The 57671-nt window shown below is 38.0% G+C and carries 55 protein-coding genes and 1 other RNA gene (2 of these 56 running past the window's edge); 14 read left to right on the top strand and 42 right to left on the bottom strand.

From position 1 onward, the window contains the following. The 4 genes in view from mutM to COE25_RS16515 are tightly spaced (at most 20 nt apart) and all read right to left on the bottom strand, a layout consistent with a single transcriptional unit that may run on beyond the window. Positions 1-196: the 5' end (the start) of a DNA-formamidopyrimidine glycosylase gene (gene mutM, locus COE25_RS16530; protein WP_098933368.1), read on the bottom strand. Its footprint begins 632 nt before the window's first position; only the first 196 of its 828 coding nucleotides appear in the window; the start codon lies at positions 194-196; its stop codon lies beyond the left edge, outside the window. An 18-nt stretch (positions 197-214) separates the two neighbouring features. After that, positions 215-2851, bottom strand: a complete 2637-nt coding sequence (gene polA / locus COE25_RS16525; protein WP_088089220.1) for a DNA polymerase I — start codon at positions 2849-2851, stop codon at positions 215-217. Between the two features lie 20 nt (positions 2852-2871). Further along, entirely contained in the window at positions 2872-4290 is a 1419-nt protein-coding gene (gene pnpS / locus COE25_RS16520; RefSeq protein WP_098933367.1) for a two-component system histidine kinase PnpS, read from the bottom strand. Continuing rightward, on the bottom strand, positions 4287-5003 hold the full coding sequence (locus COE25_RS16515; RefSeq protein ID WP_088089222.1) for a response regulator transcription factor: 717 nt from the start codon (positions 5001-5003) through the stop codon (positions 4287-4289). The genes pnpS and COE25_RS16515 overlap by 4 nt, the downstream gene beginning before the upstream one ends. A gap of 205 nt (positions 5004-5208) precedes the next feature. Here COE25_RS16515 and COE25_RS16510 point away from each other — a divergent pair, with 205 nt between their 5' ends. Beyond that, positions 5209-6120, top strand: a complete 912-nt coding sequence (locus tag COE25_RS16510) for a nuclease-related domain-containing protein (RefSeq protein ID WP_098933366.1) — start codon at positions 5209-5211, stop codon at positions 6118-6120. A 198-nt stretch (positions 6121-6318) separates the two neighbouring features. Here the strand turns inward: COE25_RS16510 and COE25_RS16505 are convergent, their stop codons facing one another. From COE25_RS16505 to COE25_RS16485, 5 genes are all read right to left on the bottom strand, one after another. After that, positions 6319-6795 (bottom strand): MaoC/PaaZ C-terminal domain-containing protein, encoded by a 477-nt coding sequence (locus tag COE25_RS16505; RefSeq protein ID WP_098933365.1) that lies wholly within the window; start codon positions 6793-6795, stop codon positions 6319-6321. 90 nt (positions 6796-6885) lie between these two features. Beyond that, positions 6886-7824, bottom strand: a complete 939-nt coding sequence (gene mdh / locus COE25_RS16500; protein WP_088089224.1) for a malate dehydrogenase — start codon at positions 7822-7824, stop codon at positions 6886-6888. A 103-nt stretch (positions 7825-7927) separates the two neighbouring features. Beyond that, complete coding sequence (gene icd, locus COE25_RS16495) at positions 7928-9196, bottom strand: NADP-dependent isocitrate dehydrogenase (RefSeq protein WP_088089225.1); 1269 nt, start codon at positions 9194-9196, stop codon at positions 7928-7930. Positions 9197-9332: 136 nt separating this feature from the next. Next, on the bottom strand, positions 9333-10451 hold the full coding sequence (gene citZ / locus COE25_RS16490; RefSeq protein WP_098933364.1) for a citrate synthase: 1119 nt from the start codon (positions 10449-10451) through the stop codon (positions 9333-9335). 282 nt (positions 10452-10733) lie between these two features. Further along, on the bottom strand, positions 10734-11195 hold the full coding sequence (locus COE25_RS16485; protein ID WP_088089227.1) for a DUF441 domain-containing protein: 462 nt from the start codon (positions 11193-11195) through the stop codon (positions 10734-10736). Between the two features lie 227 nt (positions 11196-11422). On the opposite strand from COE25_RS16485, the gene ytvI reads away from it, so the two are divergent. Next, complete coding sequence (gene ytvI, locus COE25_RS16480) at positions 11423-12538, top strand: sporulation integral membrane protein YtvI (RefSeq protein WP_088089228.1); 1116 nt, start codon at positions 11423-11425, stop codon at positions 12536-12538. Between the two features lie 47 nt (positions 12539-12585). On the opposite strand, the gene COE25_RS16475 is transcribed toward ytvI, so the two are convergent. The 8 genes from COE25_RS16475 to dnaE form a co-directional block, all read right to left on the bottom strand. Further along, positions 12586-12972, bottom strand: coding sequence for an FxsA family protein (locus COE25_RS16475; RefSeq protein ID WP_098933363.1), 387 nt, complete (start codon positions 12970-12972; stop codon positions 12586-12588). A 107-nt stretch (positions 12973-13079) separates the two neighbouring features. Next, the gene (gene pyk / locus COE25_RS16470; protein ID WP_098933362.1) at positions 13080-14843 is read right to left on the bottom strand and encodes a pyruvate kinase; all 1764 of its coding nucleotides are present in this window, start codon (positions 14841-14843) and stop codon (positions 13080-13082) included. 59 nt (positions 14844-14902) lie between these two features. Beyond that, positions 14903-15862, bottom strand: coding sequence for a 6-phosphofructokinase (gene pfkA, locus COE25_RS16465; RefSeq protein ID WP_088089231.1), 960 nt, complete (start codon positions 15860-15862; stop codon positions 14903-14905). 590 nt (positions 15863-16452) lie between these two features. Then, the gene (gene accA / locus COE25_RS16460; protein ID WP_088089232.1) at positions 16453-17430 is read right to left on the bottom strand and encodes an acetyl-CoA carboxylase carboxyl transferase subunit alpha; all 978 of its coding nucleotides are present in this window, start codon (positions 17428-17430) and stop codon (positions 16453-16455) included. Beyond that, complete coding sequence (gene accD, locus COE25_RS16455) at positions 17424-18302, bottom strand: acetyl-CoA carboxylase, carboxyltransferase subunit beta (RefSeq protein WP_088089233.1); 879 nt, start codon at positions 18300-18302, stop codon at positions 17424-17426. Before accD ends, accA begins: the two co-directional genes overlap by 7 nt. A 183-nt stretch (positions 18303-18485) precedes the next feature. Further along, positions 18486-19139 (bottom strand): FadR/GntR family transcriptional regulator, encoded by a 654-nt coding sequence (locus COE25_RS16450; RefSeq protein ID WP_257208856.1) that lies wholly within the window; start codon positions 19137-19139, stop codon positions 18486-18488. Next, positions 19123-20361: an NADP-dependent malic enzyme gene (gene ystJ / locus COE25_RS16445; protein ID WP_098933361.1), complete on the bottom strand. Its 1239-nt coding sequence runs from the start codon at positions 20359-20361 to the stop codon at positions 19123-19125. Before ystJ ends, COE25_RS16450 begins: the two co-directional genes overlap by 17 nt. Positions 20362-20488: 127 nt before the next feature. Beyond that, complete coding sequence (gene dnaE / locus COE25_RS16440; protein WP_098933360.1) at positions 20489-23851, bottom strand: DNA polymerase III subunit alpha; 3363 nt, start codon at positions 23849-23851, stop codon at positions 20489-20491. A gap of 251 nt (positions 23852-24102) precedes the next feature. Between dnaE and ytrH the strand changes: the two genes are divergently transcribed. Together ytrH and ytrI are read left to right on the top strand one after the other, a co-directional pair. After that, entirely contained in the window at positions 24103-24441 is a 339-nt protein-coding gene (gene ytrH, locus COE25_RS16435) for a sporulation membrane protein YtrH (protein WP_098933359.1), read from the top strand. Continuing rightward, complete coding sequence (ytrI, locus tag COE25_RS16430) at positions 24438-24938, top strand: sporulation membrane protein YtrI (RefSeq protein WP_088089237.1); 501 nt, start codon at positions 24438-24440, stop codon at positions 24936-24938. Before ytrH ends, ytrI begins: the two co-directional genes overlap by 4 nt. Positions 24939-25112: 174 nt before the next feature. Here ytrI and COE25_RS16425 read toward each other — a convergent pair whose 3' ends face one another. Next, positions 25113-26063 (bottom strand): DHH family phosphoesterase, encoded by a 951-nt coding sequence (locus tag COE25_RS16425; RefSeq protein ID WP_098933358.1) that lies wholly within the window; start codon positions 26061-26063, stop codon positions 25113-25115. A 97-nt stretch (positions 26064-26160) separates the two neighbouring features. On the opposite strand from COE25_RS16425, the gene COE25_RS16420 reads away from it, so the two are divergent. After that, entirely contained in the window at positions 26161-26472 is a 312-nt protein-coding gene (locus COE25_RS16420; protein ID WP_088089239.1) for a YtpI family protein, read from the top strand. A gap of 118 nt (positions 26473-26590) precedes the next feature. Here COE25_RS16420 and COE25_RS16415 read toward each other — a convergent pair whose 3' ends face one another. The 3 genes from COE25_RS16415 to COE25_RS16405 form a co-directional block, all read right to left on the bottom strand. Continuing rightward, complete coding sequence (locus COE25_RS16415) at positions 26591-27910, bottom strand: CBS domain-containing protein (protein ID WP_098933357.1); 1320 nt, start codon at positions 27908-27910, stop codon at positions 26591-26593. 124 nt (positions 27911-28034) lie between these two features. After that, positions 28035-28274 (bottom strand): hypothetical protein, encoded by a 240-nt coding sequence (locus COE25_RS16410; RefSeq protein ID WP_088089241.1) that lies wholly within the window; start codon positions 28272-28274, stop codon positions 28035-28037. Positions 28275-28358: 84 nt separating this feature from the next. Further along, complete coding sequence (locus tag COE25_RS16405) at positions 28359-29039, bottom strand: metal-dependent hydrolase (protein WP_088089242.1); 681 nt, start codon at positions 29037-29039, stop codon at positions 28359-28361. A gap of 192 nt (positions 29040-29231) precedes the next feature. On the opposite strand from COE25_RS16405, the gene COE25_RS16400 reads away from it, so the two are divergent. Together COE25_RS16400 and ssrS are read left to right on the top strand one after the other, a co-directional pair. Continuing rightward, positions 29232-30329 (top strand): M24 family metallopeptidase, encoded by a 1098-nt coding sequence (locus tag COE25_RS16400; protein ID WP_088089243.1) that lies wholly within the window; start codon positions 29232-29234, stop codon positions 30327-30329. Positions 30330-30385: 56 nt separating this feature from the next. Continuing rightward, positions 30386-30581: non-coding RNA, 6S RNA (gene ssrS, locus COE25_RS16395), on the top strand. 290 nt (positions 30582-30871) lie between these two features. Here the strand turns inward: ssrS and ald are convergent. From ald to COE25_RS30810, 3 genes are all read right to left on the bottom strand, one after another. Beyond that, entirely contained in the window at positions 30872-31990 is a 1119-nt protein-coding gene (ald, locus tag COE25_RS16390) for an alanine dehydrogenase (protein WP_088089244.1), read from the bottom strand. Between the two features lie 163 nt (positions 31991-32153). Beyond that, positions 32154-32570 (bottom strand): hypothetical protein, encoded by a 417-nt coding sequence (locus COE25_RS16385; RefSeq protein WP_180247518.1) that lies wholly within the window; start codon positions 32568-32570, stop codon positions 32154-32156. A 188-nt stretch (positions 32571-32758) separates the two neighbouring features. Then, entirely contained in the window at positions 32759-32917 is a 159-nt protein-coding gene (locus COE25_RS30810; protein ID WP_180247517.1) for a hypothetical protein, read from the bottom strand. Between the two features lie 105 nt (positions 32918-33022). Here COE25_RS30810 and COE25_RS16380 point away from each other — a divergent pair, with 105 nt between their 5' ends. Both COE25_RS16380 and COE25_RS16375 read left to right on the top strand, forming a co-directional pair. Then, positions 33023-33475 (top strand): universal stress protein, encoded by a 453-nt coding sequence (locus COE25_RS16380; protein ID WP_098933356.1) that lies wholly within the window; start codon positions 33023-33025, stop codon positions 33473-33475. Positions 33476-33616: 141 nt separating this feature from the next. After that, entirely contained in the window at positions 33617-33931 is a 315-nt protein-coding gene (locus COE25_RS16375) for a hypothetical protein (protein ID WP_088089246.1), read from the top strand. A 39-nt stretch (positions 33932-33970) separates the two neighbouring features. Here the strand turns inward: COE25_RS16375 and COE25_RS16370 are convergent, their stop codons facing one another. From COE25_RS16370 to sppA, 9 genes are all read right to left on the bottom strand, one after another. After that, the gene (locus COE25_RS16370; RefSeq protein WP_098933355.1) at positions 33971-34483 is read right to left on the bottom strand and encodes a MogA/MoaB family molybdenum cofactor biosynthesis protein; all 513 of its coding nucleotides are present in this window, start codon (positions 34481-34483) and stop codon (positions 33971-33973) included. Further along, the gene (locus COE25_RS16365) at positions 34480-35322 is read right to left on the bottom strand and encodes an EcsC family protein (RefSeq protein ID WP_098933354.1); all 843 of its coding nucleotides are present in this window, start codon (positions 35320-35322) and stop codon (positions 34480-34482) included. Before COE25_RS16365 ends, COE25_RS16370 begins: the two co-directional genes overlap by 4 nt. Positions 35323-35433: 111 nt before the next feature. Continuing rightward, on the bottom strand, positions 35434-36627 hold the full coding sequence (locus COE25_RS16360) for an acetate kinase (RefSeq protein ID WP_088089249.1): 1194 nt from the start codon (positions 36625-36627) through the stop codon (positions 35434-35436). Between the two features lie 244 nt (positions 36628-36871). Continuing rightward, a complete protein-coding gene (locus COE25_RS16355) occupies positions 36872-37855 on the bottom strand; it encodes a class I SAM-dependent methyltransferase (protein WP_098933353.1) in 984 nt (327 codons plus the stop codon). A gap of 109 nt (positions 37856-37964) precedes the next feature. Beyond that, the gene (gene tpx / locus COE25_RS16350) at positions 37965-38465 is read right to left on the bottom strand and encodes a thiol peroxidase (RefSeq protein WP_088089251.1); all 501 of its coding nucleotides are present in this window, start codon (positions 38463-38465) and stop codon (positions 37965-37967) included. A gap of 194 nt (positions 38466-38659) precedes the next feature. Continuing rightward, a complete protein-coding gene (ytfJ, locus tag COE25_RS16345; RefSeq protein ID WP_098933352.1) occupies positions 38660-39154 on the bottom strand; it encodes a GerW family sporulation protein in 495 nt (164 codons plus the stop codon). A gap of 17 nt (positions 39155-39171) precedes the next feature. Beyond that, entirely contained in the window at positions 39172-39843 is a 672-nt protein-coding gene (locus tag COE25_RS16340; protein ID WP_257208855.1) for a DUF2953 domain-containing protein, read from the bottom strand. Between the two features lie 103 nt (positions 39844-39946). Beyond that, positions 39947-40414 (bottom strand): RDD family protein, encoded by a 468-nt coding sequence (locus tag COE25_RS16335; RefSeq protein WP_088089254.1) that lies wholly within the window; start codon positions 40412-40414, stop codon positions 39947-39949. Between the two features lie 12 nt (positions 40415-40426). Then, entirely contained in the window at positions 40427-41437 is a 1011-nt protein-coding gene (gene sppA / locus COE25_RS16330) for a signal peptide peptidase SppA (protein WP_098933350.1), read from the bottom strand. A 167-nt stretch (positions 41438-41604) separates the two neighbouring features. On the opposite strand from sppA, the gene COE25_RS16325 reads away from it, so the two are divergent. Continuing rightward, positions 41605-42408 (top strand): NAD kinase, encoded by an 804-nt coding sequence (locus COE25_RS16325; RefSeq protein ID WP_088089256.1) that lies wholly within the window; start codon positions 41605-41607, stop codon positions 42406-42408. A 43-nt stretch (positions 42409-42451) separates the two neighbouring features. Here COE25_RS16325 and rarD read toward each other — a convergent pair whose 3' ends face one another. The 7 genes from rarD to refZ form a co-directional block, all read right to left on the bottom strand. Beyond that, positions 42452-43384 carry an EamA family transporter RarD gene (gene rarD / locus COE25_RS16320; RefSeq protein WP_098933349.1) on the bottom strand — a complete coding sequence of 311 codons (933 nt, stop codon included), beginning with the start codon at positions 43382-43384 and terminating at the stop codon, positions 42452-42454. Positions 43385-43515: 131 nt separating this feature from the next. Then, complete coding sequence (gene mbcS, locus COE25_RS16315) at positions 43516-45102, bottom strand: acyl-CoA synthetase MbcS (protein WP_098933348.1); 1587 nt, start codon at positions 45100-45102, stop codon at positions 43516-43518. A gap of 167 nt (positions 45103-45269) precedes the next feature. Then, positions 45270-45473 carry an alpha/beta-type small acid-soluble spore protein gene (locus tag COE25_RS16310; RefSeq protein ID WP_098933347.1) on the bottom strand — a complete coding sequence of 68 codons (204 nt, stop codon included), beginning with the start codon at positions 45471-45473 and terminating at the stop codon, positions 45270-45272. Between the two features lie 100 nt (positions 45474-45573). After that, positions 45574-46779: a tRNA uracil 4-sulfurtransferase ThiI gene (gene thiI, locus COE25_RS16305; protein ID WP_098933346.1), complete on the bottom strand. Its 1206-nt coding sequence runs from the start codon at positions 46777-46779 to the stop codon at positions 45574-45576. Then, positions 46780-47922 carry a cysteine desulfurase family protein gene (locus COE25_RS16300; RefSeq protein WP_098933345.1) on the bottom strand — a complete coding sequence of 381 codons (1143 nt, stop codon included), beginning with the start codon at positions 47920-47922 and terminating at the stop codon, positions 46780-46782. A 188-nt stretch (positions 47923-48110) separates the two neighbouring features. Next, positions 48111-49799, bottom strand: coding sequence for a septation ring formation regulator EzrA (ezrA, locus tag COE25_RS16295; protein ID WP_088089262.1), 1689 nt, complete (start codon positions 49797-49799; stop codon positions 48111-48113). Positions 49800-50046: 247 nt separating this feature from the next. Further along, a complete protein-coding gene (gene refZ, locus COE25_RS16290) occupies positions 50047-50679 on the bottom strand; it encodes a forespore capture DNA-binding protein RefZ (RefSeq protein ID WP_098933344.1) in 633 nt (210 codons plus the stop codon). Between the two features lie 156 nt (positions 50680-50835). On the opposite strand from refZ, the gene COE25_RS16285 reads away from it, so the two are divergent. Beyond that, positions 50836-51318: a GAF domain-containing protein gene (locus COE25_RS16285; protein WP_098933343.1), complete on the top strand. Its 483-nt coding sequence runs from the start codon at positions 50836-50838 to the stop codon at positions 51316-51318. Positions 51319-51356: 38 nt separating this feature from the next. Here COE25_RS16285 and megL read toward each other — a convergent pair whose 3' ends face one another. Together megL and COE25_RS16275 are read right to left on the bottom strand one after the other, a co-directional pair. Further along, on the bottom strand, positions 51357-52541 hold the full coding sequence (gene megL / locus COE25_RS16280; RefSeq protein ID WP_098933342.1) for a methionine gamma-lyase: 1185 nt from the start codon (positions 52539-52541) through the stop codon (positions 51357-51359). Positions 52542-52632: 91 nt separating this feature from the next. After that, on the bottom strand, positions 52633-54063 hold the full coding sequence (locus COE25_RS16275; protein WP_257208854.1) for a sensor domain-containing diguanylate cyclase: 1431 nt from the start codon (positions 54061-54063) through the stop codon (positions 52633-52635). A 391-nt stretch (positions 54064-54454) separates the two neighbouring features. Between COE25_RS16275 and rpsD the strand changes: the two genes are divergently transcribed. From rpsD to COE25_RS16260, 3 genes are all read left to right on the top strand, one after another. Continuing rightward, a complete protein-coding gene (rpsD, locus tag COE25_RS16270; protein ID WP_088089267.1) occupies positions 54455-55057 on the top strand; it encodes a 30S ribosomal protein S4 in 603 nt (200 codons plus the stop codon). A 406-nt stretch (positions 55058-55463) separates the two neighbouring features. Then, positions 55464-56936, top strand: a complete 1473-nt coding sequence (locus COE25_RS30805; RefSeq protein ID WP_180247516.1) for a hypothetical protein — start codon at positions 55464-55466, stop codon at positions 56934-56936. A gap of 377 nt (positions 56937-57313) precedes the next feature. Further along, positions 57314-57671, top strand: partial view of a hypothetical protein gene (locus tag COE25_RS16260; RefSeq protein ID WP_098933340.1) — the 5' portion only. Its footprint extends 62 nt past the window's final position; only the first 358 of its 420 coding nucleotides appear in the window; the start codon lies at positions 57314-57316; the stop codon falls past the right edge of the window.

The following is a 57671-nucleotide window of genomic DNA, read 5'->3' as shown; positions in this document are numbered from 1 at the left end:
TATAAATGATTAAAAATTTCCCTCTTCTGCCTACATCAACAATGGTCTCCCCTACTAAAGCATCGACAAATTGTTCCACTTCAAGTGGGCTTTTAATGATTTTTGGCCAAAAGACGGAGATATCTTTGATGGTTTTATTGACAACTAATTTTTTTAACGTTTTCCTTACGGTTTCTACTTCTGGAAGCTCCGGCATTGCTGAGGGGTCCCCCTTTTATTTGGCGTCAAACCAAGTTGGTCCATAGGCATAGTCCACTTTCAACGGCACCTTCAATTCGAGGGCATTTTCCATCACGTCTGGGACTAACTTCTTTAAAATTTCCAATTCGTCCTCAGGTGCTTCAAATATCAATTCATCGTGGACTTGAAGTAAGAGGCGCGTCTTTAAGCCCTTGTCCTTTAAAGCATCGTCCATATCAATCATTGCTTTTTTTATGATATCTGCGGCACTGCCCTGAATTGGAGTATTCATGGCTGTCCTTTCTGCAAAGCTTCTTATGTTAAAATTACGAGCTGTTATTTCAGGAAGGTATCTTCTTCGCTGCATCAAAGTGGAGACATAGCCCTTTTGTTTTGCCGAGTGAATAATATCATCCATGTATTCTTTGACACCTGGATAGGTATCCAGATAACGATTAATGAATTGTCCAGCTTCTTTCCTTGTAATTCCTAAGGATTGGGACAGACCATAATCACTGATTCCATAAACAATTCCAAAGTTAACAGCCTTGGCCTGACGCCTCATATTGGAGGTTACCTCATCCTTATTGACATGAAAAACTTCCATTGCTGTTTTTGTATGAATATCCATGTCCTCTTTGAAGGCCTGAATCAGCTTTTCATCACCAGCAATATCAGCAAGGACACGCAGTTCGATCTGTGAATAGTCGGCTGCAAAAATGATCCAGCCTTCCTCTGATGGAACAAAGGCTTGGCGGATTTTACGTCCCTCTTCAAGGCGAATCGGTATATTTTGCAAATTAGGATCAATTGAACTTAATCTGCCAGTCGCAGTTAAAGTTTGTTGATACCTGGTATGGACTTTTCCCGTTTTAGGATTAATAACCTTCAGTAATCCTTCTATATAGGTGGATTGAAGCTTACCTAATTGTCTGTATAGAAGAATATGCTCGATGATTTCATGATCTTCTGCTAATTTTTCCAATACATCTGCTGAAGTTGAATGACCTGTTTTCGTTTTCTTAAACGAAGGAAGGTTTAATTTTTCAAATAAAATTACGCCAAGTTGTTTCGGTGAGTTGATATTAAACTTTTCGCCTGCTAATTCACAAATTTTCTCTTCAATCTCGACGAGTCTATCATTTAGCTCCTTACCCATTGTCTGAAGGCGTTCCTGTTCCACCTTGATCCCGCACGATTCCATATCAGCCAAAATCAGGGATAAAGGCATTTCGAGCTCGGTAAATAATTCATACTGTTCATTTTTTCTTAATTCATCTTCTAGTTTTTCTTTTATATCAGACATTGCAAGACTTTTCCGAACAAGATGTTCTCCGAGCTTTGACACTTCAGGGACTTTTCGTTTCGCACCTTTCCCATAAAACGATTCATCCGATTGGATATTATGTAAATCAAATCTTTTCGTTATCGCTGCGAGGTCTTCAATGTTATCTGAAGGATTTATGATATAGGAAGCCATTAGAATATCAAAATCGACCCCTTTTAAATGAATATCATGCCTTCTTAATGAAACTTCGGATCGTTTGGCATCATAAACTGTTTTCTTTTTACTCTCATCTTCCGCCCATTTTTTAAAAGCTTCTGACTGTAATGCCAGGTCAGTTGGCAAATAGAAATGTCCTATTTCATTGACAAGAGAGAAACCGATAATCTCTGCATAATGATAATTATCATCCAGCATTTCAACATAAAAATAATTAGTGTCTGCAAACAGTTCTTCTGTTATTTCAGTTGGAATTTGAAAATCAATATCTTCAAGTTCCTGCTCTTCAATAGTGTCTGGACCTTCTCCAAGCTTGCCCAATAATGAATGAAAGCCTAATTCTTTAAATAAGGCTACTAATTTTTCGCGCGTAAAGCCCTCGTATGCGACGTTTTCTAAATCCACTTCGACAGGTGCTTGTCTTTCAATCGTAGCAAGTTCTTTACTCATTAATGCTTGGTTCTTAAATTCTTCAAGCTTCTCTTTCAGCTTGTTCCCAGTTACTTGTTCAACTGAGTTTAATAAATTTTCGAGGGTTGAAAACTCCTTCAACAATTTGATCGCTGTCTTTTCACCTACCCCAGGAACACCAGGTATATTATCGGAAGGGTCACCCATTAACCCTTTCATATCAATGATTTGTTCTGGTGTAAGTCCATATTTTTCGGCTACATGTTCTGGAGTATATTCTTCAATATCCGTAATACCCTTTCGAGTAATTCCGACGGTTGTAGTGGCGGAAGAGAGTTGGGTTAAATCTTTGTCTCCTGAAATGACTCTTACTTCGTACCCATCCTTTTCTGCAGTTAATGAAAGGGTACCAATGATATCATCGGCCTCATAATTTTCGAGCTCATACCTGGAAATCCCATAAGCATCAAGAAGATCACGGATAAACGGAAATTGTTCGGATAGTTCAGGTGGGGTTTTTTGCCTTCCACCTTTATACTCACTAAAGGTTTTATGGCGAAAAGTAGTTTTTCCAGCATCAAATGCGACAAGTATATGTGTTGGCTTTTCATCTTCAAGAATTTTCATCAACATCATCGTAAAGCCATATACCGCATTCGTGTGGATTCCTTTATCGTTATTAAGCAGGGGTAATGCAAAAAATGCTCGGTAAGCAATACTATTACCGTCAATCAGGACAAGTTTCCTTTTTTCCATTTATATCCACCTTCCAAAAATCATATCGAATATTTATGTAGTTCAATAATAAAGTCGCTTCCTTCACCCAAATTACTTCTGACACTTATGTTACCATGATGCGCTTCTATTAAGTGTTTTACGATTGCTAATCCAAGGCCTGTCCCACCCGAGTTACGACTTCTGGCACGGTCCACTCGGTAAAATCGTTCAAAAATACGTGGAATCTCTTCTTTACTAATTCCTACCCCTGAGTCTTTCACATGGATCCGTACGTTCTCACCATGTTCGAGAAGGATAATTTTTACGTCCCCTTCTGGCGGGGTATAGTTAATTGCGTTGCCGATTAAATTGATAAATACTTGTTTTAAACGGTCCGAATCGCCATTGATTAACACTTGATTTTGCTTGCAGTAAAGTTCAAGCTTGATATTCTTTGCTTCTGCTTTTCCTGTAAGAATCGTGATTACTTCTTTTAATAACATATGTAAATCTATTTCTTGAATGTTTAGTCTGAAGCCTTGCTGCTCTATTTTTGAAAGCTCTAACAGGTCTTGTATAAGTGTTTGCAGGCGATCACTCTCTTTTAAAATGATCGAAAGAAATGCTTCTAATGTTTCTTTATTGTTCATGGCACCGTCCAGCAATGTTTCAGTAAATCCTTTAATAGAAGTTACAGGGGTTTTTAATTCATGCGAAACATTGGCGACAAAATCCTTCCGCATTTGCTCGAGTTTTTTTATTTCGGTTATATCATGTAAAACAATCAGTACCCCTTTCCAAACATTATTTGTTCCAATTATCGGGACACCATACACAACAAAATACCTTCGTTCGATCAAAAAAGGCACAAGTAATTGTTCACTTACCTTCTTTTCAGTCCGAAAAACCTCTGCTACTAAATGACAAATTTCTTCATATTCAATCACTTCATAGTAGAGTTTATTTAAATAATCAGTTGGATTCACCTGAAAAATATCAATAAACCCTTTATTAATGAGATTAATGTACCCGCGACTATCTATTAAGACTAATCCTGCTCCCATATTTTCAATTAAAGCACTTAACCGGTCCTGTTGCATTTCTTGTGCTTTAACAAGTTCTTGGAGGTTTTCGGCCAGCATATTGATCGATGACCCAAGCATGCCGGTTTCATCCAGTCGATCTACTTTTGTTCGTGCCCGGTAGTTTCCGTTTGCCAGTTCAATCGCTACATTTGTGGCAGCTTCAATTGGTTTTGTATACTTTGAGGTAATTCTAATGGATAGAAAAATAATTATTATTATTGCAATCCCTAGACAGATGGAAAGGACCCATAAGATTTCAACTTTAAAATGTTCATTTAGAGACTCTAAGTAATAGCTTTTAAACAATTGGCCAAGTAATATTCCTAATCCAACTAAAACCGCCATAATTAATAAGATTAGTGTAATTAGCAGCCCTTTTCGGTATTTGGTCATTCTCCTTTCGGCTCCTCCAATTTATAGCCCAAGCCCCGTAACGTTTTAATATAGGCCGGCTTTTTCGTATCCACTTCAACTTTCTCTCTTAAATGTGATATATGTACATCCACAATTCTAGTATCGCCAGCAAAGTCATAATTCCAAACAGCACTAAGTAATTGATCACGCGTCAAGACGCGGCCTTTATTTTGCGCGAGATAAAGAAGTAATTCAAATTCCTTTAAGGTTAACTCCAAAAGTTGGTCGTTAAAATAAGCCTCATACTTTTCGGGATCGATTCTTAAATTAGCGATCACTAGTTGCCCCGTCTCTTTTTCACTTACGTCAATTGCCTCCGCTTGGACTTGTGTCCTCCTAAGAATTGCTTTCACGCGGGCGATCACTTCTCTAGGACTAAAAGGCTTTACCATATAATCATCTGCACCAAGCTCTAAACCTAATATTTTATCGAGCTCATCATCTTTTGCAGTTAACATTAAAATTGGGGTCATTATACTCTTTTGACGAAGCTGCTTACATACTTCCATTCCATCCAACTTCGGTAACATGAGGTCTAATACAATGATATCAGGGCCTTGTGTCTCTGCAAGATGTTTCCCCTCTTCACCATCCATAGCAGTGATCACTTCATACCCGGCCTGCTCCAAATTATATTTAAGCAAAGTTACAATTGACTGTTCATCATCGACAACAAGTATTTTATTTTTCATAATATCCCCCACTAAAATAAGTTACCTCCATTATAATAATAAAGATTACATATAATCTAGTTTTACAAAACTTTAACATAAAAGGAATGTGGACATAGCCATCGAAATGAGTTTGAATTTTTTAAAATAATTAACAAAATATCCACTTTTGGTGTCAAATTTCGCCATAATTTTTTATAAAATTAACTATGAAAGGGAGTGAAATATGGCTTACAAACCACGTGTTGAAACAGGTGAATTATTGATCCTAAGAATTTTGAATAAACGAATGAATTTAACAACTGAAGAGCAGCTACATTATAAAAACAAGGAAAAAGGCTTTGAAGGTGAAGTTGAGTTCGATTTATTAACAGAGAAGCTTCAATGTGAGTGCTTTATATTAAACGATCTGCTGCTTGAGGTTAACAATTCTAAATTCCAAATTGATACCACTATTATTTTTCAAGAAACGATTTACCCTTGTGAGATAAAAAATTATGAAGGCGACTTCATTTTCAAACCTGACAGGCTTGAGAGGATTTCCGGTAAAGATTATAAAAATCCACTAGACCAATTCAAACGCACCAAATTCATGCTACGCCAGTTACTGCAAAATCTAGGATATAATATCCCCATTGAGGGAACCGTTGTGTTTATTAACCCCGAGTTTACATTATATCAAGCGCCCCTAAACGAACCCATTGTTTATCATTCACAACTAAATCGATTCATGAAAAAATTAGATATGCAGCCCTCCAAACTAACTAGCCGGCATAAAAAGCTGGCTGACAAGTTTGTTTCCCTTCATCAAATTGAATCACCCTATAGGAGGCTACCACCATATAAGTATACTCAAATGCGAAAAGGGATGACATGTATTACGTGTAATTCATTTAAGATAACTGTTCCCACAGGGGCAAGGAAAGTTATATGTGATGATTGTGGATGTGAAGAGGGTTTTGAATCAGCCGTACTGCGCAATGTGGAAGAAATAAAGCTATTATTTCCGGATAAAAAAATTACTACTAATTTGGTTTTCGAATGGTGTGGAGTTGTGGGGTCTAAAAAAACCATAAAAAAATTTTTAATGAAAAATTATCGTTCTAATGGGAAGAAAAAATATACCTATTATATATGATTTGACAATCTTATTAAGCCATTTCCTGAATGAACTGTTCTTATCGACCAACACGTGGGCGCCTCAACCTTTTTAGGCTTTATGAACCGGTCTTATCGACCAACACGTGGGCCCCTCAACCTTTTTAGGCTTTATGAACCGTACATTTTCTTTTTAACGCAAAAAGGAACGTCTACACATTCCTTTTTTACATCTTTATTAAAAATTATCCAGCGCCCTACCATGTATTTCCTCCAAACGATGTGGAGGACAAACTTTAACCCTTCCCAGTATGACAGTCTCATTTTTTTCATTCATTCCTATGACACTGATCACAATGGTATGTTCATCTCTTACAACCTCGATCACTTCAAACAAAAACTCGACGGTTCCATAATGATATACGGGCTTAGGAAACTCAATATCTTGGCTTAAGATATGGCTCCCAGGTCCGGGTAAATATTTTGAGATGGCAGAGGTTATCATTCCTGTAAGCATAATACTAGGAACGATTGGTTTTTCAAAAGGCGTCTGTGAAGCATAATCATGTTGAATATAGAGAGGGTTTGCATCGTCTGTTAAACCTAAATAAAGGAGGATATCCTTGTCTTCTATCTTTTCAGTCATAGACAATTTTTCACCGACAGTAATTTCTTCAATCCTTCTTCCTAGCTTTCTTTTCTTACCTAAAAGCATATAACTCCACCTCCGTTGTAAGCGATTTCATTTGAATGCAAAGAAATTCGGGGAAACCCTTGCAACCCCGAATTTCTCAATTTTAATTTTTTATGCTAACACTTGCATTACATTGCGAACGGATTCTGCTGATTTATCTAATGCAGCTTTTTCGTCAGCAGTTAACTCAAGCTCAATTACTTTTTCAATACCATTTGCACCAAGGATCGTTGGTACTCCAAGGTAAATGCCATCGTAACCAAATTCGCCTTCAAGATAAGCAATGGAAGGAATCACTCGACGTTGATCTTTAAGGATTGCTTCACACATTTCTACTAAAGAAGCTGCAGGCGCATAATAAGCACTTCCATTACCTAGAAGGTTTACAATTTCACCGCCGCCTTTTCTTGTACGTTCTACAATTGCTTCTAGACGATCTTTAGGAATTAAAGTTTCTAATGGAATACCACCAGCATAGGAGTAGCGTACAAGCGGAACCATGTCATCTCCGTGTCCACCCAATACAAATCCCGTAATGTCTTTAACGGAAAGATTTAATTCTTGAGCAACAAATGTGCGGAAACGAGCACTATCTAGAACTCCAGATTGACCAATTACACGGTTTTTAGGGAATCCTGATTCTTTAAATACAGTATATGTCATTGCATCTACTGGGTTGGTTAGAACAAGAATCGTACAGTTTGGAGAATACTTTACAATCTCCTGTGTAACACTTCTCATTACCTTTTGGTTTGTCTGGACTAAATCATCGCGGCTCATTCCAGGTTTGCGGGCAATACCAGCAGTGATAACCACAATATCAGAATCACGAGTATCTTCATAATTTGAAGTACCTGTAATATTAGAATCAAAGCCTTGTACTGGACTCGCTTCAAGCATATCTAACGCTTTACCTTTTGTTGGGTTTTCCATTTGTGGGATATCAACTAGAACTACATCGCCAAGTTCCTTTTGTGCCAGTAAAAATGCAGTGGTTGCTCCTGTAAATCCGCCGCCGATAACAGATACCTTTTTACGTTTTAATGACATTTTAATTCTCCCCTTTGAACTTTTTAATGTTTCACTTGAATCTAGAAAAGGCAGAAGGGGCTATTTTTATTTACAGCCCGCATCTGCTCTTCACTTTCCCTTCTTATTCCATGTTCTTAATTAGCTCGTCACCGAATTCAGAAGTTTTTACTTCAGTTGCTCCGTCCATTAAACGAGCAAAATCATAAGTTACAACTTTAGAAGCAATTGTTTTTTCAACAGATTTAATAACCATTGTAGCCGCTTCATTCCAGCCTAAGTGCTCAAGTAATAACACACCTGATAAAATGACAGAAGAAGGGTTTACTTTATCAAGACCCGCATACTTAGGTGCAGTACCGTGTGTTGCTTCAAAAATGGCATGTCCTGTTTCATAGTTGATGTTAGCGCCTGGTGCAATACCAATACCGCCTACTTGCGCTGCAAGTGCATCAGAAATGAAATCTCCGTTCAAGTTCATTGTTGCAACCACATCAAACTCACGTGGACGTGTAAGGATTTGCTGTAAGAAGATATCTGCAATAGCATCTTTTACGATGATTTTGCCTGAAGCTTCTGCATCAGTTTGAGCCTTATTAGCAGCTTCAGAACCCTGTTCCGCTTTAATGCGGTCATACTGTAACCATGTAAATACTTTATCGCCGAATTCCTTCTCAGCAAGCTCATAACCCCAGTTTTTAAACGCGCCTTCAGTGAATTTCATGATGTTTCCTTTATGCACGAGTGTAACGGATTTACGGCCCTCTTTAATAGCATAATTGATCGCTGCACGTACTAGACGGCTTGTTCCTTCTTCCGAAACTGGTTTAATACCGATCCCTGAAGTTTCAGGGAATCTGATTTTCTTAACACCCATTTCGTTTTGTAGGAAGTCAATAACCTTTTTAACTGCTTCAGTACCTTTTTCATATTCAATACCCGCATAAATATCTTCAGTGTTTTCACGGAAAATAACCATATCCGTATCTTGTGGGCGCTTAACTGGGGAAGGAACACCTTCGAACCATCTAACTGGACGTAAGCAGACAAACAAATCTAATTCTTGTCTAAGAGCCACATTTAATGAACGAATTCCTCCGCCAACAGGAGTTGTTAATGGACCTTTAATGGCAATTAAATACTCTCTGATCACGTCAAGCGTTTCACTTGGAAGCCATTCACCTGTTTGGTTAAATGCCTTTTCTCCCGCTAAAACTTCTTTCCAAATCAATTTACGCTCGCCTTTATAGGCTTTTTCAACTGCTGCATTTAAAACTCGCTCGGAGGCTGCCCAAATATCTGGACCGATACCGTCACCTTCAATAAATGGGATGATTGGATTATTTGGTACATTTAATACTCCGTTTGTAACCGTGATTTTTTCGCCTGACATAGTTGATACTCCCTCCTATTATGTAAAAGAAAAACTAAAAAACTTACACCTTTTGTCTTATCAAAGGTTAGAGAGGTGAGTCTCTAACCTTTTCATACATATCTATTAGACCAATTATTCTAACAAAAGTAAAATATTAACCTCGTTGGTCGATTGCAACATATTTTTGCTTTCCAGGACCAATATAATCAGCACGCGGTCGGATTAACCGGTTGTTCTCATATTGTTCAAGAATATGTGCAAGCCATCCTGATACCCTGCTGACAGCAAAGATTGGTGTCATTAAATCATGATCAATCCCTAAACTGTGATAAACAGAGGCTGAATAGAAATCCACGTTAGGTGGCAAATTCTTTTCACCTGTGACAATGCTTTCAATTTTTTCAGACATATCATACCATTGAGGTTCGCCCGTTAGTTCAGTTAACTTTTTAGACATTGCTCTTAGGTGCTTGGCACGTGGGTCACCTTGTCGATATACACGGTGGCCAAAGCCCATGATTTTTTCTTTCTTCTCAAGTTTACCACGGATGTATGGATCTACATTTTCAAGGGTGCCAATTTCTTTTAGCATTTTCATTACAGCTTCATTTGCCCCACCGTGAAGTGGTCCCTTTAGGGCTCCGATTGCGGCAGTTACTCCAGAATAAACATCTGATAACGTAGCTACACAAACACGTGCTGTGAATGTAGATGCATTCAATTCATGGTCCGCATGTAATACGAGCGCTTTATTTATTGCTTCTTCAGCAATTGGTGCTGGTTCCTTGCCAGTTAACATGTATAAGAAATTCGCTGCAAAGCTTAAATCCTGTTTAGGAGCGATTGGTTCAAGACCTTTTCTAATACGCGCAAAAGTTGCTACAATAGCAGGCATTTTTGCCTGAAGACGAATCGCTTTTTTATAATTTGAGTCTGAATCCATTAAATCAGCTTCATCATCATAAATGCCTAAAAGAGAAACCGCTGTACGAAGTGCTGCCATTGGATGTACTTCTTGAATTGGAAATAGCTTAAAGTGTTCAATTACTTCCTGTGGAAGTGCTGCATTCTCAGAAAGTTGTTTTTTCAATTCTGCTAACTGCTCTGAATTTGGCAGCTTTAAGTGCCATAATAAATAAATTACCTCTTCGAAACTTGCATTCACAGCTAAATCATCAATGTCATAGCCAACATAGGTTAGCGTGTCATCAATAATTGAACTGATTGAGGATGTTGTTGCCACTACCCCTTCTAGACCGCGTGTTACTGTCATAGTAAATCTCTCCTTCACATTATAAATTTCCCCATACTTTTAAGTAAAAATTACTCCCCTTATTTCATCCTTTAAATTGACTGAGCGATTGCTCAGGTAAAAAGCAAACAAAAAAATACCTATTTCATTTAGAGAAATAAATTGATTAACAATCAAATCAGCATATATATATGTGGTTTATATAAAAAAGGATACGCTTACAAGCCTATTATAAACAATTATCAGACTTTTGTGAACGAAAAGGAACCGAAAAGTACAAAAAAATATTATTTTACAAAATATCTAGGTGAAAAAATTAAAAATTTTCATTGCTGTATAGGCAATCCCAGCTCCAATTAAAGGTCCAACTGCGACCCCTTTAAAAATAGACACAGATAATATCGTGCCAAGAACTAAAGCAGTTGTAATCTGCGGATCATCTGCTAGTAACTTAACCCCTCCTTTTGCCAGCATAGCGACAATCATGCCCGAGATCAGGGCAATCCAAGCATATGATGATTTAAATGCTCCTGTTAAGTCTTTAAAACCAATTTCTCCACTTGCAATCGGGACTAATACCGCAATTGTAATAATTGTGACACCCCAATTAATACCTTTGGACTGTATAAATGAGAATGCCTTTGTATCCAATCCTACAACCTTTAAGGTAATGAGCACTGCAATGGCAACCAGTAAGGAACTGTTTTTCGCAATAAAACCAATGACGAGCAATAACAGTAAAAATAAAAATGACTCATTTAGCATGTTCTCACCACCTCCTATTCAAATTATCGTAACATAATACCTGCATAAGCATGAAATTAATGATTGCAATAAGTTTCTGTTCTATCTCCTTGCGAATTCTTAAAATAAAATGTTCGTAATATTTTTAAGCCTATTATATTTATCTGGAAAAGTTATGCAGTTTATTTCATAAAATGTTAAACTAGAACTACCAAACATACATATAAAAGGTTAAAGGAGGTTTGTCTTTGAATCTTAAGTACTTATACCGGACAATACGATTCTTAATTGTAATAGGTGTTATTGTTTTGGCGCTTTACTCCTTTTATTTTCTGTCAAAAGTGACCTATCCATTTTTAATTGGACTAATTATTGCGTTTATGATTAATCCACTTGTAGATATTTTTGAAAAAAAGGCTAGAATGCCTCGTGTATTAGCTGTTTTTATTGCACTTATTATTATTTTTGCCTTATTTGCAGGTTTAATTACACTGCTAATTGCCGAGATTGTCTCTGGTGCTACTTATTTGTCAACGGTAGTCCCAGATCATCTAGATACGTTAATTGAATATATAGAGAAATATTTTACTGCTCAAATTCTTCCGATATATGATCAATTAACAAGTGTGTTTAATAAACTTGAATCAGGGCAGCAGGATACGATTATTGGTAATATACAGAATGTTGGGACGAGAATTGGCTCAACCGTTGGCAATTTTATTCAGAATCTATTTGGGATTATCCCAAATATCATCGCTTGGCTTCCAAATGCAGCTACCGTTTTAATCTTTTCCTTATTGGCTACTTTTTTTATTAGTAAAGATTGGTACCGTTTATCGACATTGGGCGGCAGACTCTTACCTGAGAAAGCAATAACAAGCAGCCGGTCTGTTTTTGTTGATTTAAAAAAGGCGCTGTTTGGTTTTATTAAAGCCCAGTTAACACTGATATCGATTACCACGGTTATTATTCTAATTGGCCTACTTATTCTTCGTGTTGATTACGCGATAACTATCGCTTTAATAACCGGAATAGTGGATGTTATTCCTTACCTGGGTACGGGTGCTGTTTTTGTCCCATGGATTATTTATGTGGCGATTGGAGGCAATACAGGTCTTGCCATTGGCTTAGGAGTTCTTTATATTGTTGTCATCGTTCAACGGCAAGTCATGGAGCCCAAAATCCTTTCTTCTAATATTGGACTTGATCCATTAGCCACACTGATTGCGTTATTTGTCGGTTTTAAATTGATTGGTCTTTTAGGATTAATTGTTGGCCCCGTCACCCTTGTCATTATTAGCACCTTGTATCGTGCTAATGTTTTTCATGATTTATGGGTTTTTATAAAAGGAAAAGAGGTTTGAGACTTCTTAATAAGAAAAGTCAGCCCCAAATTGGATGCTGACTTTTCTTATTTTATGATTTTAATATTTCCTTTATTAATCCGTCTTCGCCACGCTTTGAGGATTAGAAATTTTATCGGCTTTCTTGTTGGCGGGAAAAGAAATAGGAACCCGGTAACATCAGTGATAAATCCTGGCGTTAATAAAAGTGTTCCGCCAATTAAGATGCAAATTCCATCTAAAAGAGCTTCGCCTGGAATCTGACCGGAGCTTAGTTGTTCCTGCACCCTTCTGATTGTCTGGAGTCCCTCTCTTTTGGCTAAATAAGCCCCAATGATTCCTGTTAATAAAATTAGAGCAATGGTTGGCCAAACACCGATAGCTTTACCTGAAAAAAGTAAAACACCAATATCCATAGCAGGAATTACAATGATTAACAAAAATAAATAACGCATAGATTGTCCCCTTTCAAATGCTTATTCTTATTATATTACCAATGGGGATGATTTTGTGGTTATTAAAAAAAAGAAGGGGTTTCCCCTTCTTTTTTCCTTATCTGCTCTTATAAGACACTAGCATGTCCGTTGTAGATAACTCCACTAGTAGCATCTACGGTTATTTCTTGGCCATCTTTAAACAATTCTAAGGCATTATCTACCCCAACAACCACTGGGATGCTAAGGTTTAGTCCAACCACTGCTGCATGGCTTGTTAATCCGCCCTCTTGGGTAATAACAGCCGCACATTTTTCAAGTGCTGGCACCATATCGCGATCCGTACCAATTGTCACAAGAATCGAACCTTGCTTTACTTTTTCTAAAGCTTCTTTCGCATCATGGGCAACTACCACTTTACCAAAGGCTGTTCTACGGCCAATTCCTTGTGCTTTTGTAATAATATCGCCGACAACATGGATTTTCATTAGGTTTGTTGTACCGGCTTCACCTACTGGCACACCAGCAGTAATAACAACTAAATCACCACGCTTAACGATACCGCTATTTAAGCTTTCTTCAACGGCAATATCCAGCATTTCGTCTGTTGTGGTTGCAACCCTTCCAAACTGCGTGTAAACACCCCAAACAAGGGATAGACGGCGGCATACATGTTCAACGGAAGTTACCGCAACAATCGCTGCTTTCGGACGATATTTAGAAATCATTCTAGCAGTATGACCGCTTTCAGTTGGGGTAATAATCGATTTTACATCAAGATTTAAAGCAGTATGTGCGACAGATTGTCCAATCGCATCTGTAAGATTATGTTCTGCATCTTTACTGCGGCTTGAAAGTATTTCTTTATGATCTAAAGCTGATTCTGCTCTGGAAGCAATATTGTGCATCGTTTGGACTGCTTCCACAGGATATTGTCCTGCAGCAGTTTCACCAGAAAGCATGATTGCGTCAGTTCCATCAAATATCGCATTCGCTACATCACTAGCTTCTGCACGAGTTGGTCTAGGATTTCTCTGCATGGAATCAAGCATTTGAGTCGCAGTAATAACTGGTTTGCCCTGCGCATTACATTTCTTAATTAACATCTTTTGGACAAGTGGAACCTCTTCAGCAGGGATTTCTACGCCAAGATCTCCACGAGCAACCATTAAGCCATCAGAAATTTCTAAGATTTCGTCAATGTTATCGACGCCTTCCTGGTTTTCAATCTTAGGAATAATGTGGATATGTGTAGCATTATTTCCTTCTAATAAGTGACGGATTTCTAAAACATCCTTTGCACGTCGAACGAAAGAGGCAGCAATAAAATCAACACCTTGTTCAATTCCGAAAAGAATATCTTGAGTATCTTTTTCTGTAATTCCAGGCAGGTTCACTGATACACCTGGAACGTTAACGCCTTTTTTATTTTTCAATGTACCGCTATTTAAAATTTTGGTATGGATTTCATTCGCCGATTTATCCACATTCGTTACTTCTAAGCCAATTAAGCCATCATCTAAAAGAATCTTTGAGCCTACATGGACATCTTCAATTAGCCCTGGATATGTAACTGAAAACTTTTGAAGAGTTCCTTCTACTTCGGTCATGGAAACGATAATATTTTCTCCAGCCGTTAGCTCAAGCGCACCGTTTTCCATGTTGTTTGTCCGAATTTCAGGACCTTTTGTATCTAATAGGATGGCAACGATTTTGCCAGTTTGTCTGGATGCTTCGCGAATATTTTGGATTCGTGCACCATGTTCTGCAAAATCTCCATGTGAAAAATTTAATCGAGCTACGTTCATACCCGAATTGATTAATTGTGTTAATTTTTCAACGCTTTCACTAGCTGGACCAATCGTACAAACGATTTTTGTTTTTCGTAACATTCTTATTTTTCCTCCCGTATTAGAAAAGCAATTTTGCCATTTCTTAAATTCATAAATCCTTAAATCGATAATTCCATAGAAAGTTTGTAAAGATCACGATCTAAAGTATGTTGTCGGCCAAGTGCTTCAATGATGTCATAATCTACAAGCTGATTCTTTTCAATCCCTACTGCTCGGCCGCCTTTCCCTTCAATAAGAAGCTCAACTGCTCTTGCTCCTAATCTGCTTGCAAGAACTCTGTCAGCTGCAGTTGGTGAGCCACCGCGTTGAATATGACCTAAGACAGAAACTCTCGTATCAAAGTTTGTTGCCTCCTGAACTTGCTGCCCAAGCTCAACACCACTGCACACACCTTCAGCAACAACAATAATACTATGCTTTTTACCGCGTTCCTGCCCTTTTCGAAGTTTTTCAACGATATCATTCATGTCATAGCCTTCTTCAGGTATTAAAATCGTTTCTGCGCCGCCAGCAAGTCCTGCCCAAAGAGCAATGTCCCCAGCGTTTCGCCCCATTACTTCAATAATAAAAGTTCTTTCATGAGAAGTCGCAGTGTCACGAATTTTATCTAATGAATCGATAACTGTATTTAAAGCTGTGTCAAACCCAATGGTAAGTTCTGTCCCAGGAATATCATTATCAATCGTACCCGGAACCCCAACACACGGATAGCCATGTTCTGTTAACGCTTTTGCCCCACGGTAAGAACCATCTCCACCGATAACCACTAGGCCTTCAATTCCATGTGCTTTTAGCTGCTCGATCCCTTTTTGCTGTCCTTCTTTTGTTTTAAATTCTGGGCAGCGTGCCGATTGGAGCATTGTCCCGCCGCGCTGAATAATATCTCCAACAGAACCAAGTTCAAGCTTTTTAATATTTCCAGAAATTAATCCCGTATAACCACCATAGATACCATAAACCTCAAGATTGTGATAAATTGCTTTCCGAACCACAGCACGAATGGCTGGATTCATCCCTGGGGAATCTCCACCACTTGTAAGTACTCCTATTTTTTTCATGGTTACCACCTCAATTTTTAATTTAAAAAAATATGTATATCCTCATTTGAAATAGAAAATAAAGCTACGATCCTATAAAAATTACTTCTTTTATTATTTACATAAAACCCTCGAATATTTATAAAATAACATGAAGAAATAACTATAACAACCTTATGGTATTAGTAATTATAATAGGCAGAATAATCTATTAACTGGAAACGCTTTATTCACTCTTGTAAGCGTCATCAACAAACTTTTTATGGATTTCTGGTGAACATTTTGTGAATTTACAAAAAGCGGAAGCGCCCGTTTAGTTGCGTATGGACTGGAGCGCTCCAACTGAGATAAATGAAAATTGAAAAGCGGAAGCGTCTTGTCCAGGGGCGACAGGCATAAGATGAGCCGGCTTGAAGGTTGCTTTTTAACCTTCAGGACGGATTGGCTTATGACCCCGAGCCCCCAGGCGCTGGAGCTAGACAACACGGAGAGGGTTAGCGCATTCGTGCTTGACTTATCGTAGGGCGGAGAGCGAAGTCCCACTAGCAGTTGGGCGCTGGAGCTGGATTCAGAGAATAAAAAAAAGTGCCCATCGTTATGAGCACGTTATATTAATTAACCCCGATGTAATCATTGACAATTGCAAATTCACCGATAGTCCTGAAACGGTTGTAACGATCAGCAATTAATTCATCTTCTGAAAGCTTTAGCAGCTGCTGCAACGCTGTCTTAAGTACATTATCAATTTCTTCTGCTTGCTTGATTGCGTCTCTTTGGGCACCGCCCTTAATTTCGGGAATGATCCCATCAATGACGCCTAGTACTTTTAAGTCCGGTGCGGTTATTTTCATTGTTTCGGCTGCATTTTTAGCCAGAGCTGCATCTTTCCATAATATTGCCGCAGCACCCTCCGGTGAAATAACCGAGTAGGTTGAATTTTCCAGCATATAGATACGATTACCAACTCCAAGTGCAAGAGCGCCGCCACTCCCGCCTTCACCAATCACTATACACACCACTGGAACCCTAAGACCAGCCATTTCAAACAAATTGCGAGCAATTGCTTCACTTTGCCCGCGTTCTTCTGCTGCCTTTCCAGGATAGGCACCCTTTGTATCAATGAAACAGATAATCGGTCGATTAAATTTATCTGCTTGTTTCATTAATCGAAGTGCTTTTCTGTAGCCTTCTGGATGTGGCATTCCAAAGTTTCTGCGAATATTCTCTTTCGTGTCTCTTCCGCGCTGGTGGCCAATCACTGTTACAGGTAATCCTTTATATTTAGCAATTCCGCCCACTATTGCCTCATCATCAGCAAAGGTTCGGTCGCCATGACATTCAAAGAAATTCTCAAACAGATAGGGAATATAATCTAGCGTTGTCGGCCTGTTTGGAAGACGAGCAATTTGTACCCGATCCCAAGGCTTAATGTTTTCATAGATACTCTGCTCAAGCTTTTCAAGCCTAGTCTCTAATTTGCTAATTTCTGAACTTAAGTCAACATCCGCGGTTTTGGTGAACTCTTTTAAATCAGTGATTTTCTTTCTCAACTCGATGACCGGACGTTCAAATTCTAATTCTCCTACCATCTGAGCACACCTCCAGGTTGATGGATTTCTAGAATGTTTGTGACTTTCTCAACTAGGTCATTTCGAACGATAATTGCATCCAACTGACCGTGTTTTAACAGAAACTCTGACGTTTGAAAATCCTCAGGCAATTCTTCGCGGATGGATTGTTCAATAACTCTCCGTCCGGCAAATGCGATGAGCGCGCCTGGTTCAGCAAGGTTGAAATCTCCCAATGATGCGAAGCTCGCAGATACACCACCAGTTGTCGGGTGCGTCATTATCGAAATGATTAATCCACCATTATTACTAAACCTTTTTAAGGCAACACTTGTTTTTGCCATTTGCATTAAACTTAAGGCACCCTCTTGCATTCTCGCTCCACCTGATGCAGTAAAAATAATAAACGGAACATTTAACTCATCCGCTTTTTCAATTGCTAGTGTAATTTTTTCGCCAACAACCGATCCCATGCTTCCCATTCGGAACGTGGCATCCATAATGGCGAGAACAATTTTATGACCGTTAACTGTTCCTATTCCAGTGACAACAGCCTCGTTCAATTTACTCTTTTGTCGGTCTTTTTCAAGCTTTTCAAGGTAGTCAGGAAAGTTTAATGGATTTTTTGAAATCATATTATCATTCATTTCCATGAAACTTCCTTCATCAATGAAAGTGTCAATCCGTTCTTTTGAGTTCATTGGAAAATGATGACCGCAATGCAAACATATTTTTAAATTTTTCATTAATTCTTTTGTATACATAATCTTCTTACATGAAGGACACTTTGACATAATTCCTTCAGGAACATCATTTTTTGCAGTTTCCGTCGGTATTTGAGCATATTTCTTCTTTTTTGTATGATTTTTTGAAAAAAGATCTTTTAGCGCCAAAAATTAAACCTCCCTTGTGTTACGATAACTCTGGCAAGTTTCTCCAATTATTACTATTAAGAAGTTTTTCTATTCATGCTAAACTTCATACATCCATAGTGGTCAGACCACCATTGAAATAAAAATACCCTATCTTAGGGCTTGGTTAACCTACACTATAAATTAAAATGAGTTAAAAATCTGTTAGTATTTGTCGTTAAAAACAGACAAATTACGTAGATTGTAATAAGCAGATAGTGTTTTGGCTTCCTTCTTTTCAGACAGGGCCTCAATTAGTAATAGATAGTCTTGACGAGGACTGACAATTTTTTTTGAATCAAGCGAATGGTAATACTCATTTAAAATAGACCAAATTCTAGAGAAAAGATGGTTATCAGCGATCTCAATAATTTGATAAAAAAACTCATCATCATTTACGCTGTTATCTTGATTTGCCCATTCTTTCAAATTCACTATATTTTTGTTATCTATTTTTTGCAAGGCTAATCTTAGACAGTCCATCTCAATATAACACTTTGTCTCAAAAACATCACGTTTCGCTTTTTCATCCTGTAAAATAAATGTACTAAGAAGCTGGACAAGATGATTGCCCCGAAAGTCGCGAATAAACGTCCCTTCGCCCCTCCGTGTTTCAATTAACCCAAGCAATTCTAATGCCCTAAGTGCCTCTCTAACGGAAGAGCGCCCGAAATTCAGGCGCTCCGACAATTCTCGTTCAGATGGGATCTTATCTCCGGATTGTAATCCATCGATTGTTATCATTTCTCGTAACTGCTTAACAATCTCTAAATATACCTTAGTATTGTTTCCCACTAACGTATCACTCACTTTTGCCAATAATAGCGAGCCTCTTTGTTTTTTCCTTTATTTCTTCAGGATCAACCTTAATGCGGGCAACCCCGGTTTCCATTGCTGCTTTTGCGACTGCTGCTGCAACATCTGGAGCAACTCTCGGATCAAAAGGTCCGGGAATGACATAGTCGGAATTCAGCTCATCTGGACTGATTAGATTGGCAATAGCTTCTACTGCCGCGACTTTCATTTTTTCATTTATATGGGTGGCACGAACATCGAGAGCCCCACGGAAAATTCCCGGGAATGCGAGAACATTGTTAACTTGGTTTGGAAAATCTGAACGGCCTGTTCCGACCACTTTTGCTCCTGCTGCTTTTGCCTCATCAGGCATAATTTCAGGGTCCGGATTGGCCATAGCAAAAATAATAGAATCTGGATTCATTGATGCTACCATTTCTTTTGTAAGTGCACCTGCAACCGAAACTCCGATAAAAACATCCGCACCTTTAATTACATCTGCAAGGCTGCCTGTAAGGTTATCTCGGTTTGTATATTTCGCTACTTCAGCTTTAACTGCATTCATACCCTGTGGACGCCCTTCGTAGATGGCGCCTTTTGTATCACACATAATTATGTCCCTAACACCGTAACTATATAACAATTTAATAATGGCAATCCCCGCTGCACCAGCACCGTTTGCGACCACTTTAATTTCTGTCATTTTTTTGCCGATAAGCTTAAGTGCGTTGACAAGACCTGCAACCGTAACAATTGCTGTCCCATGCTGATCATCATGAAAGATTGGAATATTTGCTTCCTTTTTTAATCTTTCCTCAATTACGAAACAATTTGGAGCAGCAATATCTTCAAGATTTACGCCTCCAAAAGTAGGTTCAAGTAATTTTACAGTTTCAACAATTTTGTCAACATCAGTTGTGTTCAAACAGATGGGAAAAGCATCAACACCAGCAAAGCTTTTAAATAGTACTGCTTTACCTTCCATAACAGGGAGAGCTGCCTCAGGTCCAATATTACCAAGTCCAAGAACAGCGGTGCCATCAGATACAACTGCAACCATGTTCCCTTTCATGGTATATTCGTAAACCAATTCTGGTTTCTCATAAATATCTTTGCATGGCTCTGCAACACCTGGTGAATAAGCTAAACTTAAATCATGTGCATTTCGGACTAAAACTTTTGATTTCGACTCTAACTTTCCCTTATTAATTCGATGCATATGTAATGCTTCTTCCCGTAATGTCAAGATAGTTCACCCCTCAAATTTTTACAAAAGATTATTTAACATCCCGCTATATGTAGTTCGATTTTGTGGTGGTCAGACCACACTTGTCTCATTATCACTATAACATATCTTCGAAAGTTGTAAAGAATTATTCCTTCAGGACAACATTTTTTGGACCTAGCACATTTCTTAATAATTGCAGTAATTCGGGGGTAGGATTGATATTATTTTCTGACCCCAGTCTAATTGTTTTCCGGTTTTTTTCATAGTGTAAGATCACTGCTGCAGTTCCTTGATTTTCTTTTAGCAGCTGATTTAATTGCTGGAGGGAAGATTCATCCTGTTTATCCTCAACTATTTTCAAATATAAAACTGACTGTATAACCGTTTTAGTTTGTAACCACTCCTCTAAGTTTGAAACTTGTTGAATGATAAATTGCTGCTTCCCTTCACGTTCCTCTATTTTCCCTTCAATCAATAAAAATTTCCCATGCTCTAATAGATGCGAATATTTTTTGTAAACATTCGGGAATGCCACTGCTTCCATTTCGCCGCTTGCATCACTTACCGTTAAAAAGGCCATTGAATCTCCTTTCCTGGTACGAATGGATTTCATAGAGGTGATATAAACGCCTGATGAAATCCTTTGGGTTTGATTTTTGGTCCCAAACAGAGCATGTGCCCCTGCATGTTTGAGTTGCTCTTCATAAATAGAGACCGGATGGTCCGAAAGATAAAAGCCAAGTGCTTCTTTTTCAAATGTCAGCTTATTCTCCAGACTAATGGGATCGACTTGCATATAGTTAGGCTTTGGTATGAATTCTTCTTCAAATAAATCAAATTGATTATTTTCAGACGGCTTAAATATTTGTGCATGCTCCATCGCTACATCTAAACTGGCGAGCAGAACGGCACGATCCTCACCAAATTCATCAAAGCAGCCAGAATGGACCAGGAACTCAAGCGTTTTTCGATTGATGGCTTTTGAGGAAACCCGAATGCAAAAATCAAATAAGTCTACAAATCTTTTCTTTTTCCTTGCCTGAAAGATCTCTTTTAAGGCGGCAGCCCCTACACTTTTAATGGCTGCTAAGCTGTAACGTATTCCTTCATGTTCAACTTGAAAGGAGTAACCACTATTATTGATGGATGGAGGCAGGATCTTGATTTCCTTTTGTTTTGTTTCCATGATGTATTGTGCTATTTTCGTATCATTTCCGATTGCCGATGTAAGCAGGCCGGCCATAAAATAAACCGGGTAATTTGCTTTTAAAAAAGCTAACTGGTAAGCAATCATACTATAGGCAACAGCGTGACTTCGGTTAAAGCCATAATTAGCAAAACGAACAATTAAATCGTAAATGTCGTTGGCTAGTGTTTGATCATACCCTTTTCTTAGCGCTCCCTGGACAAAATGACTCCGCTCTTTATCAAGAATATCCTTTTTCTTTTTTCCGACCGCTCTTCTTAAAAGGTCGGCTTCACCAAGTGAAAAACCAGCCATTTTCGAAGCAATTTGCATAATTTGCTCTTGGTAAACAATGACGCCATATGTATTCTCAAGGATAGGCTGCAAATCAGGGTGTGGATATTCGACTTTCTTTACGCGGTGTTTTCGATCAATAAAGAGTGGGATATTTTCCATTGGTCCTGGACGGTACAAGGCATTGACTGCCACAATATCTTCAAATCGGGAAGGTTTTAAGCGGGTTAGAACTTTGCGCATCCCTTCAGATTCCAGCTGAAATATACCTGTCGTTTCTCCGCCCGCTAACAGGTTGAAGGTCACAGTGTCCTCTAATGGAATCGAGTTGATGTTTATTTTCTTACCAGTTTTCCTATAGATAGAAGATAAAATTGAATCGATTAATGTAAGGTTCCGTAAGCCTAGAAAGTCCATTTTCAAGAGCCCGATTTCTTCGAGATGTTCCATTGAAAATTGCGTTAAATATACATGGTTAGACCCGCGTTGAATGGGGATTAAATCAATTAGCTGTTTCTCACTTATGACCACACCAGCTGCATGGGTGGAAGTGTGGCGCGGTAGACCTTCTAGTTTTAAAGCCGTTTCAAAAAGCCGTTGATTCATCGGGCTTTCCTTAATAAATTTTCTAAGTGGTTCCGATTCTTTATAGGCTCCTTGCAGGTTTATTCCTAATCGCGACGGAATCGTCCTTGATAAATGTTCCAGTTCCTTTGAATTTAACCCGAATACCTTACCGACATCCCTTAATGCAGCTTTTGCTGCGAGGGTTCCAAAAGTTACGATTTGCGCGACATGTAGTTCACCGTATTTCGCCGCAACGTAATTAATCACCTCATCGCGCCGATGATCTGGAAAATCAATATCAATATCAGGCATCGAAATCCGCTCAGGATTTAGAAATCGTTCAAATAATAGATTATGCTTTAATGGGTCAACATCAGTTATGTATAAAACATAAGCAACAAGCGAACCTGCTGCCGAGCCCCTTCCTGGACCTGTTAGAATTCCCTGCGCGCGGGCATATCTCATAAAATCCCAAACAATTAAAAAGTAGTTGCTAAATTCCATTCGCTTAATGACCGATAGTTCATAGGACAAACGATCATAATATTCCTGAGATGGGGCAGAAAAACGTTCGCTTAATCCCTGATTGCACAACACTTCAAGGTACTCCTCAGCTGGAATTCCATTCTCCGTTGGGAATGTTGGCAGATAGGTCTTATTCAGTTCAATGTTAAAGTCGCATCTGTTTGCAATCCTGTGTGTATTTTCTAATGCATCCGGTACATCAGAAAAGCGATCCACCATTTCACTAGCTGTTTTTAAATAGAACTGATCGTTTTCCAACTTTTCTCTGTGATCGTCCTGCAATTTATCGCCATTTTTTATGGCTAACAAACACTCTTGGGCAAACATATCTTCTTTTTCTAAATAATAGACCTGATTTGTCGCTACCAGCGGGACATTCATTTCTTTTGAAATCAAGTTAAACTGATTTCTGATTGTTATTTCTTGTTCGAGTTGATGATTTTGAATCCCTAGAAAAAAGCAGTTTCTGCCGAAGATGGTATCTAGTTTTCTTATTATATTTCTGGCAATTTCTTCTTCACCATTTAAGATGGACTGCTCAATTTCTCCTTCTAGTCCAGGTGTGATAGCTATAAGCCCTTCCGAATAATGTTTCAACCATCTGAGCGGAATCCCATGATCAGTTTTTGTTTGAACCGTACTAGATATCTTTAATAGATTTTTATATCCATGATCATTTTCTGCGAGTAAGACCAATGGATAGGACTCGTTATTGTTGTTTTCACTTTCTACATCCACTGTTAACCCGATGATGGGTTTAAGATTATTTTTCTTACACAACTTATAAAATTCAATCGTTCCGTACATGACGTTTCTGTCGGTTAAGGCGATCGCAGAAAAGCCTTTTTTTTGTGCATTTTCAATTAAATCCGGGACAGATGCCGTACTTGTTAATAAACTATATGCACTATATACATGTAGGTGAATAAAAGACATATTGTCACACCCTTAATTCCATAATCTCTCCCTTTATTATAGAACTTAATTTGAAAAAAGGAAAATATGTTCTTATTTTTAGGCGTTATTAAACTTGGCTGTTGATTTCCGCTCTAGGTGCTTCGCTCCAATCAACTGGCTATAAAATCAACAATGACCTTTAACTCTGCCTATTTTTAAAAACATATTTGTAATTGTTTGTCCATATAAATGAGTATTGGGATTGATTATGGATAAGGGCGGTTGACGAGATGAAAGAAATTGGTTTTTTTCCTTCTTTTATAGAAAGCTACTTTATTGCCTTAGGTGTGGTGCTTGGTGGTTCGCTTATTGGTGGTATAGCCTCATTTCTAACCGGACAGCCACCGCTAACGACCGTTTACCGCTTATCATCAGCGCTTCGAATTTGGGCGATTGTTTCGGCGATTGGCGGGACATTTGACGCGGTTTATACGTTTGAAAGAGGTTTGTTTGATGCGAATACAAAGGATCTTTTCAAACAATTTTTATTAATACTCTCTGCCTTAGGCGGGGCCCAGACTGGTGCCCTCCTGATTAATTGGTTAACCCAGGAGCATATCTCATCATGAGAATCCCGCCATTATATCGAAGACCTTCCTGGCAGCGTTTTTTTGGAGGAATGGCCGTAGGTGGTGTGATTAGCTGGTGTATTTTTTTATATATTTATGGGGTTTGGCAGGAAAAGAACACCGAATTAATTCGGACACAAGCGAAGGAAATTATTGACTTAAACGGAGAGAAAAAAATTTGGCAGGAAGAATATAAAGAAATTAATAAGCGAAATATTGAACAGCTTACAGTCCAGAAAATCAACATTAGAATTACAAACTGGGAAAAATATAAACTTGATTCTTTAAGTGTATTGGAGACAGAAGACTCGGTTAGAGATGATATTAGCATGATGATTGCAAAAGATATCGAAACAGTCTACAAAAGTAAGGACCTTTTGAAAAAAATTATTGAAAATAAACCAATTAAAATCAATGATAAAAGGTATAAACTAAAGGTTAAAGAAATGGTTTTTTATACAAACCTATCGATCCAATTAGAGATTCAGTTTGAATAATAAAAAATCGACCCTCACTCTCACGAGGGCCGATTTTTCTATTTGTTGGCTCAGTTAAACTTAGCTGTTGATTTCCGCTCCAGGCGCTTGCGGTTCGCGGGCGGGTCCGGGGAGTCTTCGCGCCTTCCGCTCCAATCAACTTGGCTATAAAATCAACAATGACTTTAACTCATCCTATTTTTTAAAAGAATAATTTTCACATACTTCGTCAAGTGCTTTCAATACATCGTCCACTTCGTTCCAAGAATAGATGGATGCTCCTGATGCAAGTGGATGCCCCCCGCCTTTGAACTTCCTTGCGACTCCATTGATGACAGGACCCTTTGAACGCAGACGTACCCTTATCTGTTCGGCTTCCTCGATGAAGAAAACCCACGCCTTTATTCCTTTTACATTTCCTAATGTTCCAACTAAGAGGGATGCCTCTGCGGGTTTTGCATTGTATTCTTGTAATAGTTCTTTTGTTAGCTTAACGGAGGCAACACCGTTATTCTGTAACTCAAAATTTTGGAGTATAAAACCGTTTAATTTAATGATATTGGTATCCAATTCATACATCTTGTCAAATAGCTCAGTCCGTGAAAAATTGTAATGAATTAATTCCCCAGCATACCCCAGTGTTTTTTCCGTCGTACTCGGAAAAAGAAATCTTCCAGTATCACCGACAATTCCAGCGTATAACAATCTCGCTGCTGCATCATTCATTTTTAGCCCTTTGTTTTTTCCGTTTAAATAAAATTCATAAATCATTTCGCTGCACGAGCTAGCGCTTGTATCCACCCATAATAAATCACCATACGGGTCCTCATTTGGATGATGATCAATTTTTATTAACTTTTCACCCAGAGAATAACGCTTGTCACAAATCCTTTCAGCATTTGCGGTATCACAAACGATCACTAATGCACCCTTATATACTTCATCTTCAATCACATCAAGCCTGCGCATGTAATGAAGGGTTGGTTCTTCTAGACCAACGGCATAAATCTTTTTATTCGGGTAGGATTCTTGAAGAATCGCTGCCAATCCACCTTGTGAACCGTAGGCATCAGGATCTGGACGGACGTGACGATGAATAATGATGGTTTCAAATTGTTCAATCTCTGCTAAAATCTGCTCAATCATGTGCAATGCTCCTTTACCAACTAATAAACCAAATGTGGTATTTTTTTGTTTTTACAGTTACAATAATAGAAGATTTTCTATACTTGGAGGAAATAATATGTTTGTACTTGTTGTATTAATTGCTATACTATTTGCTTTCTATCTATTTTATAAAACAAAATACTTCAGAAGCAACCGTTTAGTAGAAAAGAAATGGCTTGCTGCTAAATCAAATATTGCCCTAGGGCTTTTTGTCTTTTTATTTGGAGTTAATCACATGCTATTTATTTCCGAAACAACGGTTATGTATATAGTTGCCGCAGTATTTATTGTTTATGGAGCACTATTTAGCTGGATCGGTTTCAAAAAATATAAACATTACCTTCCATTCGCAATCGAGGAAGCAAAAAATTTTGAACTGCAAAAATAAATATAGAAGCCGCTTCTCCATTGGTGAAGCGGCTTTTTTAAAGTATATAACTTTGATAATTGTCCAGCTCCAGCGCCCAGCGGCTAGTGTACTTCGCTAAACAGGCGCTTCCGCTTTTCTAGTTCCTATCAAGCAATTGACACATCATCATTGCTTTTCCAACTAATATTCCTTCATTGAAAACTTCTACATCCACTTTTCCAAATTTACGTCCAACTTCAAGTACTTTCGGATAAATTTCTAATACACTCTCCATTTGAACAGGTTTAATAAAGTATATAGTCATATTTTCAACGACAAGATCGCCTTTTTTATAGCTCCGTAATACCCGGTTTGCTGCATCAGAGACAATCGTTGTAAACACACCGTAAGAGATTGTTCCAAGTTGGTTGGTCATTTGTGGGGTTACTTCGCAAGAGTAAACCTCTTCTCCTTTTGCTTTTCCCTGCATTAATACCATTTGATTTGTAACGATATCGTCGAGAGTTTCCCCGACCTGTGGCTGCCGCTGGTTCATTTGTAATGCTTTTAAAACATCCTGCCTGCTAATAATACCTTCCAAACGGTTTGAGTCATCTGTAACAGGAAGTACTTCAATTCCTTCCCAGACCATGGTATGTGCAGTTGAAGCCACACTTGTCTTCCCATTTACCGACATGGGGTGCTTGGTCATAATTTTATCGATGGATGCTTCTAAATCCTGACCTAAAATGTCCTTACTTGTCACCATCCCTTGAATCTTCATGTTTTGGTCAACAACTGGGTAGCGGCTGTGTGCAGTTTGTTGATTAAATTCATGCCATTTTGACACCCTATCCGACGTTTTTAGATAAAAAGTATCAGCAAGAGGGGTTAAAATATCTTCGACTAAAATAATTTCTTTTTTGATTAATTGGTCATAAATCGCCCGGTTAATCATGGTTGCGACCGTAAACGTATCATAGCTCGTTGAAATGACCGGTATTTCTAGTTTATCTGCTAGCTTTTTGATATGATCGTCAGCATCAAATCCACCGGTTATGAGCACAGCGGCTCCAGCTTTTAAAGCAAGTTCATGCGCCTGAGTCCGGTTCCCGACTATTAATAGGTTACCAGCCTCAGTATAGCGCATCATGGCTTCTAATTTCATGGCACCAATAACAAATTTATTTAGGGTTTTATGCAAGCCCGTTCTTCCGCCCAATACCTGACCATCAACAATATTTACTACCTCAGCAAAAGTAAGTTTTTCAATATTCTCTTTCTTTTTCCGTTCTATTCTAATCGTTCCAACTCGTTCGATGGTACTTACATATCCTTTGTTTTCCGCTTCTTTAATCGCACGGTAGGCTGTACCTTCACTGACAGACATCGCCTTGGCAATTTGTCTGACAGATATCTTTTCTCCAATAGGGAGACCATCAATATATTGTAATATTTGTTCATGCTTAGTGGCCAAGACCTTCACCCTTTATAGTCAAATTCCAATTATTCTATTTAGAATAACCCGGATTACATATAATTTTTATTATAGAGTGTTGAAAGCCTTGATTCAATGCGGATTCTCACATTACTCTTAATTCTCAATGATAGAACCTAGATTTCTTCCTAGATCGTCGCTCCGATTGAAGTTTATGTCCTTGCTTTTTGGGGCTATAAAGAAGGCCAGTAAGATTTCCAGCGATAACGATTAAGGCAAATGAGAGCCAGGCTAATGAAAATATCCCTTGAGCCCCATCAGCATAAATCGATAATCTTGGTGCTCCATAATAAAGCAAGATGCCACAGAGTAACAGGCAAAGTAAATATCTGTTCTTTTTCAATTTTATTTCCTCCCCCTAAAAGACTGCTTGTTCCATATTTATGCATAGTGGAGGGAAAAAAGTATGTAAATCACCCAAGATCAATTAAATTTCGATGGCTTCGCCTGGTTGGAGTACTTTACCATTTTTATCTTCCAGCAACTCAATAAACTTGAACGGGTCTTGTTTGATTGGCGGGAAGGTATTGTAGTGGATCGGCACAACTGTTTTAGCTTTTAACAGCATGGCTGCGTATGCTGCATCTTCAGGCCCCATTGTAAAATTATCACCTATGGGCAGGAAGGCTACTTCAATCGGATGGCGCTCACCAATCAACTTCATATCTGAAAATAACCCCGTATCACCAGCATGATAAATCGTCTTTCCTTCATTCATAAATAAGATTCCAGCAGGCATGCCGCAATAGATGAGTTCATTATTTTCTGTTGTAAAGCTTGATCCATGAAAGGCCTGAGTTAGTTTAACTTTGCCAAACTCAAATTGATGGGCACCACCAATGTGCATGCCATGGGTATTAACTCCCTGCCAGCTTAAGTAGGTAGATATTTCGTGGTTAGCAACGACAAGGGAGTTATTTTTCTTTGCCAGCTCGACCGTATCCCCGACATGGTCATTGTGACCATGCGATAAAATAATGACATCTGGTCTTAGTTCCTCCACTTTCAAGTCCGTCAATTGATTACCATTTATGAAGGGGTCAATTAAGATGGTTTTCCCGTTTGTTTGAATTTGTACAACTGAATGTCCATGATACGAAATTTTCATTAGAACTTGCTCCTCTCGGTTTTCATATAGTATATACTTCCATACAATAACTGTAATTCCTTCCATATCTCTAGTTTAATCCTAATATATTGATTTTAAGCAAGGAGAAGTAAAAGGTGGTCAGTTAGTTTACATTTCAAGTTTTAATTGATAATCTCATCATAGGACATGAATTACATAGGGGGAGTAAAAATGAATCAGCGATTAACTAAGCTTCAAACATGGATGAGAGAAAACGATATTGAAGTTAGCTTCCTAACCTCATCAGAGAATGTATTTTATTTAAGCGGATATTACACCAATCCACATGAACGCTTGCTTGCACTGGCCGTTTTTCAGACGCACGAGCCATTCCTTGTCTGCCCTGGAATGGAAGTCCATGATGCCAAACGTTCTGGCTGGGACTATGAAATTCTCGGCTATAGCGACATTGACAATCCATGGGAAATGATTCTAAATTCCATCAATAAAAGAATAAACCATGTGGCAAAAGCAGCTATTGAAAAAGAGCATATGAATGTGGAACGTTATGAACAACTCTCAAAGTTATTCCCGCAGGCATCATTTGTTTCTGCAGAAGAAAAGTTACAAATACTTCGCATGATTAAAGATGCCAAGGAATTAAAAATTATTGAAGAGGCCTGTGCCCTTGCCGATTACGCAGTTGAATTCGGTGCTAGTGAAATCAAGGAAGGCAAAACGGAGTTGGAAATACTTAATGCCTTAGAATACGCCCTAAAACAAAAGGGTGTGACCGAAATGTCGTTTTCGACAATGGTGCTTACTGGGGCAAATGCAGCTTCCCCTCATGGAAACCCTGGAGAAACAAAAATTCAAAAAGGCGATCTTGTTTTATTTGATTTGGGAGTGGTCGTTGACAGGTATTGTTCTGATATCACTAGAACGGTTGCTTATGGGGACATTAATGACAAGCAAAAGGAAATCTATGACACCGTATTAAAAGCCCAGCTTGCTGCCATTGAAGCAAGCAAACCAGGGGTTCGTGCAGCCGAAGTGGACTTAACTGCCCGTCGAATCATTGCTGAAGCCGGATTCGGAGAGTATTTTCCACACCGCCTTGGGCATGGCCTCGGGATAAGCGTGCATGAATACCCATCTCTAACCGAGACAAATGACCTTATTATTGAAGAAGGTATGGTATACACGATTGAACCAGGTATCTATGTACCAAATGTGGCTGGTGTTCGCATTGAAGACGATTTGTTTATTACCGCAGACGGGGCAAAGGTCCTAACAAAATTCCCAAAAGAGTTACAGATCATTAAATAATTTCTTTTGGACTTTTTTTACATTGAAATCTGTGAAGAGTTGATATATTATATAAATACAAGCTGCGTTGTTCGTAGTCATAATAAAGTTTTAACCTTTAAGCTGTAAAAGGGAGTTTAACCATTGGAGCTCGAATGACAAGCCTCTGTCTATAAGACCTGGAGGACATGCAGAAAAGTTTCTGAGAACACCCACTTTGAGGAGTGGTGGTTTAAAACTTTCTTATATTAATACGGCAAATGCGGCTACATATTTAGTTTTATAAAACCAGTTCCTTTTTAGGAGCTGGTTTTATTTTTATTAAATGCTTTGTTAATAATTATAGACTTTTTACGCCAAATGTGCCCAATTTCAAAGTTCCTGGCTCTTTTTGGTAACGTAGAACTCCTCTACGTTACCCTTTTCTCTGATCCTGGCTCTTTTCGGGCACGTAGAACTCCTCTACCCTTTTCTCTGGTCCTGGTTCTTTTCGGGCACGTAGAATCACCCTTTATAAAAAAGGAGGAGGGACATATCCGTCCCTCCTCCTTGCTAGTTAATCATTATTTTTCCAACAATGTTTTGGTATCTAAAAATCCAAGCCCGTGTGCGTCTGCGACTGCTTCATAAGTCACATACCCGCCTAGTGTGTTGATACCCTTCAATAATGCTTCATTGCTGAGACATGCTTGTTTGTACCCCTTGTTGGCAATTTGAACCGCATATGGTACGGTTACGTTTGTTAGCGCAATGGTTGATGTTCTTGGTACTGCACCAGGCATATTGGCAACAGCATAATGGACAACATCATGCTTCACATAAGTTGGATTATCATGAGTAGTAATCCGATCAGTTGTTTCAAAAATTCCACCTTGGTCGATTGCAATATCGACAACGACACTGCCAGGTTTCATGGATTGAATCATCGCTTCCGTTACAAGTTTCGGTGCTTTCGCCCCTGGAATAAGAACAGCACCAATGACCAAATCCGACTCCCTTACTGCTTCGGCAATATTATAAGGATTGGACATTAAGGTTGTCACATCGGATCCAAAAATATCATCTAATTGACGAAGTCGATCTGGATTTAAATCAATAATGGTCACTTTTGCGCCTAAACCAATCGCCATTTTAGCCGCATTCGTTCCAGCCACACCGCCGCCAATAATAGTTACTGTTCCTCTTTGGACTCCTGGGACTCCGGATAGAAGAATACCCATCCCTCCATGAACCTTCTCAAGGAATTGAGCACCAATTTGAGCAGCCATTCTTCCAGCGACCTCACTCATCGGTGTTAATAATGGTAAACTTCTATTAGGTAACTGAACCGTTTCATAGGCTATACCCACTACTTTTTTATCAATCAATGCTTTGGTTAATTCTGGTTCAGGTGCAAGATGTAAGTATGTAAATAATATTAAGCCTTCTCGGAAGTATTTATATTCGCTAGGAAGCGGTTCTTTAACCTTCATCACCATTTCCATGGACCATGCTTCTTCTGCTGTATCTACTAATTTCGCACCAGCAGTTTCATAATCCTCATTTAAAAAACCTGAGCCTAGCCCTGCTCCTTTTTCAATAAAAACCTCATGACCAAATTTCACCAAATTGACCACTCCAGCGGGTGTCATGGCTACACGGTTTTCATTATTTTTGATTTCCGTAGGTACTCCGATCCGCATGTGTTTCCCTCCAAGTATTATTATTCATAGAAAAATAGACCAAGCCAATTTTATTATAACCTTTTTCATCCTAGTTGATGATAACAAATAGTCATTTGATTTCCACAAAAAAATATAGCAAAAGCTTTGCCGATTATGGCAAAGCCTATGTTTTTATGATTCATTAATAATAAGGATAATAAGGGTATGGGTATGGGTATGGGTATGGCGGATAGTAAGGATATCCGTAACCATATCCGTAGCCTGGAGATAATAAGGCACCTGCAGCTAACCCAGTTAAGAATGGGAACCCGAATCCAAATCCAAATGGTCTGCCAAAGCCAAATCCAAATGGTCTGCCGAATCCACCAAATCCAAATCCTGGGCGACCGAAACCACCAAATCCAAATCCTGGACGACCGAAACCACCAAATCCAAATCCTGGACGGCCGAATCCACCAAATCCAAATCCTGGACGGCCAAATCCACCAAAGTGTCCGAAACCTCCGTGACCGAATCCACCATGAATCCTTTCATCTGCAGGATTCACATCATAGTGCAAATCAATGTTATTAGGCATTCCATACATTTCTGTACTCATAATTCTCCTCCTCATTCTAATTAAATGACACACTAAAGAATATGCATATACAAAAACATATTCTTGGGTATTTGCCCGTATTTACAAAAATTCCAAGACATTTGTCCAAGAACAAGAGGCGCAAGTGCCTTCTAATTCAATAAAAAAAACTGTCCCTTATTTAGGACAGTCCCACATTACTACACCATTTAACTCTCAGTACCAGCAAAATCATTACTTTCAGCAAGTGCTGTTCCTTCGCCAATAAAACCACTATTATACGAATTCATAATTTGTTGGCTTACTTCAATCGTACCCTTTTCGTCAAACTCAAACAAATACTTTTTATTCTGGTCATGGTCTACCATCCGACAATCTCCTTTCCTTTGTAAACTACCTTTATATTGTTCGAAAAATTGCAACAGTTATTCCTTGTTAAATAATGTATAATTTAAGTAAGGAGATGATAAATCATGGGACTTCAATATCAGAATATTTTAGTCGCTATTGATGGGTCAAAAGAAGCAGATTGGGCTTTTAAAAAGGGAATTGAAATTGCCAAAAGAAATGATGCCACCCTATTATTAGTCCATGTTATTGACACTAGGACGTTTGCATTAATTGAGGCTTACGATACAGTTATTGGTGATCGGGCAGAAAAGCTTGCAAAAGATATGCTTGAAAATTGTCTAAAACAAGCGGAGGATGCAGGATTAACAAAAGTGCAATATGAAATAGACTACGGCTCTCCTAAAATAAGAATTCCTAGAGATCTGGCTAAGAAACACAATGTTGATTTAATTCTCTGCGGTGCTACTGGATTAAATGTAGTGGAAAGGTTCTTTATCGGCAGTGTTTCTGAACATATCACCCGATATGCAGCTTGTGACGTTCTCGTCGTACGCACAGACAAAGATTCCGAATAAATATGAAGTTTTCAAAAGCACGCAGCAATGATGCTTCGTGCTTTTTTATACACTAAATTTACCTTAAAAATAGGTTTGTAGAGAATGGTTTATATATGTATAGTATAATAAAATACTAATAAACAGATTGGAGGCAACTATATGAAAGAATATTTTTCATTTGATGATCGTCTTGGTATCGAGCTCCCCGATTTAACAATGGAATTGGCTGATTACAGCATAGAAACACAGGAAGAGATTCTCTTATATTGGGAACAAGTTCGCGGCTCTATCCCGGACCGGATTGGAGAACTAGAAATCCAAATTAATCAGAAACAAGCACTTCTTTCGAATGAAAGTAATTTCCCTCGCTCCTGTCAACTGAACACCGAAATTGCGGAACTAGCTTCGATTATTAATGATTTATGGCTATGGTACCGAGCAAACGAAGTTCTTTCAACAAAAGTCCATCAATAAAAAACTCCCTTTCTCCATCGAAAAAGGGAGTTTTCTCTATTAAAGGTCTTTTTGTATTTCTCTCACTACATGGCCAAGTTCAGGTAAAATTAATTTATTCATCGCTAGTTTCACTGCACCAGTTGAGCCTGGAGTGGAGAATACGGCTTTATTTTTTATCACACCCGCAATGGCCCTTGAAAGAATTGCAGCGCTGCCAATATCGTCTTGATAGCTCAACATCCTGAACAATTCTCCAAATCCAACAATTTCTTTATCTAGTAGATTTTGTACGGTTTCTATCGTTACGTCTCGCTTAGCAATCCCTGTGCCGCCATTTGTTAAAATGACATCAATTTCTTCTTTTGAACAGCCCTTTACTATTTCATCATGAATTGGTGCGGCCTCATCTTTTACAATCACGTAATCTATAATTTTGTGACCAGCTTGTTCAAGCAGGTCCATCATCAGTTTACCACTTTTGTCTGTTTCGCTATTTCTGGTATCACTAACTGTGATTACTTTACAATTAACCGTCCTTGGGGATTCCTTTTTATGTTCTTGAGTACTCATCCAACAAACTCCTCTTTTTCTTTTAGGTAGCGAAGTTGGTAATATTTATGGGCTAAATCAGTTACCTTTCTCGTTAACTGATAATTAGCGCCAGCACCAATCGCCATACTGACAAGCGGGATACCTTGTATCATCTTTTTTCGAAACAATGTAATAACCAACGCTTTCAATAGTTGCTGCACTGGCTGTTCAATCCATGTAATATCTATAATTTCTTCATTTCCTTTATAAAAATAATAGTCATCCCGATTCTCCAATTCATCCATCAACGAGGTCCATCCCTCTAGTTGAAGCCTTGGCGGCAATGTTGCCGTATGAAACACCTTCAGAGAGGTCATCATTTCAAACGGGGTATTAACCTCAATCCCATAGGTCATTGCAATTAATTGAACAGCCCTTAAATTAATAACGGCTATTGCTGGTATGTCTGTGCTTAGAAGAAGTGGACCACCAGTCCCAGCTAAACCACCTTGAGCAAAAGAGTATAGACGATGCCTCGCAATTTGCTGCTCTGCAATGTATTGTAATTGCTCAATTTTTAATTGGCGTAAGTCTTCTACTTTATCTAAGTCTTTATGGAATATCCTACCCGCAGAAAGAATTCTCTCCTTTGCATCCATCTGAAGCTGCGAGCCTTGTATCATATTATGTAAATGAAACAGCCAACTATCAATAACAGTAAAGAATTGCCGTTGAACCTTTTCAGGTAATAATAAGAATGATTGTTGCAGATATTTTTCATAAGTTAATTGGAAATCATTGGGCTCAAAATCACGTAAATTTCTTTCCCAATTCTGTATTTCATTCAAGACCTTTGCTTCACGGTCTGTTAATGGCATGATCGATTCCCCTCCACAGCAAGGCTTTCTATTTCCAGTATATCACAATGAAATAAAAGGATAAAAAGGCAAAAGGCAAAAGCTATTAAATTAGCTTTTGCCTTCTGTTTATTAATGAGTATTTGCTAATCGAACGACGTCTCTAGCAATCATTACTTCTTCATTAGTCGGTATAATTAATACTTTAACTGGTGAGTGTGGATAGTTTATGAATGTTTCTTCGCCTCTCACTTTGTTCAAAGCAGGATCCCAATAAACACCCATAAATTCAAGGCCTCTTAAGATCTTCTCCCTAATCGTATCACTATTTTCACCGATACCAGCTGTGAAAATAATTGCATCTACACCATTCATTCTTGAAGCATAGGAACCGATGTATTTATGGATACGGTTTGCAAATACATCTAGAGCAAGTTGAGCGCGGTCATTACCCTTTTTAGCTTCGATTTCAATATCCCTTAAATCACTAGAGAAGCCTGACATAGCGAGCATACCACTCTTTTTATTCAAAACATCAAGTACTTCATCCGCTGTTTTATTTGTTTTTTCCATAATATAAGGAATGAGTGCAGGGTCAATATTACCTGAGCGAGTTCCCATCGTTACCCCTGCAAGTGGTGTGAAGCCCATAGATGTATCAATCGACATACCACTTTCAATCGCAGCAATACTTGCTCCATTCCCTAAATGACACGAAATAAGGCGAAGTTGTTCAACGGGTCGACCTAGTAACTCTGCAGCACGTTGTGAAACATATTTATGTGATGTTCCATGAAAGCCATACTTACGAATGCCATACTTTTCGTAATACTCCATTGGCAGGCTATACAGGTAAGAACTATCTGGCATCGTTTGGTGGAAAGCCGTATCAAAAACAGCTACTGCAGGAACATTTGGGAGCACACTCATGAAAGCTTTAATTCCTGTAAGATTTGCTGGGTTATGCAAAGGTGCAAGTTCTGATAATTCATCAATTTTCTTTAATACTTCATCTGTGATAAGCACTGAGTCATTAAATGTTTCACCACCATGGACTACTCGGTGTCCCATTCCGACAATCTCATCAAGTGATTTGATAATCCCTAAGGTGGTTAGTTTATCCAAAAGCATTTTAACCGCGACTTCATGATCAGGAATATCACTGATTTCTTGGACTTTTTCTCCATTTACTGTAATATTAAAAATCGAATCCTTCAAACCGATTCTTTCAATTAATCCTTTTGTAATAACATCTTCGCTTGGCATTTCAAACAATTGAAACTTCAAGGAAGAGCTTCCTGCATTAATTGCAATAATTTTTGCCATTTTTGTTACCGCTCCTTTTATATAACAACACTGGTTTGGAGTTATTTTTGTTAGTACAACATTATTTTGCTCAAACCGCTCTTGATTATTTCCTTCCTCATTTAATCATTGTGTATATTATATTTCAAGGTATAATTCACATGGCAGCGTTTACATTACGAATGTTAATATATTCACATATTTCGGTAATTTTATAAGATTTATAACACTCAGAAAAAAAGGATGAGCAAGGTTTAAACCCTGTTCATCCTTTGTTCTCTTGGAACCATTTTTCCATTTTAGATAGTATTTTATCCATTTCTACTGCATTCGAAAGGCTAGGCAAATCGACAAGTAATGCCTGCTTTGGCGGTAGCACGCCTAAACCCTTTTTTTGAAGGATGATGATACTCTTAGCTGTGTTTTTATTATTAAACATGCTCGTAGGTAATTGTAACAATCCTTGCACAATGACATGCTCTTTAAAGAATTCACTTAGTTGAGAGGCTTGTTCACTTTCAAATAAACCATTAGGAATAATAAAGAATAAATACCCACCAGGTGCTGTATACATGACACTTTGCTCAATGAATAAATGATGGGAATAGGTATGTCCCTCATCTGCCTTAACTTGATACTTCGCTGCTCTGACATCATTCGGATAATATCCAACAGGTAAATCACCGATGACCGCATCTACGGGGTCGATAAGCAGTGGCTCAAGGCTGTCTTGATTGAAGAGTTGAATAGGGTGCTCTTGTAAATTTGCATTAACATAGGCAAGCTTAATTAACAGGTCATCAATCTCCACACCGACAGAATCTACTTTTTTTTGCAGATGATTTAATACAGTTGTTAACAAATTACCGGTTCCTACAGCTGGGTCAAGCAAGCGGAATGTTGACTGTTTCATAAATCTATTTACTAAATAACCGACAAGTATCCCCACTGTATCAGGTGTCATTTGATGGTTAGGCTGAACACTTTCTTTCATCCCTTTTAAAATGACAAGCTGATATGCCTTTCGAAGTTCCTCGTTTGAAAATTTGTTTAAATTGATCTGTTCATATTGTTTCTTAATCCTTTTTTCTGTTAGTTCGCTGACCTCAGCCTGAAGGATAGAGCCATGAAATAAATTCTCGCCAGTTTCTGCAAGTGCCTCTAAATATGTACAATTAAGTTCTTCCTGTAAAAGAAGTGCTGTTTCATTAAATAGCGTAAAAAGTTGTTCTACTGGAGAAACGTTCATCTTTTCCCCTCCCTCTTTAAATTCCTTATCCATTTTAATCGAGTATAGCTATTTTATACAAGTTTTAACCAAACAAAAAGGCCTCGCAATACCGAGGCCTTCTGCTTTACTATTTTGCAGCCTTTGCAGCTTCAATTGCTGCTTCGTAGTTAGGGTGGTTTGTTGCTTCACTAACATACTCAACATATGTCACTGTATCATTTGAATCAACAACAAATACAGCACGAGCCAGTAGTCTTAATTCTTGGATAGCAACCCCATATGCTTCTCCAAATGAAAGGTCACGGTGATCAGATAACGTTTGAACATTTTCTATTCCGCTTGCAGCACACCAGCGCTTTTGTGCAAATGGTAAGTCCATGCTTACAGTTAAAATTTTCACGTTGCCTAAGCTGTTTGCTTCTTCATTAAACCGGCGTGTTTCTGCATCACACACACCCGTATCCAAAGATGGGACAGAAGTAATTAAACGCACTTGACCCTTTGTATTCTCTAATGTTACTGCTGATAAGTCATTCGCTAGGACTGTGAAGTTAGGCGCTTTGTCCCCTACCTTTACTTCATTGCCTAATAGAGTAATTGGGTTTCCTTTAAATGTTACATTTGCCATAATACATCCTCCTTTGTCGTATCCAAGTTCAAGCGATTGTTGTAAACCACTTCACTTCAAATATGTACAGTGTAAATATATCTTTTCAAAATCTATTTTGCAATTATTTAGACTTAATCGAAAATCATAAGCGTCTGTTTAGCTACATGAAAAAAGTTAACCTTCCTAATCCTCTGGAAGATTAACCTTTCCAACTATAATTCAAGCTCTTCTTTTGGTTTATGCTCGTTTTTAGATCCTTGCGAACTATTTTGCTGTTGGCCTTGGTCCTTTTTTGAGAACATTTGCTGAATTTTATCAATCGCTGATGGAGCAAGCTCAAGTATTTTCTCATACAAATGGGTGCTTTCATCTAGGTGAAGCATTTTAACTCCATGAGAGTTGACAATTAAAAAAGCAATTGGGGTAATAGAAACACCGCCCCCGCTCCCTCCCCCAAATGGATGGGATGAACCTTTACTTTGTCCTTGACCTTGTTCTTTTCCTTGTCCTTGTCCTTGACCTTGAGATCCTTCGAGCTTAAATTCACTACCACCTGCAGCAAATCCAAAGCCTACTTTTGATACTGTCAAAATAACACTGCCGTCTGGGGTCTCAACTGGGTCCCCTATAATCGTATTAACGTCAATCATTTCTTTCAAACTTTCCATTGCAGTTGTCATCAAACCTTGAATTGGGTGGTCAGACATGGCTGTTTCCTCCTTTTTCAAACGGATTTTGTTTTATCATTTGCAAAATTAGTTTTCTTTTTAAAGTGCGGAAGTCCGCCCTTCCAGAATCTAAACAGTTTTAATCCTGCTAGAATAGCATACCCGATACGAAACTGAATAATACATGTAAATCTTGTTTGAATTACGGCTGCTTGAAAGTGTGGGGTAACCGTTATTTTGGGCATTTCTTTAAGTTTGAAATACTGACTGAGAAGCCCTATGATGCTCCCCTTAAAGGCCCATATTGCTCCGGTAATTGTCCCAGTGTGCGCCGCATCTCCTAGACCAATCAGCGTATTCCATTCTAAGCCTTTCATTGTGACCTTCCGAAAAAATTTCCTGACAATACGATGTAATCCGAACACATGATTAAGTAATTTTTTGGCATTTGATAAATTAGTCTCCACATCTTCAGTTGTGATTTGATTCGAGCCTTTTTTAGCTGATTCTCCTGCGGAATCGCCCATTTTAGTATTACTTTCTACAACTATGCTAGGAGAATTATCATCCACTTTTATTAACGGAACATTAATTGTATATTTTATTAACCCGAACCATATCTTTAATTTTATCTTTAGCTCGTCGTTGTCATTATAATGATAATAATTAATAAGGATCGTTAATTTAGTAAAAAGAATGAGAATGAATAAGAGCAATAGAATGGACAAAACCAGGAGCACCCAAAACAATTTCAATCACAACCTTTCAGCGGGTAGTATTTGCTTTTATACAAAAAAATAAACCTACCAACAATTGTTGATAGGTTTATTTTCACCGTTCCACATGGATAACTGTCGTGTCAGTGAAGAGATCATGCAAGCCCTGTTTTTTTGGTAAAAAAGCGACAATGATATATCCGAAGATAATCGTTGCCGATATAAATCGGCCGATCCATTCACGAAAGAGAATGGTTCCCCAAGTCAATTGATTATTTTTTAAATCGACTACCTTCAATCCAAAAACCATTTTCCCAAGGGTTTGATTAAAATATTTTGTCATCAAGACGAAATATAAATAAAAGATGACCGCCGATGAAATGGATACTGGCGCAAACATATTGGTTTCTGATAAAGGAATATCCAATAATCGAAATATAGGTTTAATTAGCAGCCGTACAATGCTTCCTACGACCACTAAATCAAGCAGATACGCCCAAAAGCGCATCCAGAAGCCCGCATAACGAACGGTATAATTTTCCTTTCCGTCAGTCGTGGTTTCTTGATATTCATTTATTTCCATTAATTAGCCCCCCTATTCTGCATACAGATACATGAGACGTGGAGAATTGGGCTTCGAAAGTATTTGCATTAATCCAGCCATTTCAACGTTTTCACCCATTAATTTCTTTGCCTGCATAGTAAATAAGGAACCCAAACCAAGAGAATCTGAATAACGGACCACCTGCGCACCTTTGAGCTTTTCTTGTTTTTTCATAAGCTTCACTACATCGTCTAAGTAGCCAAATCCATCAATTAGGTGTAAATTCTTCGCTTGTCGTCCATCGTAAACACGGCCGTCAGCAATTTTTTTCACCTGGGCGACTGGCAAGTTACGCCCTTCTGAAATCACTTTAACAAATCCTTCATAGGAATTATTAATCATCGACTGTAATATTTGCCGTTCTTCATCTGTCATTTTTCTTGTTGGGCTCATTATGTCCTTATGCTTGCCGCTTTTTATGGTGACAAAATCAACCCCATACTTATCAGCAAGACCTTCATAATTGACGCCTTCCATAATAACCCCTAGGCTGCCCGTCATCGTCTCAGGACTTGCATAAATCTTTTTTGCAGCAGTTGAAATATAATATCCTCCTGATGCTGCCATTGAACCCATTGATATATAGACTGGTTTTTTACTGTTTTTTTGAATTTCAACTAGCTTATCGTGAATCTCTGCACTTTCAACCACGCCGCCGCCCGGTGAGTTGACCTTTACTATTATCCCTTTTACAGAATCATCTTCGTTTATGTAGTTTAACTTTTTCATAAAATCCTGATGATTATAGCCTGAACCTCCAAGCAAAGAAGCTGATTCCCCTGTGTCCTGAATGACACCATTTACATCGAGAATCACTATTTTCTTTAATTCGTTGCCTTCTTTGACAACCTCTTCCGTAAAAGGCTGCTCAGCTGATGCCATAAAGTCTGTAAAATCAGTTTGTATTCCTTTAAAAGCAGTAGCAGATAAAAAATTAATTACCACAGAAACAAAAAATAACGCTGCCGCAATCCCTAAAGCGGCCCACCGTTTTCCATTCATAGAAATGTAAGTCCCCCTTTTTCTTTTGTCTAAAATTTATGTCCTGCTTTTATATTGTTTCTATAAAATGCTAAACTAATTTCAGACTAACATTATTTTACCAAAGATTATTTATGGGTTGGATAATCATGTTACAATTATCTATCTTTTTACAGGGGGTACATAAAATGGCAAACAGACGTAATATTTACTTTTATCACAAACGGGATGCTGACATGCTTTCAAAGGTAGCGCCTCTAGTGGAAGTTGCAAACCGGTATGGTTTTACGATTGTCAGCGATTACCGAAACGCTAATATTATTGCCAGTGTAGGTGATGACGGCACATTTCTACAAGCTGTTAGGAAAACAGGCTTCCGTGATGATTGCCTTTATATGGGGATTTCAACCAATGATAGTTTGAATATGTATTGTGATTTCCGAATTAATGATATTTCAAAAATGATTGAAGTTATTATTACAAATGAAAATATAAAAGTCCGTCGTTATCCGCTAATTGAGGTTTCTGTTGATGGGCAAGGTACTTTTCCTTGCTTAAACGAATTCAGCATCCGCTCTTCAATCATAAAGACACTAGTGGTAGATGTCTTTATTAACCAGCTCCATTTAGAAACTTTTCGCGGGGATGGACTAATTGTTGCCACACCAACTGGAAGTACTGCTTATAACAAATCGGTGAACGGGTCGATTGTTGACCCCCTTCTACCCTGCATGCAGGTTAGTGAAGTAGCATCCCTAAATACAAACAGTTACCGGACATTAGGTTCCTCCTTTATTGTTGGAAATGAAAGGACACTTACACTCAAAGTAATATCCGAAGGCAATGATCATCCAACCATGGGGATGGATAATGAAGCATTAAGCATTCGACACGTTGAGAAAATCAGCATAAGAATAAGTGATAGAAAGTTAAAAACACTCAAACTAAAAGACAACTCCTTCTGGGAAAAAGTGAAACGGACTTTTTTATAAAGCTAAAAAAACCTTATCCTATGTCAGCGATAAGGTTTTTTCATTATATACTCGTGCTCTTTTCTTTTCGCAAATGTAACCATTGTGGAGACAATAGTTTTGTTTTTGAAAGGGAATAAATTGTTAACGCGGACCAGATGAACATAAAGGATAGAAGTTGTATTTTTGAAAAATGTTCATGATAGATAAATACCCCTAATAATAAGGTTAATGTAGGTGCAATATATTGGAGAAATCCTAATAAAGATAAGGGAATTTTTTGTGCTCCTTTTGCAAAATAAAGAAGCGGCACTGCTGTTGCAACTCCAGCACCGATTAAAAGCAGATCGGTTTGGATTCCTGATGTTATAAAGGAATTGGATCCATTCATAAATAAGTAACCAATATAGATGGCGGCAACAGGTGTAACAACAAGTGTTTCTAATGTTAATCCGACTGCAAAATCAACGTTTATTAACTTTTTCGCTAAACCATACAATCCAAAGGATAGGGCCAAGGAAATGGCAATCCACGGAAACTGACCATGCGAAATGGAAATAATCAATACCCCTATTGCAGCTAAAATGAAAGAGACGTATTGATAAATAGTTAATTTTTCCTTAAGAACAATCATACCTAATAAAATACTAATTAATGGATTGATATAATATCCAAGGCTAGCTTCAATCATATGACCACTATTAACCGCCCAAATATATATGAACCAATTCACACTTATCAATAAGGAGGCAATCGTCAGGGCATACATTTGTTTTTTATTCTTAGTGAACCCTTTAATGGTTTGAAGAAATAGCCCTAATTTTTTGGTTAGGAAGAGAATGATGATCATAAAAATAAACGACCATAAAACACGGCTCGCTAAAATTTCCTTGGCATTAACATTGTCTAAAAGCTTCCAATAAATCGGCAATAATCCCCACAGCAAGTAAGAAAAGCCGGCATAAATGACTCCTTTTTGCGTTTCAGTCTTTTTCATCTGTTTTCGAGCCCCTATTCTTTCTAGTTTCGAAATAATTTCTATTATAACTCGAAACATTGTGAAATGGGGAATTTTTTGCTTCCAATAAAAAGCAGACGGAATTCCGCCTGCTTCCTTGAAATATTAAACTAAACTTGTTTAGCCGCCTCGAGTTCCTTTTTGCGGAGTTCAATTCGACGGATTTTCCCTGAGGTTGTTTTTGGAAGTTCACTCAAATATTCTATTTTTCTAGGGTACTTATATGGAGCTGTCAGTGTTTTGACATGCTCCTGCAAGTTCTTTGTTAATTCTGGGTCCGTTGAATCAATATCCTCTTGTAAGACCACAAATGCTTTGACAATAAAGCCACGAATTTCATCAGGGCTTGCCACGACGGCACATTCCTTAACAAATGGATGTTTAACGAGTGCATCCTCCACTTCAAATGGTCCAATTGTATAGCCCGAGCTAATGATAATATCATCACTGCGGCCTTCAAACCAGAAGTAGCCATCTTGATCCATTTTGGCTTTATCGCCTGTTACATAATAGTCACCTCGGAACTGCATTGCCGTTCTTTCTGGATCTTTGTAATAATTTTTGAAAAGAGCTGGAGTTTCTACATGGACGGCAATATCGCCCACTTCTCCGACAGCACAAACCTGGCCTTCTTCGTTAATGATTTCAACTCTATTTCCAGGTGTCGGTTTGCCCATGGATCCAGACTTCAATTCCATCCCTTTTGTAACGCCTACTAGCAGGGTATTTTCAGTTTGTCCATAACCATCACGGACATCAATATTAAAATGCTTTCTAAACGTATTAATAACCTCTCTATTTAAAGGTTCACCTGCTGAAACCGCACTATGAAGATTTGGCAATTGATAATCAGCTAAATTATCTACCTTCGCCATTAATCGATATTCGGTAGGTGTACAACAAAGGACATTGACATCATATTTTTGAAGGAGGCTCAAATATTTTTTCGGATCAAATTTTCCGTTGTAGACTAATCCTGTTCCTCCCGAGCCAAGTACCGATAGGAAGGGACTCCAAATCCATTTTTGCCAGCCTGGACCCGCAGTTGCCCAAACCGTATCACCATCTTCAATACAAAGCCACTTTGGCGCAGCTGTTTTTAAATGAGCATAGGCCCATCCGTGCGTATGAACAACCCCTTTAGGATTCCCTGTTGTGCCGGAGGTATAGGACAAAAATGCCATATCGTCTCTAAACGTATCTGCGAGCACCAATTCTTCTGATGCATCTTTCATCTCTTCGTCCAAATGAATCCAGCCTTCTTCAGACCCCCCGATAGTAAATTTAACCAATGCTTGTGGTGCCGTTATATTTTCAAATTGATCAACGAATGGATAATAACTAATGATCCCCTTAACATCACCGTGTGTAATACGATACTTCAGATCTTTTTCCTTTAACATTTCAGAGCTTGGAATGACAACCATTCCAGCTTTTAATGCGGCTAAATAAACAACATATGCTTCAATCAGACGGGGCACGATTACAAGGACCACATCGCCCCTGTTTAAACCATTCTTAGCGAAAACATTCCCAGCTTGGTTAACCTTCTTCATTAATTGCTGATATGTAACTTGTTTTGTCTCTCCAGTCTCATTCTCCCACTTCAATGCGACTCTGTTCGGTTCTTTGGCAAAACGCTCCATTTCAGAAACAAGATTATACTTTTCTGGTGCAATTAAATCTTCCCGCTTCATACTTCTCCCCCTTAACTTTTTCGTATTTATCCCACAAAATTAATTATACAAAATTATTTAAAAATTTTAAATTGTTATTCATTTAAAAATATTTTTCACTATCTTGAGCATAAAAAAGAGAGCGGGGGAAGCCCCACGCTCTCTGTAGCCATCGTATTAATTTTTTATTAACGAGAGAATCCGCCGCCTAATTGTGATTCAGCCATTGCGACTAGACGCTTCGTGATTTCACCACCAACAGAACCGTTAGCGCGTGAAGTAGTGTCAGCACCAAGATTTACACCAAATTCAGTAGCAATTTCATATTTCATTTGGCTAAGAGCTTGTTCAACACCAGGAACTATTAATTGATTTGAGTTGTTGCTTGCCATGTGATATCACCTCCTTGTGAGTATAGAATGTGTAGAACTTATTAGCTTCATTCTATATTACAATTGGTAATTGTTCACAAAATATTCGAATTTTACCTTTTTAAAATAATTCTCTAAATTCTGAGTGCTGCTTGTCATCAGGTTTAATTACAAGCGTCTCTGTCTCTTGCACCGCTTCATGAATGAGTGGTTCGAAATCAAAGAAGCTTTCATAATGCTGAACCTTTTCCCTTTTTGGCTTTGTTTTTGGAGAAGCTGGGACAAAGATGGTACAGCAATCCTCAAACGGCCTATTCGAAATTTCAAGTGTATCAATTTCCTCTGCGATTTTAATGATATCCGTTTTATCCATCGTAATCAATGGACGCAAAAGAGGTGTATTTGTTACATCATTGATTGCGTACATACTCTCAAGCGTCTGGCTCGCAACCTGCCCGAGGCTTTCACCGGTAATTATAGCAAGACCTTCATGTTTTTTCCTAATCTCATCCGTGATTCGAAGCATCATCCTTCTCGTTGATGTCATCGAATAATTTTCAGGTACTTGTTCGCGAATTGTTTGCTGAATATCAGTAAACGGGACGATGTGCAAGGTCATCGATCCATATATTTCAGCCAGTTTTTTTGAAAGGTCAATGACCTTTTCCTTTGATCGTTCACTTGTAAATGGAGGGCTGAAAAAATGAACCGCTTCGATTTCTAGTCCCCTCTTCATTGCCATATAGCCGGCAACAGGGCTGTCAATTCCACCAGAAAGCATGAGCATGGCTTTTCCACTTGATCCAATCGGTAGTCCACCTGCCCCCTGTATGGTTTCGCATGATAGGTAAATCGCTTCTTTTCTGACTTCAATCCGTAAATTAATATCAGGATTTTTCACATCCACTTTGAGTCCAGAAATATGCTGCAACAAATGGCCGCCAAGGGTGTGGTTAATTCCGTCCGTATCCAACTCAAATGTTTTATCAGATCTTTTCGGAGTAATTTTGAAGGTTTGACCCTTCTTGTATAGGGAGCGCATCATATCAAGTGAAGTCTGTTTTAATACCTCAATATCTCTTTCCAGCTTGATGGCCGGACTAAAGGATTGGATTCCAAATATATTCTTTAATTTTCCAATAATTGCTTCGCTGCTTTCACTATTTAATAAGACATACATCCGATCACGGCTTGCTTCTACTTTAATGTTTGGGAAGGAAGCAAGAGCAAGTTTAACACTTTTTCTTAATTTTTCTACAAATTGATTGCGATTTCTTCCTTTTGTCGATATTTCACCGTAGCGAATGAGTATACGATCATATTCCATCTATTTCATAACCTTTCGTAATTGGTTTGCGGATTCTTTAAAAGCAACTAGAGCTGTCATTGCCTCTTCTCTGGTATTCTCAAATGAGAGACTAATCCGGATGGCACTTTCAGCTTGCGTTTCATGAACGCCCATTGCGAGAAGCGTTTTACTTGGTGATTTCTTTTTTGAGGAACATGCACTTGTGGTGGATACAAAGATACCTTTCCGCTCAAGTGAATGAATGAATACTTCTGATTTTATTTCCTTTAATGAGAAATTTAAAATATGGGGTGCTGCATTTTCAGTAGGTGTATGAATTTGAACACCTTCTATTTCTGCTAACCCCTTCCTGAGCAGGCTGTGGATATTCTTCATTCGTTCCATCTCTGCTTCGCCTTTCATTAATGTCATCCTAAGTGCCTTTGCCATTGCAACGGCGCCTGCCACATTTTCTGTACCGCTTCGAATCTTCCGTTCCTGATTGCCGCCAGAAAATAATGGAGCAAGTCTCACACCCTCACGGATAAAAAGGGCACCGGTGCCTTTTAAGCCATGAAATTTATGACCGGATATCGAACAAAGATCCACTCTGTTTTTATAGAGAGAAAGGGGAATCTTTCCTATTCCTTGGACTGCATCAACATGAAATAAAATCGTTGGATGTTTTTTTAATAGGTCTCCAATTTCTTTAATTGGCTGAACCGTCCCCACTTCATTATTCACCTGCATAATGGATATTAAAATGGTATCTTTTCTTATCGCTTTTTCAAGATCCGAAACATTAATTCTTCCAAACCTGTCAACAGGCAAGTAAGTTATCTCAAAACCCTCCTGTTCAAGCTGTTCCATTGCGGCTCTAACTGATGGATGTTCAACACTTGATGTAATCAGGTGCCGACCTTTATTTTTATGTAATAAAGCAGATCCTTTTATCGCTATATTATTACCTTCCGTTCCCCCGGAAGTAAAATAAATTTCAGATGGCTTTACTGTTAAGAGCTTGCTTACTTGTTCCCGCGCCTGGGATAGCAGCTTCTCTGCCTGTCCCCCCATACTGTGTAGTGAGGAAGGGTTCCCATAATATTCACTAGACACCGTAACAAACGAATCTATAACGTCTTTAAACGGTTTTGTCGTTGCACTATTATCAAAATAAATCATTTTTTCTCCTCCGAACTCTTACAAAAATAAATCTTATCATAAAGACAAAAAAAAGAATAACAAAAAACCGATTCAGCTTAAAAGTGCACTGATCGGTTTTTTGTATGTGTTAAAAGAGTATAATTTTTTGAACTCAGCGATCTGTCTAGCTCCAACGCCCAGCGGCTAGTGTACTTCCGCTTTTCTTATTATTCTGTTGCAAATGTGGCTTTTATTTTTTTCAATGCATCTGGGTCAATAACATCAAGTGTTGCAGCCGCTTGTTCTAAAGCCACTTGATATTCATAGTGTCTGAATGCCATTTCTGCTTCCAATAATCCTTTGGCTACATTTGGATATTGGCTTTTATAACGATTTCCATATTGAATGGCTTTTTCCGCTAACATCACATTTTCTAGCAGTTCTATCGTTGAATTGGTAAGTTTCTCCACCGTTAAAACAGCAATTTCTAAATATTGATTGAGAGCAGAAATGTTAAGTGGCTTTTCATCAAGCTGGTATCTCACATTTTGAATACTTTCATTTGTATCCTCAAATAAATACTTATAATCTTCTGGTAAGCCAGGAACATTACTCTTAGATACGAGACGAACCGTCTCTCCAACTTTCTTGGTAAGTTCTTTAAGCTTTTCTCTTGCTTCAAATTCATCTTTCCTAAGGGCTTGAAGTTTTAAAGCGAAATCTTGCTGCCCTTCTCGGATGATATCCAACTGTTCTTTTACTTGAGCTAACTCTTCACTAACCACTGATTGTGCTGTTTCGTTTAACTTTACTTTTTCAATCAGAATCTCAAAATGTTTATAAACAGTGGAAAGTTCTTTTTCCAACTGTCGCTGCGTTTCAAAGTCACCTTCAGATAACTGGTAGATTTCTTGAACATGAATGACTTCATTTGAAAGATGACTATTTTCCTCTTGGGCAGAAATAAGAAGTTCACTTGCTATTTTTTCATTTTTTATGACAAAATGCTTGGCGTGCACTTCTTTTTCCAATAAATCGAAAAGGACATCAATTCTTTCCTTTATTTCTTTTATACATTCTACTGCCTCATCAATCTTCGTTGCTTCGATAAGCTCTAGATTCTCAGCCAGTTTCTCTTCTAAGCGTTTGATTTCATTTTCCAAATTAATATGTTCTAAATAGTATTCTTGATCAGACATTTCACGGTATCCGTCAAGAATATCTGAAAGCTGATTTGGCAGAAGTGATTGACATTCAATTAACAGCTGTGGAATCAAGTCCATATCTTTTTTAATCATACCAAGCTGACTATGAATCATTAAAACTACTTCACGGGCTTCAAGATAATTACCATGTTCAGTTTTCTCATCAAATTCCTGAAATTTTAGTGAAACGCCGTTGAGTTGTTCCTCTAAGCACTTTTCTGAACTGCCAAAGCTGTGACGATGGGCAAGCAGCATTTTTTTTGATTCCCGATACTGCTCTTTAAGCTCTTCAATTTCAACTCGGTTCTTTTCCTCGCTGCCAACCAATTCATGTAACTCTTCTAATATACTTTTTATTTGATCCTCAGTTTCTTGTAACTTTGCTCCAATAGCTTGCTGGACACCTTTCGCTTTACTGAATCGGTACTTATCTATGTACTCTTCGGCATCAAAAAGCAATTCTTCTAAATCAGGCAGCTGTACCGTTACCACATCGTCCCATTGATTTCGCCAGCGTTCGAATAGTTCTTCAGTTTGCCCTGTCATATTAAGCAGCTTCACTTTTGACATTTCATCCAGTACTGGACGATTCATTAAATCGATTTTCCATGCTTCCAATCGATCCATTTCCTTAAAGTACTTTTTCTTTATTAAATACCCAATTACAAATAAGGCTAGTAAAAGGATAAAAAATCCAATGAAATATTTCACAAGTAAGCCCCCTATTTCCCAAAACATTCTTTCAAATTCCAGTTTTCATGCATCTATTATAAAAAAATCTCTTAATGTTCGATTCAATGCTATTATGATACCATGTTAACGACATTTTTTGACTATTATTTTCAATTTTTTTGTAAAATAAATGAAAACTCACCAATTGCAGAGTCTGATAGGACGGTTCATGAGGTGCAGTTGAATTTATACTTTCCTATTAACTAAAAAAAAATAGCGATTGCCGCTATTTTATGACTGCACTCATTTTCATTGGTACATCCGAGCATAGTGTTTTATCAATCCACAAATTAATATCCTTTAAATATTTCTGCTCAAAAAATGGTTCATTTGGAAAGACATACAAGACTTCCCTCATATAATGTGTATTCATAAATGGCATCATCAATAATCCTTTAAGTTGAATAATTAAATAAGGAATCGAGTGAGGGCGGAATTCATTCCATTCAAAACCACGCTCAAATACTAATTGAAAATAGTATTTTTCCTTAAGTAAATAGGTTGACATGATTTCGCGAACCACTTGCGAATCCATGGACATTTCCCGATAGACAAGACTGGCTAATTTACTATTTTCACATTGATAATGAAGTAAATCTGTGACAATTCGCTTTAAACACTCCTTTGCTCCCTTGTCTATCGATGCGTAGGCTTCTTCCATTTTATTAATATACTGTTCAAAAAAATGCGTAAAGCAATATTCTAGCAGACCTGGTTTATTTTCGAAATGGTAGGCAATCGTTGCCGTATTTACTTTTGCCAGTCGGGCGATATCCCGGATTGATGTTCCAGAGTATCCATTGGACTTAAACAATGTTATAGCGGCCTTAACAATCGCTTCTTTAGCATTTTTCTTCATAATTTGTCCCCCTTCTGGTATACCCAAAAATCCCCTTACATTATAATTCTTTGTTATAACACAGATTCCTTTATGAAAAAATCGACAAAGTCTGCTCATTTTCTTGTAAATTTGATAAAATAATAAATAAAATTGTTGAAACAAAGGGGAAATACCATGTTTAACTTCGAAATGTATACTGCAAGCCGCGAGGAAAATTATAATCTTGTTAAAAAACAACTGCATGCTCTTATTCACGATGAGAACAATCAGATTGCGAATCTCAGCAATGCCAGTGCCCTTTTGAACCAATTTCTTGACCGAATTAATTGGGTCGGATTTTATTTAATGGATACGAATCAACAACTAGTATTAGGACCATTCCAAGGTCTTCCTGCTTGTGTACGAATTCCTTTGGGTAAAGGTGTATGCGGGACATCTGCTTTGAAAAAAGAAACCGTTCTTGTGGCAGATGTTCATCAGTTTCCCGGCCACATTGCTTGTGATGCAGCCTCCCAATCCGAGATAGTTATCCCTCTCATTAAAAATGAGCAGCTAATTGGAGTTCTGGATATTGATTCACCTGAAAAAAATCGTTTTGATGCACTTGATCAAAAAATGTTGGAAGAATTTGTTGCAATTTTAGTTGAACATATATAGAAAATAGCACAGAGAAATTCTCTCTGTGCTTTTTCTCTTTAAATCCTTTCCAGTGCCTGATCCAGGTCTTCTTGAATGTCCTCCCATGCTTCGAGCCCAACAGATAGACGCAGCAAGTTATCTTCAATTCCCATTTTTTTTCGTTCTTCCTCTGGAACCACGGCATGGGTCATCGTTGCAGGATGCTGAATTAATGTTTCGGCGTCTCCAAGACTTACCGCAATTTTTATTAATTGTAATTGATTCATAAACTGTTGTGCCGATACCTTGGATCCCTTTATCGTGAATGATATGAGCCCGCCTGATTGTTTCATTTGTTTTTTCGCGATCGAATAATCTTGGTGTTCTGGATCCCCAGGGAAATACACTGATTTAATTTTCGGATGACTTTTCATAAATTCAAATAACCTCTGGGCATTTTCACAATGGCGGTCCATGCGCACTGGCAGTGTTTTAATCCCCCTTAACAACAGCCATGCATCAAAAGGAGAGATAATCCCGCCAATATCTTTTTGGGTCGTCCGTGACACCTGCCTAATAAACTCCTTCTCCCCAATGACAAGACCCGCTATAACATCGCCATGTCCACAGATATATTTTGTTGCACTATGAATGACAACATTGCATCCGAGGGTAAGAGGGGTTTGTATATATGGGGAACAAAATGTGTTATCCACAACAACGGGAATCCCTTTTTTATTTGCCACCCTCGCCACCAATTCCAAATTTACCAGCTTCATTGTAGGGTTTATTGGCGTTTCAATATAGATACAAGCCGTATTAGGGAGGATTTCTTGATCTAATGCTTCTGCCGATTCCATTAAAGAAAAGTCGTGTTCAATCCCATATTTCCCTTTTAATAGTTCCAACAATCCGAAGGTACATCCGTATACTCCTTGTGAACATAGGATATGGTCACCAGTTTTTGTTAAGGCTACTAGCACTGCACTCACGGCCGCCATTCCTGACGAAAAAGCTAAGCCTGCCTCACCTTGTTCAAGGACTGCCATCCGTTCTTCCAGTATTTTCACCGTCGGATTTCCCAAGCGTGAATAAATAAATCCCTCTTCTTGCCCTGCAAACCTTCTTTCCCCTTGTTCCGCACTGGTAAATGTAAAGGTAGATGTTTGATATAACGGGGGAACTAAACTGTCTTGATGTTCGTTTGGCCAGTAGCCTGAATGAATAACTTCCGTTTCAAACCGTGATTTCTTTTTCCCCATTTTGGATTCCTCCTGTTTGAAAACGTTTTCATATTTATAATATATTATGTAGGTTGGGGGAATATAGTTAGGGCATTAATAAATCAATGCCCTAACTAACCATTATATTGTTTCCTTGAATGACCACTTTGTTCTTCCCAGTTCCTTTAGCAATATACAACGCTTCATCAGCTCGTTTAAATAAGAAATGATAAGCATCGAGCCGTTCCTTATTCCAATAAGAAACACCACAGGACACTGTAATATGCGGGTCGGAGCATTCGGATACCTTTTTAACTAATCTTTCAGCGATGGCTGCCCCTCTGTCTAAAGGGACACCAGGAAGATAAAGGGCCAGTTCTTCCCCACCCCAGCGGGCGCCTATATCTTGCCCGCGAATATTTCGTTTAATAAGGTTTGCAACCTGAACAAGAACTTTATCTCCAACCTGATGGCCGTATGTATCATTTAATTCTTTAAAATTATCAATATCGAGGAGAATAAAGGTACCTTCTTCAATCTCTTTCATTGACCACTGGATTTTTTCATCCAAAAATTTACGGGAATGGAGCTTGGTAAGGTGGTCTGTAATTACCATATGCTCTAACTCTTCTCTGAGCATTGAATTGGTAAGCGCTAGCGATGAATGATGAACTAGTGACTGTAGGAGCTTAAATGTGTCAAAGGAAAAGAAATAAGGCTTTTGATGCATCACAATGGAGAAACCTTTTAATTTTTCGCTCTGAATCATCGGAATCGCAAGAATCGAATGAAAGCTTGTCATACTCTTTATGTTTTGGAGATTGATATCTCCTATAAATAAAGGATTTTTTTCCTTTTCGATCTTTTCCTTTATATAATCAATGTAGAGTCGGGCCTGTTTAGTGTAAAAGTATGAAGTGGAACCTGGGAGTATTTTTACATTTGCTTGTTCATTTGAGAATAAGAAAAAGCCAACTTCTTGTGCATCAATGGAAGTGATGATTTGTTCAGACATATATGTCATCGTATCAACCATGCGCAGGTTAGAATTTAAACAATGGGAAGTTTCGTTGATTAATTGTAGGTTTGAGATTTCCCTCTTTGACTGCTGATAGAGGTGGGCATTCTCCATAGAACATCCCGCAGAACCTGCCAATAATGTAAGAAACTCCACCTCATATGCAATAAATTCAGTCGTATCCGCTGCAATTATCTGCAAGACTCCATAGGTTACCTGCTTCCCTTTTAATGGGGCATAAATAATTGCATGTGTATCAGGGGAGGAATATTCAAATTGAATCTTCCCGGTTGCATATGCATTGATAGCAGCAATATTTTCACTATCATATTCAAGTTCAATAATCGGAAGGTCACTGTGGCTTTGAGTATCCTGTGAAAGCAATAAGGAAAATGAATAGTCAGGGTACACTTCCTTAAGGGCTACGCATAATTCTCCCAAGACGAGATTAACATCAAGGAACGAATGAAGTTTTTCTGTAATTTGTAGTAATTGTTTATATCTATTAACTTGCATGTGTAAATCACATTCGAGAATTTCCATATAGGTTTCACCCGATCTAATTCCAGATATATACATAGTACCCTAATTATAGTTAATTTTCAGACACTTTGGCGACATTTATTTGTATAATTTATTAACTTTATTAAAATAATCTTTCCGATAATTTTCACCTGTATCATCATCCCCAAAAAATATTCTTGACTTTACAGGAATAAAAATTATATAATACTCCTTGTGTAAAATATTGCAGCCTATGTGAAAACTTTATTCGTCTCATTTTATTCCTCTTAAAGGTAGATTGCCTTTAAATGATGGTGTATCTTGTAACCCTTAGCTGCTAGGGCGAAGGTGCATGAAAATAAAATGGCTTTAAAGCGTCTCATAACGGTTTTTATTTTACCAAAATAAAAACACTAAGGAGGAGTCATTCATGGCTCGTTATACTGGCTCTAGCTGGAAAATTTCCCGTCGTCTTGGAATCTCTCTAAGCGGCACAGGTAAAGAATTAGAAAAGCGTCCGTACGCTCCTGGACAACATGGTCCAAACCAACGCAAAAAGCTTTCTGAATACGGATTACAATTACAAGAGAAGCAAAAGCTTCGTCATATGTATGGCGTAACTGAGCGTCAATTCCGTAATCTTTTTGATAGAGCTGGCAAATTAAGCGGCGTACACGGTGAAAACTTCATGATTCTTCTTGAATCACGTCTTGACAACGTTGTTTACCGTTTAGGTCTTGCTCGCACTCGTCGTGCAGCTCGTCAATTAGTAAACCATGGCCACATCTTAGTTGATGGCGCTCGTGTAGATATCCCATCATACCGCTTAAAAGCTGGTCAAACAATCAGCCTACGCGAAAAATCTCGCAATCTTGATGTTGTGAAAGAAGCTGTCGAAGTTAATAACTTCGTTCCTGATTTCTTAACATTTGATGCGGACAAATTAGAGGGTACTTTCACTCGCTTACCAGAGCGTTCTGAATTACCTGCTGAAATCAACGAAACTCTTATCGTCGAGTTCTACTCACGTTAATAATAACGTGTCGTAGCCAGCAATAATAAAAACCCTAGAAATGTTGATATTACTCAACTTCTAGGGTTTTTTTTATTTTTACTATGCTTTTGACCTGAACAGAGAGTAACATATTTGTTTGAATTTATTCTCATTAACCGATGGTGCTGGATGAAAACCCATAATTCCTGAACGCAGAATTATCCCCACAAACCTCCTTATGATAGAACCCTTATTTCACTATCCTGCCCCGTTAGCACAACAAGAAGCCGCCAAAATGACAGCTCTGATCTTCAACTTTAGCACCTATTAGTTAAAAAATGAAAAGGACAAACAATTAAAAGACAGGCTATTTGCTTAGGACAACTTCCTCCCATTATACATACGATGCAGTGTAGTTAATAACTTAAAGGGGAGAATATTTTATATGGGCAAAAACCTCACGAAATATTTTCAAGATAGAATAATCAAGGTTGATCGAGGTGGACCAGAATCCAGAATTGGGATGTTAATGGATGCAAGTGAAGATTATCTCTGCCTTCTCACGGAAGATGATGGGCTCGTCTACCACAAAACTCAACATATTAAAAGTTTTACAGATAATCTGAAAGAGCAGTTTAAATTCGACGTTGATGTTCCGAAGGATTTCGAATTTAAAAAAGCTAAAAATTTCAAAGACCTGCTTAAATCATTGGTATATCGTTGGGTAAATATCAATCGTGGCAGTACTGAGACGGTAGAGGGGGTACTCTGTGAGGTAAAAGATGATTTAGTTCATTTGGTCAATAATGGGGAAATCATTCGCATTGCCATGTCCCACATTAAAAATGTTAGTTATGGAGTAAAAATTGAAAAGGCTAAATCGGAAAAACATGAGTCACGTCAAAAATCAAACGATAAGAGTAAAAATAACAACAATAACACCAATAGAAGCCCTAAGAGAACTTCACAAAAATTACGTCAAAAATCAAACGATAAGAGTAAAAATAACAACAATAATACCTATTGTAGCCCTCAGGTAACTTCGCAAATATTATGTCAAGAATCAAACGTTGAGAGTGAAAATAACAACAATAACACCTATTGTAGCCCTCAGGAAACTTCCCAAATAGTACGTCAAGAATCAAACGTTGAGAGTGAAAATAACAACAATAACACCAATAATAGCCCTCAGGGAACTTCGCAAATATTACGTCAAGAATCAAACGTTGAGAGTGAAAATAACAACAATAACACCAATAATAGCCCTCAGGGAACTTCCCAAATATTACGTCAAGAATCAAACGTTGAGAGTGAAAATAACAACAATAACACCAATAATAGCTCTCAGGGAACTTCGGAAAAATTAAGTCAAAAATCAAACGATGAGAATGAAAATAACAACAATAACACCAATAGTAGCGCTCAGGGAACTTCCCAAATATTACGTCAAGAATCAAACGTTGAGAGTGAAAATAACAACAATAACACCAATAATAGCAATCAGGGAACTTCCCAATTATTACATCAAGGTTCAAACGATGAGAGTGAAAATAACAACAATAACACCAATAATAGCAATCAGGGAACTTCCCAAATATTACATCAAGAATCAAACGTTGAGAGTGAAAATAACAACAATAACACCAATAGTATCCCTCAGGGAATTTCCCAAATATTACGTCAAGAATCAAACGTTGAGAGTGAAAATAACAACAATAACACCTATTGTAGCCCTCAGGGAACTTCCCAAATATTACGTCAAGAATCAAACGTTGAGAGTGAAAATAACAACAATAACACCAATAATAGCCCTCAGGGAACTTCGCAAAAAACATCTATTGAAAATGAACTTGAAATGTCAGCTCTTTTATTCTCATTATTCTCATTGAGAAAGATTTTACGAAGATTAAATTTTTAAAGTTTCTCACTCATAGTCGTTCGCAAAGAGTTGAAAATGAAGGGACACTGTCAACAAAAACGCTGATAGTACCCACTCTTTAAATAAGTTACTTCTTCATGAAATTTTGTTTTTGCCCAAGCCGTTTTAGTTTTAATAATATTTAGTGCGAGTGTCAATTTTCACACTTTACTCTAATTGAAGCGTCTAACGCTTCTTTTTTTATTTCTTCTTTTTGACTAATAAGACATAAAGAGACTTGCAGCACAAAATCATGCTGCACCGCAGAGAATGAAAAAGACAAACAATTTAAAGACAGGCCATTTGCTTAGGACAAGTTCCTCCCGTTATACATATGATGAAATGTAATTAAATAACTTAAAGGGGAGATTTTTTATATGAGTGAAAACCTAATGAAATATTTTAAGGATACAGTTATCAAGGTTAATCGAGACGGATCGGAATCCAAAATTGGGAAGTTATTGGCTGAAAGAGACGATTATATCGTCGTTCTTACAGAAGAAGATGGAGTTGTTTATTACAAAACTCAACACATTAAAAGTTTTACAGAAAATATGAAAGGGAAGTGGGAATTCGACGCTGAAATTCCTGAGAATTTTAAAAATGCTGAGAAATTCAAAGACCTACTTAAATCATTGAAATATCATTGGGTAAAAATTAATCGTGGAAGTTCTGAAATGGTTAAGGGAGTACTTTGTGAGGTAAAAGATGATTTTGTTCATTTGGTCGCTAATG

Origin of the sequence: Bacillus sp. AFS031507 (assembly GCF_002584635.1) — a bacterium.
Taxonomy (GTDB): Bacteria; Bacillota; Bacilli; order Bacillales; family Cytobacillaceae; genus Neobacillus.
This window is presented reverse-complemented; position numbering and strand designations above follow the sequence as displayed.

Bases quoted from the DNA above. Each gene is read 5' to 3' on its own strand.
- polA (WP_088089220.1), bottom strand. From the start codon at position 2,851: ATGGAAAAAAGGAAACTTGTCCTGATTGACGGTAATAGTATTGCTTAC.
- pnpS (WP_098933367.1), bottom strand. From the start codon at position 4,290: ATGACCAAATACCGAAAAGGGCTGCTAATTACACTAATCTTATTAATT.
- COE25_RS16515 (WP_088089222.1), bottom strand. From the start codon at position 5,003: ATGAAAAATAAAATACTTGTTGTCGATGATGAACAGTCAATTGTAACT.
- COE25_RS16510 (WP_098933366.1), top strand. From the start codon at position 5,209: ATGGCTTACAAACCACGTGTTGAAACAGGTGAATTATTGATCCTAAGA.
- COE25_RS16505 (WP_098933365.1), bottom strand. From the start codon at position 6,795: ATGCTTTTAGGTAAGAAAAGAAAGCTAGGAAGAAGGATTGAAGAAATT.
- mdh (WP_088089224.1), bottom strand. From the start codon at position 7,824: ATGTCATTAAAACGTAAAAAGGTATCTGTTATCGGCGGCGGATTTACA.
- icd (WP_088089225.1), bottom strand. From the start codon at position 9,196: ATGTCAGGCGAAAAAATCACGGTTACAAACGGAGTATTAAATGTACCA.
- citZ (WP_098933364.1), bottom strand. From the start codon at position 10,451: ATGACAGTAACACGCGGTCTAGAAGGGGTAGTGGCAACAACATCCTCA.
- COE25_RS16485 (WP_088089227.1), bottom strand. From the start codon at position 11,195: ATGCTAAATGAGTCATTTTTATTTTTACTGTTATTGCTCGTCATTGGT.
- COE25_RS16475 (WP_098933363.1), bottom strand. From the start codon at position 12,972: ATGCGTTATTTATTTTTGTTAATCATTGTAATTCCTGCTATGGATATT.
- pyk (WP_098933362.1), bottom strand. From the start codon at position 14,843: ATGTTACGAAAAACAAAAATCGTTTGTACGATTGGTCCAGCTAGTGAA.
- pfkA (WP_088089231.1), bottom strand. From the start codon at position 15,862: ATGAAAAAAATAGGAGTACTTACAAGTGGTGGAGATTCCCCAGGGATG.
- accA (WP_088089232.1), bottom strand. From the start codon at position 17,430: ATGGTAGGAGAATTAGAATTTGAACGTCCGGTCATCGAGTTGAGAAAG.
- dnaE (WP_098933360.1), bottom strand. From the start codon at position 23,851: ATGTCTTTTATTCACCTACATGTATATAGTGCATATAGTTTATTAACA.
- ytrH (WP_098933359.1), top strand. From the start codon at position 24,103: ATGAAAGAAATTGGTTTTTTTCCTTCTTTTATAGAAAGCTACTTTATT.
- ytrI (WP_088089237.1), top strand. From the start codon at position 24,438: ATGAGAATCCCGCCATTATATCGAAGACCTTCCTGGCAGCGTTTTTTT.
- COE25_RS16425 (WP_098933358.1), bottom strand. From the start codon at position 26,063: ATGATTGAGCAGATTTTAGCAGAGATTGAACAATTTGAAACCATCATT.
- COE25_RS16420 (WP_088089239.1), top strand. From the start codon at position 26,161: ATGTTTGTACTTGTTGTATTAATTGCTATACTATTTGCTTTCTATCTA.
- COE25_RS16405 (WP_088089242.1), bottom strand. From the start codon at position 29,039: ATGAAAATTTCGTATCATGGACATTCAGTTGTACAAATTCAAACAAAC.
- COE25_RS16400 (WP_088089243.1), top strand. From the start codon at position 29,232: ATGAATCAGCGATTAACTAAGCTTCAAACATGGATGAGAGAAAACGAT.
- ald (WP_088089244.1), bottom strand. From the start codon at position 31,990: ATGCGGATCGGAGTACCTACGGAAATCAAAAATAATGAAAACCGTGTA.
- COE25_RS16385 (WP_180247518.1), bottom strand. From the start codon at position 32,570: ATGAGTACAGAAATGTATGGAATGCCTAATAACATTGATTTGCACTAT.
- COE25_RS30810 (WP_180247517.1), bottom strand. From the start codon at position 32,917: ATGGTAGACCATGACCAGAATAAAAAGTATTTGTTTGAGTTTGACGAA.
- COE25_RS16380 (WP_098933356.1), top strand. From the start codon at position 33,023: ATGGGACTTCAATATCAGAATATTTTAGTCGCTATTGATGGGTCAAAA.
- COE25_RS16375 (WP_088089246.1), top strand. From the start codon at position 33,617: ATGAAAGAATATTTTTCATTTGATGATCGTCTTGGTATCGAGCTCCCC.
- COE25_RS16370 (WP_098933355.1), bottom strand. From the start codon at position 34,483: ATGAGTACTCAAGAACATAAAAAGGAATCCCCAAGGACGGTTAATTGT.
- COE25_RS16365 (WP_098933354.1), bottom strand. From the start codon at position 35,322: ATGCCATTAACAGACCGTGAAGCAAAGGTCTTGAATGAAATACAGAAT.
- COE25_RS16360 (WP_088089249.1), bottom strand. From the start codon at position 36,627: ATGGCAAAAATTATTGCAATTAATGCAGGAAGCTCTTCCTTGAAGTTT.
- COE25_RS16355 (WP_098933353.1), bottom strand. From the start codon at position 37,855: ATGAACGTTTCTCCAGTAGAACAACTTTTTACGCTATTTAATGAAACA.
- tpx (WP_088089251.1), bottom strand. From the start codon at position 38,465: ATGGCAAATGTAACATTTAAAGGAAACCCAATTACTCTATTAGGCAAT.
- ytfJ (WP_098933352.1), bottom strand. From the start codon at position 39,154: ATGTCTGACCACCCAATTCAAGGTTTGATGACAACTGCAATGGAAAGT.
- COE25_RS16335 (WP_088089254.1), bottom strand. From the start codon at position 40,414: ATGGAAATAAATGAATATCAAGAAACCACGACTGACGGAAAGGAAAAT.
- sppA (WP_098933350.1), bottom strand. From the start codon at position 41,437: ATGAATGGAAAACGGTGGGCCGCTTTAGGGATTGCGGCAGCGTTATTT.
- COE25_RS16325 (WP_088089256.1), top strand. From the start codon at position 41,605: ATGGCAAACAGACGTAATATTTACTTTTATCACAAACGGGATGCTGAC.
- rarD (WP_098933349.1), bottom strand. From the start codon at position 43,384: ATGAAAAAGACTGAAACGCAAAAAGGAGTCATTTATGCCGGCTTTTCT.
- mbcS (WP_098933348.1), bottom strand. From the start codon at position 45,102: ATGAAGCGGGAAGATTTAATTGCACCAGAAAAGTATAATCTTGTTTCT.
- COE25_RS16310 (WP_098933347.1), bottom strand. From the start codon at position 45,473: ATGGCAAGCAACAACTCAAATCAATTAATAGTTCCTGGTGTTGAACAA.
- thiI (WP_098933346.1), bottom strand. From the start codon at position 46,779: ATGGAATATGATCGTATACTCATTCGCTACGGTGAAATATCGACAAAA.
- COE25_RS16300 (WP_098933345.1), bottom strand. From the start codon at position 47,922: ATGATTTATTTTGATAATAGTGCAACGACAAAACCGTTTAAAGACGTT.
- refZ (WP_098933344.1), bottom strand. From the start codon at position 50,679: ATGAAGAAAAATGCTAAAGAAGCGATTGTTAAGGCCGCTATAACATTG.
- COE25_RS16285 (WP_098933343.1), top strand. From the start codon at position 50,836: ATGTTTAACTTCGAAATGTATACTGCAAGCCGCGAGGAAAATTATAAT.
- megL (WP_098933342.1), bottom strand. From the start codon at position 52,541: ATGGGGAAAAAGAAATCACGGTTTGAAACGGAAGTTATTCATTCAGGC.
- COE25_RS16275 (WP_257208854.1), bottom strand. From the start codon at position 54,063: ATGGAAATTCTCGAATGTGATTTACACATGCAAGTTAATAGATATAAA.
- rpsD (WP_088089267.1), top strand. From the start codon at position 54,455: ATGGCTCGTTATACTGGCTCTAGCTGGAAAATTTCCCGTCGTCTTGGA.
- COE25_RS30805 (WP_180247516.1), top strand. From the start codon at position 55,464: ATGGGCAAAAACCTCACGAAATATTTTCAAGATAGAATAATCAAGGTT.